58 protein-coding genes, 1 tRNA gene, 1 pseudogene and 1 riboswitch (2 of these 61 running past the window's edge) are annotated in these 55,845 nt (G+C 68.9%); of the genes and pseudogenes, 39 read left to right on the plus strand and 21 right to left on the minus strand.

Features of this window, described 5'->3' with window-relative positions:
- Both ABZV44_RS16545 and ABZV44_RS16550 read left to right on the plus strand, forming a co-directional pair.
- Positions 1 to 165, plus strand: the end of a protein-coding gene (locus ABZV44_RS16545) for a carboxypeptidase-like regulatory domain-containing protein (RefSeq protein ID WP_354837072.1). It extends 603 nt beyond the left edge of the window; the window shows 165 of its 768 coding nt (coding positions 604-768); its start codon lies beyond the left edge, outside the window; it ends in the stop codon at positions 163 to 165.
- Positions 162 to 983, plus strand: coding sequence for a YceI family protein (locus ABZV44_RS16550; RefSeq protein WP_354836777.1), 822 nt, complete (start codon positions 162 to 164; stop codon positions 981 to 983). The genes ABZV44_RS16545 and ABZV44_RS16550 overlap by 4 nt, the downstream gene beginning before the upstream one ends.
- Before the next feature lie 767 nt (positions 984 to 1,750).
- Here ABZV44_RS16550 and ABZV44_RS16555 read toward each other — a convergent pair.
- Both ABZV44_RS16555 and ABZV44_RS16560 read right to left on the minus strand, forming a co-directional pair.
- Complete coding sequence (locus tag ABZV44_RS16555) at positions 1,751 to 2,224, minus strand: hypothetical protein (RefSeq protein ID WP_354836779.1); 474 nt, start codon at positions 2,222 to 2,224, stop codon at positions 1,751 to 1,753.
- On the minus strand, positions 2,221 to 2,928 hold the full coding sequence (locus tag ABZV44_RS16560) for a hypothetical protein (RefSeq protein ID WP_354836781.1): 708 nt from the start codon (positions 2,926 to 2,928) through the stop codon (positions 2,221 to 2,223). The genes ABZV44_RS16555 and ABZV44_RS16560 overlap by 4 nt, the downstream gene beginning before the upstream one ends.
- A 196-nt stretch (positions 2,929 to 3,124) precedes the next feature.
- On the opposite strand from ABZV44_RS16560, the gene ABZV44_RS16565 reads away from it, so the two are divergent.
- Genes ABZV44_RS16565 through ABZV44_RS16575 form a run of 3 tightly spaced genes read left to right on the plus strand, consistent with a single transcriptional unit; the run spans position 3,125 to position 6,039 of the window.
- Positions 3,125 to 3,685: a hypothetical protein gene (locus ABZV44_RS16565; RefSeq protein ID WP_354836783.1), complete on the plus strand. Its 561-nt coding sequence runs from the start codon at positions 3,125 to 3,127 to the stop codon at positions 3,683 to 3,685.
- Between the two features lie 9 nt (positions 3,686 to 3,694).
- Positions 3,695 to 5,029, plus strand: coding sequence for a peroxidase (locus ABZV44_RS16570; protein ID WP_354836785.1), 1,335 nt, complete (start codon positions 3,695 to 3,697; stop codon positions 5,027 to 5,029).
- Complete coding sequence (locus ABZV44_RS16575) at positions 5,026 to 6,039, plus strand: hypothetical protein (protein WP_354836787.1); 1,014 nt, start codon at positions 5,026 to 5,028, stop codon at positions 6,037 to 6,039. Before ABZV44_RS16570 ends, ABZV44_RS16575 begins: the two co-directional genes overlap by 4 nt.
- A gap of 57 nt (positions 6,040 to 6,096) precedes the next feature.
- On the opposite strand, the gene ABZV44_RS16580 is transcribed toward ABZV44_RS16575, so the two are convergent.
- From ABZV44_RS16580 to ABZV44_RS16590, 3 genes are all read right to left on the minus strand, one after another.
- The gene (locus ABZV44_RS16580; protein WP_354836789.1) at positions 6,097 to 6,852 is read right to left on the minus strand and encodes a type 1 glutamine amidotransferase domain-containing protein; all 756 of its coding nucleotides are present in this window, start codon (positions 6,850 to 6,852) and stop codon (positions 6,097 to 6,099) included.
- 304 nt (positions 6,853 to 7,156) lie between these two features.
- Entirely contained in the window at positions 7,157 to 7,381 is a 225-nt protein-coding gene (locus tag ABZV44_RS16585) for a hypothetical protein (RefSeq protein ID WP_354836791.1), read from the minus strand.
- A 4-nt stretch (positions 7,382 to 7,385) separates the two neighbouring features.
- Entirely contained in the window at positions 7,386 to 7,589 is a 204-nt protein-coding gene (locus ABZV44_RS16590; protein WP_354837100.1) for a hypothetical protein, read from the minus strand.
- 172 nt (positions 7,590 to 7,761) lie between these two features.
- Here ABZV44_RS16590 and ABZV44_RS16595 point away from each other — a divergent pair, with 172 nt between their 5' ends.
- From ABZV44_RS16595 to ABZV44_RS16605, 3 genes are all read left to right on the plus strand, one after another.
- Positions 7,762 to 8,667, plus strand: a complete 906-nt coding sequence (locus ABZV44_RS16595) for a helix-turn-helix transcriptional regulator (RefSeq protein WP_354837074.1) — start codon at positions 7,762 to 7,764, stop codon at positions 8,665 to 8,667.
- A complete protein-coding gene (locus ABZV44_RS16600) occupies positions 8,664 to 8,858 on the plus strand; it encodes a DUF397 domain-containing protein (protein ID WP_354836793.1) in 195 nt (64 codons plus the stop codon). Before ABZV44_RS16595 ends, ABZV44_RS16600 begins: the two co-directional genes overlap by 4 nt.
- Before the next feature lie 84 nt (positions 8,859 to 8,942).
- Positions 8,943 to 9,006: riboswitch (guanidine-III (ykkC-III) riboswitch) on the plus strand.
- A gap of 9 nt (positions 9,007 to 9,015) precedes the next feature.
- Positions 9,016 to 9,330, plus strand: a complete 315-nt coding sequence (locus ABZV44_RS16605) for an SMR family transporter (RefSeq protein WP_354836795.1) — start codon at positions 9,016 to 9,018, stop codon at positions 9,328 to 9,330.
- 3 nt (positions 9,331 to 9,333) lie between these two features.
- Here ABZV44_RS16605 and ABZV44_RS16610 read toward each other — a convergent pair whose 3' ends face one another.
- Positions 9,334 to 9,990, minus strand: a complete 657-nt coding sequence (locus tag ABZV44_RS16610; RefSeq protein WP_354836797.1) for a hypothetical protein — start codon at positions 9,988 to 9,990, stop codon at positions 9,334 to 9,336.
- Positions 9,991 to 10,354: 364 nt separating this feature from the next.
- On the opposite strand from ABZV44_RS16610, the gene ABZV44_RS16615 reads away from it, so the two are divergent.
- From ABZV44_RS16615 to ABZV44_RS16655, 9 genes are all read left to right on the plus strand, one after another.
- Positions 10,355 to 11,470 carry a hypothetical protein gene (locus tag ABZV44_RS16615; protein WP_354836799.1) on the plus strand — a complete coding sequence of 372 codons (1,116 nt, stop codon included), beginning with the start codon at positions 10,355 to 10,357 and terminating at the stop codon, positions 11,468 to 11,470.
- Positions 11,471 to 11,804: 334 nt separating this feature from the next.
- Positions 11,805 to 12,581 carry a hypothetical protein gene (locus tag ABZV44_RS16620; RefSeq protein ID WP_354836801.1) on the plus strand — a complete coding sequence of 259 codons (777 nt, stop codon included), beginning with the start codon at positions 11,805 to 11,807 and terminating at the stop codon, positions 12,579 to 12,581.
- Between the two features lie 3 nt (positions 12,582 to 12,584).
- The gene (locus ABZV44_RS16625) at positions 12,585 to 13,553 is read left to right on the plus strand and encodes a hypothetical protein (protein ID WP_354836803.1); all 969 of its coding nucleotides are present in this window, start codon (positions 12,585 to 12,587) and stop codon (positions 13,551 to 13,553) included.
- 401 nt (positions 13,554 to 13,954) lie between these two features.
- On the plus strand, positions 13,955 to 14,539 hold the full coding sequence (locus ABZV44_RS16630) for a hypothetical protein (protein WP_354836805.1): 585 nt from the start codon (positions 13,955 to 13,957) through the stop codon (positions 14,537 to 14,539).
- A gap of 65 nt (positions 14,540 to 14,604) precedes the next feature.
- The gene (locus ABZV44_RS16635) at positions 14,605 to 16,239 is read left to right on the plus strand and encodes a cutinase family protein (protein ID WP_354836807.1); all 1,635 of its coding nucleotides are present in this window, start codon (positions 14,605 to 14,607) and stop codon (positions 16,237 to 16,239) included.
- Positions 16,236 to 17,426, plus strand: coding sequence for a hypothetical protein (locus tag ABZV44_RS16640; RefSeq protein WP_354836809.1), 1,191 nt, complete (start codon positions 16,236 to 16,238; stop codon positions 17,424 to 17,426). The genes ABZV44_RS16635 and ABZV44_RS16640 overlap by 4 nt, the downstream gene beginning before the upstream one ends.
- Before the next feature lie 151 nt (positions 17,427 to 17,577).
- Positions 17,578 to 17,650, plus strand: a tRNA-Gly gene (locus tag ABZV44_RS16645).
- A 116-nt stretch (positions 17,651 to 17,766) separates the two neighbouring features.
- The gene (locus ABZV44_RS16650) at positions 17,767 to 18,066 is read left to right on the plus strand and encodes a hypothetical protein (protein WP_354837076.1); all 300 of its coding nucleotides are present in this window, start codon (positions 17,767 to 17,769) and stop codon (positions 18,064 to 18,066) included.
- 99 nt (positions 18,067 to 18,165) lie between these two features.
- Positions 18,166 to 19,350 (plus strand): hypothetical protein, encoded by a 1,185-nt coding sequence (locus ABZV44_RS16655; protein WP_354836811.1) that lies wholly within the window; start codon positions 18,166 to 18,168, stop codon positions 19,348 to 19,350.
- 380 nt (positions 19,351 to 19,730) lie between these two features.
- Here the strand turns inward: ABZV44_RS16655 and rox are convergent, their stop codons facing one another.
- Entirely contained in the window at positions 19,731 to 21,158 is a 1,428-nt protein-coding gene (gene rox, locus ABZV44_RS16660) for a rifampin monooxygenase (RefSeq protein WP_354836813.1), read from the minus strand.
- Positions 21,159 to 21,415: 257 nt separating this feature from the next.
- Positions 21,416 to 22,453 (minus strand): hypothetical protein, encoded by a 1,038-nt coding sequence (locus tag ABZV44_RS16665; RefSeq protein ID WP_354836815.1) that lies wholly within the window; start codon positions 22,451 to 22,453, stop codon positions 21,416 to 21,418.
- Between the two features lie 220 nt (positions 22,454 to 22,673).
- Between ABZV44_RS16665 and ABZV44_RS16670 the strand changes: the two genes are divergently transcribed.
- Positions 22,674 to 23,906, plus strand: a complete 1,233-nt coding sequence (locus ABZV44_RS16670) for an MFS transporter (RefSeq protein ID WP_354836817.1) — start codon at positions 22,674 to 22,676, stop codon at positions 23,904 to 23,906.
- 8 nt (positions 23,907 to 23,914) lie between these two features.
- Positions 23,915 to 24,451 (plus strand): GNAT family N-acetyltransferase, encoded by a 537-nt coding sequence (locus ABZV44_RS16675; protein ID WP_354836819.1) that lies wholly within the window; start codon positions 23,915 to 23,917, stop codon positions 24,449 to 24,451.
- Here the strand turns inward: ABZV44_RS16675 and ABZV44_RS16680 are convergent.
- From ABZV44_RS16680 to zapE, 3 genes are all read right to left on the minus strand, one after another.
- Positions 24,427 to 26,253: an ABC-F family ATP-binding cassette domain-containing protein gene (locus ABZV44_RS16680; RefSeq protein WP_354836821.1), complete on the minus strand. Its 1,827-nt coding sequence runs from the start codon at positions 26,251 to 26,253 to the stop codon at positions 24,427 to 24,429. The genes ABZV44_RS16675 and ABZV44_RS16680 overlap by 25 nt on opposite strands.
- Before the next feature lie 273 nt (positions 26,254 to 26,526).
- Positions 26,527 to 27,330 carry a tyrosine-protein phosphatase gene (locus ABZV44_RS16685; RefSeq protein WP_354836823.1) on the minus strand — a complete coding sequence of 268 codons (804 nt, stop codon included), beginning with the start codon at positions 27,328 to 27,330 and terminating at the stop codon, positions 26,527 to 26,529.
- 140 nt (positions 27,331 to 27,470) lie between these two features.
- A complete protein-coding gene (zapE, locus tag ABZV44_RS16690) occupies positions 27,471 to 28,493 on the minus strand; it encodes a cell division protein ZapE (protein WP_354836825.1) in 1,023 nt (340 codons plus the stop codon).
- Between the two features lie 35 nt (positions 28,494 to 28,528).
- Between zapE and ABZV44_RS16695 the strand changes: the two genes are divergently transcribed.
- The 4 genes from ABZV44_RS16695 (at position 28,529) to msrB (ending at position 32,864) form a co-directional block, all read left to right on the plus strand.
- On the plus strand, positions 28,529 to 29,302 hold the full coding sequence (locus tag ABZV44_RS16695) for a pyrimidine reductase family protein (protein ID WP_354836827.1): 774 nt from the start codon (positions 28,529 to 28,531) through the stop codon (positions 29,300 to 29,302).
- A gap of 32 nt (positions 29,303 to 29,334) precedes the next feature.
- Positions 29,335 to 30,897, plus strand: coding sequence for an alpha/beta fold hydrolase (locus ABZV44_RS16700; protein WP_354836829.1), 1,563 nt, complete (start codon positions 29,335 to 29,337; stop codon positions 30,895 to 30,897).
- Positions 30,898 to 31,109: 212 nt separating this feature from the next.
- Positions 31,110 to 32,396, plus strand: coding sequence for a glycosyltransferase family 87 protein (locus ABZV44_RS16705; RefSeq protein ID WP_354836831.1), 1,287 nt, complete (start codon positions 31,110 to 31,112; stop codon positions 32,394 to 32,396).
- A gap of 9 nt (positions 32,397 to 32,405) precedes the next feature.
- Positions 32,406 to 32,864, plus strand: coding sequence for a peptide-methionine (R)-S-oxide reductase MsrB (msrB, locus tag ABZV44_RS16710; protein WP_354836833.1), 459 nt, complete (start codon positions 32,406 to 32,408; stop codon positions 32,862 to 32,864).
- Positions 32,865 to 32,999: 135 nt separating this feature from the next.
- On the opposite strand, the gene hemQ is transcribed toward msrB, so the two are convergent.
- Entirely contained in the window at positions 33,000 to 33,695 is a 696-nt protein-coding gene (gene hemQ / locus ABZV44_RS16715) for a hydrogen peroxide-dependent heme synthase (protein ID WP_354836835.1), read from the minus strand.
- 80 nt (positions 33,696 to 33,775) lie between these two features.
- Positions 33,776 to 34,000 carry a hypothetical protein gene (locus tag ABZV44_RS16720; RefSeq protein ID WP_354836837.1) on the minus strand — a complete coding sequence of 75 codons (225 nt, stop codon included), beginning with the start codon at positions 33,998 to 34,000 and terminating at the stop codon, positions 33,776 to 33,778.
- 91 nt (positions 34,001 to 34,091) lie between these two features.
- Here ABZV44_RS16720 and ABZV44_RS16725 point away from each other — a divergent pair, with 91 nt between their 5' ends.
- The gene (locus ABZV44_RS16725; protein ID WP_354836839.1) at positions 34,092 to 35,042 is read left to right on the plus strand and encodes a serine/threonine dehydratase; all 951 of its coding nucleotides are present in this window, start codon (positions 34,092 to 34,094) and stop codon (positions 35,040 to 35,042) included.
- Positions 35,043 to 35,060: 18 nt separating this feature from the next.
- On the opposite strand, the gene ABZV44_RS16730 is transcribed toward ABZV44_RS16725, so the two are convergent.
- The 3 genes from ABZV44_RS16730 to hemE form a co-directional block, all read right to left on the minus strand.
- Complete coding sequence (locus ABZV44_RS16730; protein WP_354836841.1) at positions 35,061 to 36,326, minus strand: NADH:flavin oxidoreductase/NADH oxidase family protein; 1,266 nt, start codon at positions 36,324 to 36,326, stop codon at positions 35,061 to 35,063.
- A gap of 166 nt (positions 36,327 to 36,492) precedes the next feature.
- Complete coding sequence (locus tag ABZV44_RS16735; RefSeq protein ID WP_354836843.1) at positions 36,493 to 37,839, minus strand: protoporphyrinogen oxidase; 1,347 nt, start codon at positions 37,837 to 37,839, stop codon at positions 36,493 to 36,495.
- Between the two features lie 437 nt (positions 37,840 to 38,276).
- A complete protein-coding gene (gene hemE / locus ABZV44_RS16740) occupies positions 38,277 to 39,344 on the minus strand; it encodes a uroporphyrinogen decarboxylase (protein WP_354836845.1) in 1,068 nt (355 codons plus the stop codon).
- A 74-nt stretch (positions 39,345 to 39,418) separates the two neighbouring features.
- Here hemE and ABZV44_RS16745 point away from each other — a divergent pair, with 74 nt between their 5' ends.
- The 3 genes from ABZV44_RS16745 to ABZV44_RS16755 all read left to right on the plus strand — a co-directional run bounded on the left by ABZV44_RS16745 (position 39,419) and on the right by ABZV44_RS16755 (position 42,129).
- On the plus strand, positions 39,419 to 40,045 hold the full coding sequence (locus tag ABZV44_RS16745; protein WP_354836847.1) for a DUF3000 domain-containing protein: 627 nt from the start codon (positions 39,419 to 39,421) through the stop codon (positions 40,043 to 40,045).
- Between the two features lie 202 nt (positions 40,046 to 40,247).
- Complete coding sequence (locus ABZV44_RS16750; RefSeq protein WP_354836849.1) at positions 40,248 to 41,492, plus strand: ribonuclease D; 1,245 nt, start codon at positions 40,248 to 40,250, stop codon at positions 41,490 to 41,492.
- 124 nt (positions 41,493 to 41,616) lie between these two features.
- Positions 41,617 to 42,129: a hypothetical protein gene (locus ABZV44_RS16755; RefSeq protein ID WP_354836851.1), complete on the plus strand. Its 513-nt coding sequence runs from the start codon at positions 41,617 to 41,619 to the stop codon at positions 42,127 to 42,129.
- A 29-nt stretch (positions 42,130 to 42,158) separates the two neighbouring features.
- Here ABZV44_RS16755 and ABZV44_RS16760 read toward each other — a convergent pair whose 3' ends face one another.
- The gene (locus ABZV44_RS16760) at positions 42,159 to 42,962 is read right to left on the minus strand and encodes an enoyl-CoA hydratase (protein WP_354836853.1); all 804 of its coding nucleotides are present in this window, start codon (positions 42,960 to 42,962) and stop codon (positions 42,159 to 42,161) included.
- A 127-nt stretch (positions 42,963 to 43,089) separates the two neighbouring features.
- Positions 43,090 to 45,036, minus strand: coding sequence for a 1-deoxy-D-xylulose-5-phosphate synthase (dxs, locus tag ABZV44_RS16765; RefSeq protein WP_354836855.1), 1,947 nt, complete (start codon positions 45,034 to 45,036; stop codon positions 43,090 to 43,092).
- 364 nt (positions 45,037 to 45,400) lie between these two features.
- On the opposite strand from dxs, the gene ABZV44_RS16770 reads away from it, so the two are divergent.
- Positions 45,401 to 45,727: a hypothetical protein gene (locus ABZV44_RS16770; protein WP_354837102.1), complete on the plus strand. Its 327-nt coding sequence runs from the start codon at positions 45,401 to 45,403 to the stop codon at positions 45,725 to 45,727.
- A 121-nt stretch (positions 45,728 to 45,848) separates the two neighbouring features.
- On the opposite strand, the pseudogene ABZV44_RS16775 reads toward ABZV44_RS16770, so the two are convergent.
- A pseudogene (locus ABZV44_RS16775) lies at positions 45,849 to 45,962 on the minus strand (hypothetical protein); the annotation flags it as partial.
- 159 nt (positions 45,963 to 46,121) lie between these two features.
- Here ABZV44_RS16775 and ABZV44_RS16780 point away from each other — a divergent pair.
- The 9 genes from ABZV44_RS16780 (at position 46,122) to ABZV44_RS16820 (ending at position 52,509) form a co-directional block, all read left to right on the plus strand.
- On the plus strand, positions 46,122 to 47,048 hold the full coding sequence (locus ABZV44_RS16780) for a LysR family transcriptional regulator (protein WP_354836857.1): 927 nt from the start codon (positions 46,122 to 46,124) through the stop codon (positions 47,046 to 47,048).
- 93 nt (positions 47,049 to 47,141) lie between these two features.
- A complete protein-coding gene (locus tag ABZV44_RS16785) occupies positions 47,142 to 47,555 on the plus strand; it encodes a DUF1707 domain-containing protein (RefSeq protein ID WP_354836859.1) in 414 nt (137 codons plus the stop codon).
- Between the two features lie 15 nt (positions 47,556 to 47,570).
- Entirely contained in the window at positions 47,571 to 47,744 is a 174-nt protein-coding gene (locus tag ABZV44_RS16790) for a hypothetical protein (RefSeq protein WP_354836860.1), read from the plus strand.
- Positions 47,745 to 47,812: 68 nt separating this feature from the next.
- Positions 47,813 to 48,853: a hypothetical protein gene (locus ABZV44_RS16795; RefSeq protein ID WP_354836862.1), complete on the plus strand. Its 1,041-nt coding sequence runs from the start codon at positions 47,813 to 47,815 to the stop codon at positions 48,851 to 48,853.
- Between the two features lie 32 nt (positions 48,854 to 48,885).
- Positions 48,886 to 49,461: a GrpB family protein gene (locus ABZV44_RS16800; protein ID WP_354837078.1), complete on the plus strand. Its 576-nt coding sequence runs from the start codon at positions 48,886 to 48,888 to the stop codon at positions 49,459 to 49,461.
- Between the two features lie 54 nt (positions 49,462 to 49,515).
- Positions 49,516 to 49,863, plus strand: a complete 348-nt coding sequence (locus ABZV44_RS16805) for a hypothetical protein (RefSeq protein WP_354836864.1) — start codon at positions 49,516 to 49,518, stop codon at positions 49,861 to 49,863.
- A gap of 134 nt (positions 49,864 to 49,997) precedes the next feature.
- Positions 49,998 to 50,573, plus strand: a complete 576-nt coding sequence (locus tag ABZV44_RS16810; protein WP_354836866.1) for a TetR family transcriptional regulator — start codon at positions 49,998 to 50,000, stop codon at positions 50,571 to 50,573.
- Positions 50,570 to 51,769 carry an NADH:flavin oxidoreductase gene (locus ABZV44_RS16815; protein ID WP_354836868.1) on the plus strand — a complete coding sequence of 400 codons (1,200 nt, stop codon included), beginning with the start codon at positions 50,570 to 50,572 and terminating at the stop codon, positions 51,767 to 51,769. The genes ABZV44_RS16810 and ABZV44_RS16815 overlap by 4 nt, the downstream gene beginning before the upstream one ends.
- Positions 51,766 to 52,509: a glucose 1-dehydrogenase gene (locus tag ABZV44_RS16820; RefSeq protein ID WP_354836870.1), complete on the plus strand. Its 744-nt coding sequence runs from the start codon at positions 51,766 to 51,768 to the stop codon at positions 52,507 to 52,509. Before ABZV44_RS16815 ends, ABZV44_RS16820 begins: the two co-directional genes overlap by 4 nt.
- Positions 52,510 to 52,512: 3 nt before the next feature.
- Here ABZV44_RS16820 and ABZV44_RS16825 read toward each other — a convergent pair whose 3' ends face one another.
- Positions 52,513 to 53,724 carry a pyridoxal phosphate-dependent aminotransferase gene (locus ABZV44_RS16825; protein ID WP_354836872.1) on the minus strand — a complete coding sequence of 404 codons (1,212 nt, stop codon included), beginning with the start codon at positions 53,722 to 53,724 and terminating at the stop codon, positions 52,513 to 52,515.
- Between the two features lie 94 nt (positions 53,725 to 53,818).
- Here ABZV44_RS16825 and ABZV44_RS16830 point away from each other — a divergent pair, with 94 nt between their 5' ends.
- Together ABZV44_RS16830 and ABZV44_RS16835 are read left to right on the plus strand one after the other, a co-directional pair.
- Positions 53,819 to 54,418 carry a helix-turn-helix domain-containing protein gene (locus ABZV44_RS16830; protein ID WP_354836874.1) on the plus strand — a complete coding sequence of 200 codons (600 nt, stop codon included), beginning with the start codon at positions 53,819 to 53,821 and terminating at the stop codon, positions 54,416 to 54,418.
- Positions 54,419 to 54,513: 95 nt separating this feature from the next.
- Positions 54,514 to 55,200, plus strand: coding sequence for an SIMPL domain-containing protein (locus tag ABZV44_RS16835; RefSeq protein WP_354836876.1), 687 nt, complete (start codon positions 54,514 to 54,516; stop codon positions 55,198 to 55,200).
- Positions 55,201 to 55,203: 3 nt separating this feature from the next.
- On the opposite strand, the gene ABZV44_RS16840 is transcribed toward ABZV44_RS16835, so the two are convergent.
- A protein-coding gene (locus tag ABZV44_RS16840; protein WP_354836878.1) for a hypothetical protein crosses the window boundary here: on the minus strand, positions 55,204 to 55,845 show its 3' portion. The gene runs 168 nt beyond the window's last position; only the last 642 of its 810 coding nucleotides appear in the window; its start codon lies off the right edge, out of view — the gene reads right to left on this strand; its stop codon occupies positions 55,204 to 55,206.

Here is a 55,845-nt window from a genome sequence, read left to right on the forward strand (position 1 = left end):
TATCCGCCGGTGACCAGCCGGGTGACCGTGCTCGGCGGCGAGGTCGAGCACTCCGTCGAGCTCGGCTACGACCTGGAAAGCACCGAGCCCGAACGGGTTCCGGAGGAACAGGGCGAAACCGAGCTCTACGCAACGAGTTCCGATCCGGCCGCGGAGTTGTCGTGACCGGCCTGACCGCCGAGATCCGCGATCCGGAGGGCTGGCCGGTCGCCGAGGCGGTACTCACCGTCACCGGCCTCGACGGCCACCAGCTCGCCCGGGCCGCCGCCGATGCGACCGGGGCGGCGGCCACCGCGCCGCTGCCCCCGGGCACGCACACCGCGGTCGTCACCGCACCCGGCCATCAGCCGGTCGCGCTGATCGCCCGCATCTCGGCCACCGGCGCGGGCACTCTCGGCGAAATCCGCTTGGAACGCTCCGCCGACACGGTCACCACCCCACCCCCGGGCCCCTGGACCATCGACCCGGCGCACTCCACCGTCCTGGTCACCGCCCGCCACCTCGGCATCGCCGGCATCAAGGCCCGCTTCGCCGAGGTCGGCGGCCGCCTCGACATTGCCGAGATCTTCGAGCGCAGCACCGGATACGCGGAGATCAAGGCCGCCACCGTCGACACCGGCATCGCCATGCGCGACGACCACCTGCGGTCGGCGGACTTCCTCGACGTCGAGCGCTATCCGCTGATCACCTTCCGTGGCACCGGATTACACCGCACCGGCCCTACCGGCTGGTCGATGCCCGGCGCCCTGACCCTGCACGGCCGCACCCGCCTCACCGAACTCACGGTCACCTACGGCGGCTACGGCCCCGACCCGTGGGGCGGCGTCCGCGCGGCCTTCCACGCCGAAACCCTGTTGCACCGTGAGGATTTCGCGCTCGACTACAACGTCATGGTGCAGGCGGGCATTGCCGCGGTGGGCACCACCGTGCGTATCGAACTGGACATAGAGCTCATCCAGGGAGACCGGCTACCCGCGATGTAGCGCGGACGCGTTCGATATCTCTGCCTGGTGAGTATGGGGGGCATCCCCGGCCCTGGGTCGTCGGAATCCGGGGATGCCACAGGATCCTTGCAGCTCCTTCCAACTATGCGGAGGCGTCAGCCCGTGGTCTCAGATGCACCAGACCACACTGCCCAGGGGGAAGCAGATAGCAATTGATCCATCAGCGGGAGTAACCGCAGTCGATGTCGAACTTGGCGTCGCGGCCGAAGCTGCCGGAGCTGCGATAGCGCCCAACGGCAGGGCAATAGCGATGGCGGCCACGAACTTGATCATTTTGCTGGACATATCTGTTCCTCGATGTCGAGTGACTTGTCCAGTGCAGCCGGGCAACCTCAGTGATTGCCGCCGAGCCGCTGCGCTGGTGATTGAGCGGCGAAGTCTGCTGAGGCAGACAGTGGTACGACTGCTGTCGCTCGTTTCGCCGCTCTCGGAAGCGGCTCATGACACACTTCGTCGTTCTCGACCCCGACCGTTTGTCATGGTCCTGATGACGAGCGATAGCCACACGATGAAGTTGCCGAACCAGATCCTGTGTGGGAATGGTCCGGTGCCAGGCACTGTCACTACCACGTCGACCTGGCGGCTCCGGTAGCTGTTGTCGACCGAAGCGACGTCCTCTCCACAGTTTTTGAGAAAGGACGATCTTCAGGCTAACCGCGATCGGCCAGCGTCCGCTAGGGGCCAGAAGTCTCCATTCGCGGGTCCAGCATGTCGACCAGCGGAGACTGCTCAATTGCCGAGACCGATCAGATCAGTGTCCGCAGGATCATGAAGACGGCGGCTACGCCGAAGCAACCAAGTCCGACGACCCATACCTTGAACATCTGCCGCATCGGTGTCAGCTTGCCCACAAGCCCCGCGTCCAGGTCGGCGATGTCTTGTCGCCGCGCGAATGCGGCGCCGTGTGCGCCCCAGGTTCCCACGTCGAGTTCGTTCTGTTCGAAACGCTCCAGCCAGAGCTCATCCTTGCGGCCGGCGAGGCGATGACTCGCCATCAACATGATCGACATGATCGAGACGATCAGCGCGAGGAGCGAGGAGACGACCCGCGCGACGGGGTCGTTGCCCGCTCCCATCGCGATACTGAACAGGAAGGCCTGAGCGGTCAGACTGAGCGCAGGCACCTGCCAGAGCAGATTTTCGTATTGCAGGTGCCGGTCCGCCACCGCGAAGTAGACCAGCTCCAGGTCGGGCGAACGCGGCGAAGATGGCTCGTTCACGAAAGCCTCCGAGACAGATCGCCCTCGTCGCGCCGCTCACCGATCAGTCCGGCGCGGGCCAGGAGCAAGCAGCTGACCACGAGCACCCAGACCGGAAACACCAGGGTCAGCCACCGGCTCATCTCGCTGCCGATCAGCAGCACCAGGGCGGCCAGGTAGCTGAGCGCGACGAGCCAGCGGGGCATCAGCCTGGTCTTCAACCAAATCGTCGCGAGCGAGATCATGAACACCGCGGCCATCCGCAGCGCGTAGGTTTGGCTCGCCGAGATCACCATCATCCTGGCGAAATTGATCACCTCGGTGCGGGCGGCCGGATCGGTGACGCTGTTGTTACTCGTCACAAGACCGGCGATACCAGCGGTCGCGACGAACATCATCGCGACGAAGAGCAGTCCGCTGCACAGGAATACCGTCAGGAAGAATCGGTCTTCGTGGCGTCCGAACCCGTCGCGGACGACGCCGATGAACCACAGGAAGCTGATTCCGGCGAATGGCATCAGCACGGTCGCCGTGGTGAGCGCGCCGCGCCGGCTCTGCAGCCATTGCGCCGAATCCTCGACGTGGTCGGGCATTTGAATGCGGATCAGGATCAACGTCGTACCGAGTAATATCGCGAAGAGCACTCCGGCCAGTGCGGCGGCTCGCGGCGTTGACAGTTGGCCCAGAGGCGGCGCAGGCTTGCTCTGTTGCGACGGAGTCGGCATACGGTCATCCTGCCAGAATGGGTTGCCTGCCCCGGGAATTCGGCGGTATCGCCACCGCGTATCGCGGTCGGGCAGCCTAACAAATCGACAACAATTTCACCCCGACCTCAGCCGATTCGCGGCATCCGTATTCGGTGCCGAATGCAGGTTACGACACGGTCTCAATAGGTGGCTTATTGCGAAAGGTGTGGACAACATGCCATCCGCCGATCAGGACTGGAGTAAACCAGCAGCGCTGGCCATTCCCAAGGAGGGCTACTTCGAACTGCAACGCGGCCGATACGGTCCCACTTTTCCACGAACCCCGGCCTGCTACGGGTTCTCGATCATCGCGAAGGTGAAACCTGGCCGGGAAGAGGCCATCCGCGCCCACGGCCAGCGGATCCAGGACGCGGTGGCCGCAAGCCCGGACGTATTGGCACCGCTCCGGCTGCACTACCTGCGGTGGCTGCTGTTCGACGTCGGATTCGGGTTGTACTTCCAATATCAGGGCATCTTCGATACCGATTTCGACAAGTACACCGAAGACGCCGTGACGCTGTTCTCGCAGACGGGTATCGACACCGTCTTCACGAACCTCGAGGGATTCCCGGAGGACTGGAAGGAGAATCCGGAGTCATTCGTGGAATTCGTTCGCAAACACCAATTTCCGAGCTTCCTCGAGTACGGCGAGTACCCCTACGCCACCGCTGACGAGATCAAGAAGGCGCTGCGGGCGAAGGCGGCGTTCTCCGACATGCTCGATCAGATGCAGTAGCCCGGGGCCATGCTCGAACTCGAGGATATTCAGCACATCCTGCTGACCCGCACCCCGGCGGTGACCGGCCGCTATGAGTTCCTGTCCTTCGACGACCCCGCCGGGGGCCGGGCCTGGTTGACGCCGCTGCTGGACCGGGTGCAGTCGGCCGCGGACGTGCGCGCCACGATGGACAGTTCGCAGCGGTGGGTCACACTGGCCTTCACCTGGAATGGGTTGCGGGCACTCGGGGTTCCAGACCGAGCGCTTGCCACCTTTCCCGACGAATTCCGCGAGGGCATGGCCGCCCGGGCCGACATCCTGGGCGACACCGGCGCCAATCATCCCGACAACTGGGTGGGCGGACTGGCCGGCGCCGACCTGCATGCCATCGCAATCCTGTTCGCCCGCACCGAGGAAGAACGCCAGCGCTGCACGGCCGAACACGAGAAACTGGTGGCCGGCTGTCCGGGGGTGCGCGTGTTGTCGTTCCTGGATTTGAACGCGACACCGCCGTTCAACTACGCCCACGACCACTTCGGGTTTCGAGATCGCCTGTCCCAGCCGGTGATGGAAGGATCCGGGGAAGAACCGACCCCGGGCTCGGGCGCGCCGCTGCAACCCGGTGAATTCATCCTGGGCTACCCCGACGAGGACGGGCCACCCCACGGGCTGCCGCAGCCGGAGGTCTTGTCCCGCAACGGCAGCTACATGGCCTACCGGCGGCTGCAAGAACACGTGGGTGCCTTCCGGGACTTCCTGCGTGAGAACGCCGACACGCCGGACGGGCAGGAGCTCCTCGCCGCCAAAATCATGGGCCGGTGGCGCAGCGGCGCGCCGCTCGTGCTGTCACCGGACCACGACGATCCCCAGCTCGGTGCAGATCCCTTGCGCAACAACGATTTCAACTACAAGCAGATGGACCCGCACGGTTATGCGGTGCCGCTGGGCTCGCATGCGCGCCGACTCAACCCGCGCGACACCGCGGTGAACATGAACCGGCGCAGGATGATTCGCCGCGGTGCCACCTACGGGCCGGCGCTGCCCGAGGACGCGCCCGACGACGGCGCGGACCGGGGCATCGCGGCGTTCATCATCTGCGCCAGCCTGGTTCGCCAGTTCGAGTTCGCCCAGAACGTCTGGATCAACGACAAGGCATTCCACGAACTCGGCAATGAGCACGACCCCATTTGCGGCGCCCAGGACGGCACCCTGGAATTCACCATCCCCAAGCGCCCGATCCGAAAGGTGTTCACGGGCCTGCCCGCCTTCACCACTCTCAAAGGCGGAGCGTACTTCTTCCTGCCCGGTATCAGCGCCCTGCGCTACCTGGCCACGCTCGAAAACCGAGAGGTGACCTCATGAGCAGCCTGCCGACGGCACGCACCTACAACCAGAGCCACATTCCGCGCATGGCCGACGGGCGGCGGCGGGTCAGCATTTACTGGACGTGGAGCTACCCCTGGGAAGCCCAACGCGACCCCGCCGAAATCTACAACCGCTTCTCCACGATGACCGAGGTCCGCAACGTCACCTGGCCGGCCTACGAGACCCCCGAATACGACAAGGACCATTTCCTGCAAGGTATCGCCGGCACCCTCGAGCTGTTCCACCGCTCGACACTGGATTTCCAGCAGCTGGCGGGGCAGGCCACCGGCCATCCCGTCGCGGTCTTCCAGCGCATCGATCAGGCCGGCTACTTCCTGCCCATCGACGAACGCATCCTGGCCGACACCGACACCCTGATGGTGTTCGGGCTCGACCATGTCCTCGCCGAACAGCAGGCCGCGCCCGAGGAGATCGACGCCATCCGTGAGTGGCTGCAACGGGAGGGCACCTGTCTGCTGCTGGCGCCACACCACGACGTCGGCTTCACCGACGACAACGCGCAGCGACAGATCGAATACCAGCATCACGGCGATCCGCTGGTGCCCCGCCAGCAGCGATTCGGCCAGTACACGCGCTCGCTGATGAATGCGCTCGACGTGCCGGTGCACAACATCTGGGGCCTACGCCCGGCAGTCGTCGAAGGCACCGATCAGATCGCCCCCGTCACCGCGTTCCGCGACCTGGACACGCCCCAACTTCTCGACCAGGTCACCACATTCAACTTCCACCCCCACTTGCCGCACTACCAACTCACAGCGCCCGAAAGCGCCTCGCTCCGCGTGCTGGCCAGCCAGCGCGTCGACCCCCACCGACCGCATCCTTTCACCAGCGCCGGAAACACCGAATTCAACACCTTGATCTGGATGCCGCCCGCTGGCCCGCGCGCCGGCGACATCCTGCTCATCGATTCCACCAACTTCACCACGCTCTTCGGCGGCACCGACAGCCTCAGACACCTCTGGCACAACCTCGCCACCATGAAATGACCTGGCGCCCACGGTGCGCACATAGGCCATCGCCGCACCCTACGGCGCCCGGGTTGGTTAAGGCGCAGCCGCGGCAAGCAGGTCGAGGTAGCGGCGAGCGAAAAGGTAGGCGTCGCCCGGCCATCGGGCGGACAGGTAGTTGCCATCCAAGACGACGAACGCGGGGTTGTCGTCGGTGGCAGTGCCGCGTCGAACGAGTTCGATTGGCCCCCTTCGAAATTGGCTGTCGGGATGGACGAGGGCGTCGCGAACCTCGTCCTCGACGTATGCGGAGTAGGTGCGGTAATAGCGGCCCAAGCGCCAAGCGGTGAGAAAGTAGGCGGTACGTTCCATATATTTCGGTAGGCAGGTGGTGCTGCGGTCGGCCAGCACACTACGGCCCGTAGACGGGTCGTTGGCGCGGGCCAGCACCAGTACTCCGTGGCAGATCGCGCCGACCGGACGCTCCAGCGCCCAGAACCTGGCGACCTGTTGTCGTAGCAGGTCGGAACCGAGGTACTGCCGCATGCGGGGTGCGTGGCCACCGGGCAGAATGAGCCCGTCGTATTCCTCGACCTCGAGGTCGGACCAGGACACCGTCGCCCGAAATTCGGGAGATTCGGTGAGTTGCTGGTAGTACTGCTTCGGCTCGTCCTCGGCCCCCAACTGCCCGAACAGCACTCCGGTGAGCAGCCGTGGATCGGCGTGGGGAACGGTGCCGGCGTGCTCGGTCGCGAATACCACCTGGTGTCCAGCGTCGGTAAGAATCCGCCAGGGCACCGCCACCTCGGTGACATCGAAATCGCTGTCGGGGAGCGGCATCAGTACGCGCATGACGGCATTATTACAGGCTTCGTCTCCGTGGCCGGATCGAGCAACCTACCTGCCGAGATAGCTCTCAACGCCGGGCTGCCGCCGAATGCACTACGGCACAAGGTATCTTTCGACCAGCCCAATATTCGACATCGCCGATACGGCGCAGCCATTATGTGCTTCGCAGGTCTTCGGCCTGGGCACCGCCGCTGTTCGTTCACAGCACTGCGATCGGTGACCAACAGACCCTGCCCCCGGGCCGACGCTGCCACCCGGCCCGGGGAAATCGACTCATCCCTTCCTGCCTCGCCCGAGACGAGCCGGGTCAGGCGAAGCGGCGGGCCTTGGCGACGAGGGCAGCTCGGCCGCGCGGGGTGATGCGGTAGCGGCCACGCGGGCGACTAGGATTGATGAGTCCCCGGGATTCCAGGCGGGAGAGGGCATTTCGGGTGCGCCAGCTGGTCAGTGCGGCGGACTGCTGGATTTGCGGGGCGGTCAGAACACGATCCGGGTGGAGGGTGGTAAGTACCGCTACTTCGGCGGGAGTCATCGGGTCACCTCAGGGTTTGGGGGCGATGGCGGCCGGTGGGATGGCCTGGCGGACAGGGGATGTCGAGGTGGCCGCCGGTGGACAGGGGCAGGCGGAGGGTGGTGTGGCGGGACTCGCGACCGAGCCGGTACGAGTCCCACGCGGTGCGGGCGGTGATGGCGGTGCAGACCACTATGATGGACAGCAGCGCCCATGCGTCCCAGGGCATTTCGGACTCCCTTTTGCGAGGAATTCTTCGAGATTCGGTGTGGCGCGCCGTATTCAGTAGACACTGCTCGGGACGAATTGACACCATCGAATCGTGCAATTCATTCCAATTCGTCGGACATCCACCGAGGGCTATTCCAGTACGGAGCTTCCCAGATAGAGAGGCTAACGAAATGGCGGGATCGACATTGCCCCGCAGGGCATTTGGACGTGTGCTCCGAAGCTTTCGCCTTCAGGCCGGAAAGGGGCAACTCGCGGCCGGTCGGCATATCGAGATGTCACCCCAGAGCGTCGGACGACTGGAGGACGGCCAGCGGGTCAAGATGTGCACAGCACAGATCAGGGACCTACTCGAGTTCTACGGCGTCCCCAATCCGAGCCCGAAACGGGACGAGGTGCTGCGGTTGTGGGAGGAGGTCAAGCAACAGGATCTCATCATGAAGGCGCAGGGCGGCACCGCCGGCTGGTGGCGGGCCTACAGCGATCAGCTGGATGCGCACTTCGATCACTACCTGAGACTGGAGGAAGAGGCGGATCACCTGACAACACATCAACTTTCGCTGGTACCTGGCCTGTTGCAGACCGCTGAGTACCGCCGAACCCTCATCGGCTTCGCCGAGCTGGAACTGTCCGCCGTCGATATCGAGCGCCGCCTCGAGTTCTCCGCCCGGCGGCAGGCGCGGCTCGAACAGGACGACTTCCGGCTCGACGCGCTGCTGTCGGAGGCGGTGCTGCGACATCGGCCTGGCGGACCGTCCGTCATGGCCGCACAGCTGCGGCGGCTCAGTGAGGCCGGCGAGCGCGAGAACGTATCGATTCGAGTGGTCCCTGCCGCCACCGAAAACAACTGCGGTCTGGTGGTGCGGTCTTTCACGCTGCTCGAATTCCCGCCACTCACAAACAGATTGGTCGAGCCGCCGGTCGTCTACATCGAAGGCTATGAAGGGGCGATCTATCTCGAACAGCGGGAGGTCATCGCACGGCATCGGCGGGCCATCGATACCCTCCGGCAGGTAGCGTTGAGTGAGGACGCCAGCCGCGATCTGGTGTGGCGCATCGCGAAGGAGTGCACCGCGTGAGCTTCGATCTTTCCAACGCCCAATGGTTCAAATCCAGCAAGTCCCCGAACGCTTCGGAGTGTGTCGAGATCGCCTTCGCCGACGATGCCGGGCTCGTCGGGGTGCGTGATTCGAAGGATCCGGGTGGGCCGGTGCTCGTCTTCTCCGGTGAGCAGTGGGATCGATTCCTCGGTAGTGGGATCTGGCGATGAGATGCAGCTGGTGATCTCGGCGGATGGAGGCGGAGATCACCAGCGGGGAATTTGCCCTGGTCGCTGAATATTTGCCATCGTGTAGGTAGCCCCCGGTTGGGGGCCCGGACGAGGGAGCCGTACCCGGTGTGCGACAAGACGGCCTTCGGAGGTTGTCATGTCGTGGTTGGTGTTGGTCGTGTCCGGGGTTTTCGAGGCCGTGTGGGCCACCGCGCTCGGGAAGTCGGACGGGTTCACCCGGCTCGGGCCGACGGTGGTGTTCGGGGCGGCGCTCGTGGTGAGTATGGCGGGGCTGGCCTATGCCATGCGGGGGCTGCCCGTGGGGACGGCGTACGCGGTGTGGGTGGGGATCGGGGCGGTGTTGACCGTCGTCTATTCCATGGCTATCGGCGGGACCGCGGTCAGTGCGGTCAAGCTGCTGTTGCTGGGTGGGATCGTGGCGTGCGTGATGGGGTTGAAACTGGTCGGGTAGCCGTTATTTCGGAGGTTCCAGCTTGACCGCGTCCGCGGGGACGCTGGGAACCGATTGCACGGTCTGGGTTTTGGTGGCAGGGTCCGCGAGGAGCAGCCGCCAATCCTCGGACGCCCAGAGCACGGTCTCGGTGGTCGCGGTGATGCTGGCGTCGGAGTAAGTGGCATAGACGGTGAGATCGGCGCGGTCGGGGGTGTAGGCGGTGAGCTTGTAGGCCGTGATGTGGGGGGCCACCACCGGATTGGCGGGGGCGGTGATCGAGACCTGCGCGCGGGCCAGTACCCAGGAGTCCTTGGCCGGACCGGGAATCAGCGAAATGGCCGCCACCTGCGGCCATGCGCCGTCCGGGGCCAGTGATAGCCGGGTGCTGTGATTGATGGCGGCCAGCGCCGCGCCCTGCGGGGTGTGCGAGAAACCCGCGGCGGTGGAGCCGAGTTTGCTGGGACCGTCGTGACTGCCGATGGGCAGTTGGACTCCCTGGTAGTTCTCCCAGTGCACGTCGGCGGGAGCGCGGGCCGGATCGACCGGTGTGGTGGTCGTTTTCGCGGCGCTCTGATCACTGACTCCGCAGGCAGCGACGCCGAGCACGACCGCGGAAACGAGCAGGGCCGGGGCCGCGGCGGCGAAAGTTTGCGCATGGTGTGCTGGCTTGGCGCGCATGAGGATTCCTCCGGATGGACCTGGGCATGGTCGAGAAGTGTTGCGGTGAAGCCGGTTCGGATGACGCGCGGGCGGGCGACGTGTCGTGATCCTACGAGTGCCGGGCGCTGATCTACGAGTGTTGCTCGGCTCGGTTTAACAATTCGTCACTCCTGTCACGGAACCGGTTGTGGGGGCTCACGATCCGGGTAAGATCAGGGCCGCAACATGATCATCGCAGGTGGTGGGGTTCATGATGGATCACCGGGACCTGGTTCCGGTGGGCCACCTGTGTAGTCGGCCAGGGGTGCGGAATGCCATGGCATCCGGGGGGATTCGGGCCGTGCGCCCGGTGCTGTCCATTCGGGGAAGGGGAATTGGGGACATGAAGACCACACGAACTTCGATCCTGTTGTCGATGCTGCCCATCGCGCTGGTGGCCGGCCAGGGCGTGGCCGCCGCGGCCCCGGGCCAGCCGGGCCTCGCCGTACCCGGCGACGGGCAGCCGGGCCTGAGCACCCAGCCGCAACAGCCGCCCGCGAATTCCTCACCCAGCCCGGCGGATTACATCCCGGATCCACCCATCGCGCCCCCGAACCGTCCCCGGCCGAAGCAGCAGACAACGCCGCAGCAGGACACCATCATTCAGCCGCAGACCCAGCCACAGGTCCAGCCGACTGAACCGCAGGACACCCAGCCTGGTCAGCCCGCCGCGAATGCGCCCGAAGTGATGCCTGCGGACCCGCATCAGCTCCGGCTGGGAAGTAACACGATTCAACTGCCGGACTGGGTCGACACGAAGACTCGCAATAAAGCCCAGGCGTACGCCGACATGGCCGAGTGGCAGATTGCCGCCGCATTCGACCATCTTGGTTACTCGGAGGATGAATCCGATCGACTGGCCGCGTCCAGTGTCGTCGGTGCCGGACTCGGTTTGGCCGCCGGTGGGGCGGCAACCGTCGCCCTGGTTCCGGCAGGTTGTGCTGTCGGCGCAGTAGTCGGCGCGGTCGCCGGCGGTGTCATCGGCGGCGTCCCAACAGCGGGCGTTGGCGCGCCTGCTGGCGCGTTGGTCGGCGGTGTGACTGGCTGCCTCACCGGCGCTGCCGTAGTTGGAATTCCCGCAGTTGGAGTTGTCGGGACGTTGGGCGCGATCGTCGCTGGTGCGCTCGGCGGAGGGAACGCGAAGCAGCCCGAGCCGGCTGCGCCGCCACCGCTGATCGATACCGCTGCGCAGGTGCCCGTTTCGGATCCCGCTACGGGTTTGCCCGGGGTGCAGCCGGTTTCGACAGTCGCCGGATTGCCTGCGCCGATCGCGCAGGTCGCCACGACCGTCGAGCAGCAGGTGGCCGCGGTGGCGCCGCAGGCCGCGCCAGTGGTCGAGCAGGTAGTGGACGGCGTGAACGCACAGGTCGACTCGTTCCGCGCCGCCGTGGCGCAGATGCCCCCGCTCACCCCCGAAGCCTTCATGGCCGCCCTGCAACCCGCCCCGCCGGGTGCGTGACCGGAACGGCACGGGCAACGCCGTGACTCCAGACACCAACGCCTCCGACTCCACCCCAGGCCACTTACCTCCAGCCACCTCCCCACCCCCGCATCCCGACCCGACCCGAGCCGACCACGCCCACGACTTCCTCGCCCTCGACCCCGATCCCGCCGTCAAGGCATCTGCCACGGCCCGGACCGAAGACCGCGCGGCCCAGGCCGAAAGCGCCGCGCCACAAGCCAATAACGGCGCAGCCCAGACCCAAAGCGGCACACCCAGTGGGGCGGGGCGGCATCGGGCTGCGGAGGTTTGGGAGGGGTTCTCGGCGGAGCGGGATGGGGGTGGCGGGAATGTGAGTGGGGGGCGGCCGGTGATGCCGGTGCTGGCTCCGGGCGGTGGGGAGCCGGTGGGGGCGGTGGAGGCGGAGGCGCCGGGGTGGGCCTCGTGGCTGACGGAGGGGGCGGTGCCGGCGGCGAGTGAGGCGGGGCGGCAGTCGGTTCGGGCGGACGAGTTGCGGGCCGAGGATCCGATGGCGGCACTGGTGTCCGAGGCGCGGCGGCGGGCGGAGCAGACGCAGCGGCGGTTGCGGATCCGCAATCGGGCACTCGCGATTGCCGGAGTTTCGCTGGCGCTGGTGCTGGTGGCGGGGGCCGGGTGGCTGGCGCTCACGCCGGGCGATTCACCGGCGCCACAGGCGGTTCCGGCGACCAGTGCGGCGGGCACGAGCACGTCCGGCGGGAATCAGCCGGGGCTGGTCGCCTGGTGCCAGGAAATCAGTACGCCGCAGCGGGTGAGCGGCGACACCGCCGGCGACCTCCTCAGTGGGCCCGGCGTCATCATGCACCTCGAATACGCCTGGTACGTGCTGCGCGACGTGGGCGCGGTCCGCGCCCTGCTCACCCCGGACGCCCGCGTCGCCCCGGAACAGGCCACCCGCGACGCGATTTCGGCCACCCCGGCCGGCACCGAGCACTGCGTCACCATTACCGGCGCGGACGCCGACCGCTGGAACGTCACCGTCGACGAGAAACACCCGGACGGCACTCAGACCTCCTGGCAGCAGGTCATCACCACCGCCGCCCGTGACGGCCAGGTCCGCATCACCTCCATCGTCGCCGGAAGCCGGTGAGCCATGGTCGACATCGACGACCGGCTCCGCTCCACTCCTCCCGGTCCCCCCACACCCCGGCCCGGTCTCGCACAGCCGAATACGAGTGCGGAGGTGGAGGCGCGGCTGGTGGAGGCGGTGCGAGCGAGTGCGGCTGGGGGCGAGGGGGATTCGGGGCTCAGTGAGCTGATGCAGCCCGGGCCGGCCGGTTCGCCCACCGATGGCGTGCCATTGCGGGGCGGGCAGGGGCGGCTGGTGCGGGCCGCCGTGCCGCCGGTGCTGGTGCTGGGCGGGTCGGGGGCGTCAGGAGCCAGTACGACGGCGCTGGGGCTGGCCGCGGCGGCGGCCGTGGACAGTGACGGCGAGGTGTGGCCGGTGGTGGTGGACGCGACGCTCGGGGGCGGGGACGTGGCGTTGCGCGGGTGTGACGCGGCGGCTCCGGTGGGGAGCTTGCAGAAGTGGCTCGGCACACCGTATCCGGGGCTGGCGTCGAGTGTGGGGGCATGCTCGGGGCAGACGTCGACCGGAGTGCGGGTGCTGGGGCGGACGCCGGACCCGTTGCCGCGCAGGGAATCCCTGGTGTCGGTCGCGCGGCATCTCGAAAACGCCGGATTGCTGGGGGTTTTCGATGCGGGCGCACCGGTCACCAGCCGATTGGCGGCCCCGCTGCTGGCGGACCCCCGGGTCGGGCTGGTGATCACCGTGGCCGCACGTCCCGACGCCATCAACCGCCTCCAGCCCGCCCTCACCTGGCTGGACGAGAACTTCAGCGAATTCGTCGTCGGCGACGCGGTCATCGTCCTCACCGAACAGGTACCCGGTTCGGCCGCAGCGGTTCTCGACCATGTGCGCACCCACCTCGGCTCCTGGGTCCGCGCCGTGGTCCCGATCCCCTTCGACCTCCACCTCGCCACCGGCGGCCCCATCACCTGGCATCACCTCACCGCACCCACCCGTGACGCCTACCTCACCCTCCTCGGAGCGCTGCGATGACCACGCTCCACGACCCGCACCGCGCATCGCCACCAGACCCGGCACCGCACACCGCTCACACCCCGGCACCGCACGCCGCCCACACCCCGGCACCGCCCGCCACCGACAACTCGGGTCCAGCACCGCACACCGCCCACAGTCCCTTCGATGGCGACGAGACAACCCCTGGTCGGCCGTCTATGCCGAGCGCCGCATGGCAACCACTGGGTGGCGGCGAATGGCGCAGCGGCGCAGTACGTTCCGACGCACCAGAACCAGGGCCTGTCGCCTCGCCCGCACCGGGACACTCCGACACGACCGCACCGGGACATTCCTACGCAACCGCACCGGGATACTCCGACGCGCCTCCACCCGGGCAGCCCGCGCCTACGGCTCCTCCCGTACCCATGTGGCATCGAGCGGTGCCGAATCGGCCGCCGCGGCCGCCACTGGTGTGGCTGGTGGGCGTGCACGGCGGCGCGGGGGTGAGCAGTCTCGCGGCCAGTCTCAGCTGGGCGGGGGACGCGGGGCAACGGTGGCCCGCGCGGATCGGGCTGGCGGGGGATCTGGATTCGCCGCTGGTGGTGCTCGTCGGGCGCAGTCATCTGCGCGGAGTGAATGCGCTGCATCGAGCGCTGCTGGCGCATCAGGCCCGGGCCACGCCCGCCGGCAGTCAGGTGGTCGGCGTGGTGACCGTGTCGGATTCGGCTCGGCCGCTGCCGATTCCGGTCGCGCAGCGGCGCGAGGAGATGGAGGGCCTGGCCGTCGCGCTGGGCGCCCGCACCTGGCGGCTGGGCTGGCTCGAGCAGTGGCGCGCCCTCGAACCCTACGAAATGGCGGAATGGGATCCCGCCGCCGGTGGCTCACCGGTGGACGACGGGGATCCCACTCGCACTCCCCCGCAACCGGTTCGGCTTCTGGCCGAGCAGATCCTCACCGCGGCGCGCATTGCCGGGGCGCGGATCACCGAACGCGCGCAGCACGGCGCGGAATCAGCCAGTCCATAACCTGAACGAGGTGCGACGTGCATCGAAAACTGCTGCCCAGCGTGAGGTTTCGGAGCTCGGCACTCTTGACCGCGGCCGTCTGCATCGTGGCGACGGCCGCCGTCGGGCCTGCTGTGCCGAATACGGCGGAAGCCCGGGGCGGGCCGCCGGACACCACGGTCCCCATCGACAAATGCCCGGCGCTGTTCGCGCTCGGCGTCCAGGGCACCGGCGAATCCTCCCCCGACGCCGCCGTCACCACCGACACCGGCATGCTGTCGGAAGTCTTCCGGCCCATGATGGCCGCCGCCAGCGACGCCGGTCTGGTGGACCGGGCCTACGTGCCCTACGAGGCGTCCTTCGGCGGCGCGGTGTCGGTGTCCACCACCACCTACAGCCAGTCGGTCACCGGCGGCCTGGACCGGCTGCGGTCCATGGCCAAACAGGTCACCGACCGCTGCCCCAGCACGAAACTGGCCATCGCCGGGTACTCGCAGGGCGCGCATGTGGCCTCGCAGTTCGCGCAGGAGATCGGCGCGGGCCAGGGCACCGTCCCGGCCGACCGGATCGCGGCCGTCGCGCTGTTCGGCGATCCCAACCGCAATGCCAACGCGCCGCTGTTCCCGGGCAAGCCGGATCAGAAGCTGCCCACCGCCGCACCCGGCACGAACGGCAAATCCGTAGCGGCACTGAGTGATCCGCCCGCCACCAAGACCGCGTCCGGGGCGGGCATCGCCCCCGACAGCGCCACCCTCGAGAACTTCGGCACCCTCGTAGGGCGGGTCGCCGAATTCTGCACCGAGGGCGATCTGGCCTGCGATACCCCGGTGGGCGCGCCGCTGGTGCGGACCGTCGCCAATATCGCTGGGCAGGTGGAGATTTCGGCCGGTGACCCGATCGGGTCGCTGAAATCCATCGCAGAGGCGCTGGCCTACACCTCGATCAAGACCGCCACCTCGGTGGTGAACAAAGACGTGTCCGGCAACTCGCTGTCGGATCTGTCGTACCAGCCGCAGAAGTCGATCTCGCAGCGCATCGCCGACGCCTCCAACCCGAACACCCAGGTCGACGTCCCGGGCGCGTTCCAGGCGCTGCTCAAGGTCGGCACCATCGCCATCAATTCCATTGTGGCCGTGGTGAAGGACATCCTGACCCCGGCCAATATCACCGAGATCGCCACCGCCGGACTGGCCAACCCCCTCGCCGGTCTGGCGGTGTTCGGGGCCAAGCTGGTCGGCGCGGTCACCAACCTGGTGCCGCCCACCACCATCAGCCGGCTCACCACCCAGGCATTCACGGCCGTCACCCAGAACGTCACCGACAACAAGGATCTGCTCGACATCACCACCTGGGTGCGGTACTGGGACACCGCGCAGAAGCACGACTACACCCACGCCCAGGGCGCGGGATTCGGCGAGAGTCCGACCGACTGGGTCGGCCAATGGTTCGCGGCCGTCGCCCACGACCTGTCCGGGGCCGCCACCCCGGGCGCCATCCCGAGTGGCGGCAGCGACAAACCCACGCTGGGAATGGATTTCGCGGGCACCTCGACGACGCCCACCAGCGTCGCACCCAATGGGCAGTTCCCGCTCGGCGGCGGCACCGGCACCGGCACGCCCAGCAGCGGCGTCCCGGTACTGAGCTTCTCCCCCGCCCCGACCACACCCACCACCAGCGGGGCGCCACTGATCCCCGACCTCAGCCCGCGGGCGACGCCATGAGCACCACCGAATCGGAGTCGCGGACAACGGAATCGGAGCCGCCCACCCCGCCGCACGCGGGCGCGCAGGCGTACACGGGCAGCTGGTCGGACTGGATCACCGGCGCGGCCGGGCCGGTGCGCTCCGGATACGGCGAGTACCCCGAGCAGTCCGGCAGGGTCAGCGCGGCCCGCCACGAGAGCTACGCGGCCGATCGTGACGAGTACGAAGCCGACGAATTCGACGACGAGTACGACGATTTCGACGACGAGGACGAGTACTACGAGCCGCGGTCGGCGGAATCGAATCCCCAGCAGGCGTCCGGCTGGGCCGCCGCCGCTTCGGAGTACAGCGGGCCCGGCGCCCGGCCGGCCTCCGGCCCGTTCCACGCTCGGTCGATCGACGACCCGCCGGACACCCGGCAGGCGAGCGCGTCGCACGCCCGGCTGGGCCGCGTCCGGGTGGGCGATCCGCCACGGACGCTCACGGCCTACGCCCCGGCCCGGCACGCCGCGGGCACCGACGGTCCCCCGCCGGGCTACCCGACCGCCCGCCGACCCCTGAAGCGGGCCGCGCGGCCGACCAGGCAGCGACCGAGATTCGTGCTCCCCACGCTGAAAGGCGGCCAGTGGGCCGTCCCCCTGCTCGGCCTGCTCGCCGTCCTCGCGGTGACGGCCGCGATCGCGGTCCAGATCGCCAAGGTCACCGGTGGCGACGCACCGGCGAAACCCCATGTCGCCACGCCTCAGGCCGCACCCGCCGCATCCACGCCCACCGCAGCCTCACCCACCGACCAACCGGCGTCGGGCCTACCCGCCAACCTCTGCCCCAATGAGGTGAAGGGCGGCCATGTCCGCGGTAACGGGCCCGGCAGTACCAAGTCCGGCCCGGACGCCATTCTCGCGCTGCAGAACCGCTACTACGTCGACCGCTCGGGCAAGGCGGTCCGTGAGATGTTCGCGCCGGACGCACCCACGCCGACCGTCGACCAGATCCAGGCCGGTATCGACAGCATCCCGGTGGGCACCACCTACTGCGTGCAGATCATGCCCGGACCCTTCGACGGCCAGCACATCATGGTCGTCACCGAACAGCACCCCGACGCCACCAAACGCACCTGGTCGCCGCAGCTGGTCATCACCACCAAGATCGGAGACGCGACCCTCATCTCCGCCATCGTGCCCATGAACGAGGACACCCCCAAATAGCCGCCGCGCCACGACCGCAACACCGCCAACCCCGCCCCGGCGGCACGCCGGGGCAACTCAGGGTTTGCCAGCCGTTTTGGAAATGCGGGGCGGGTGGGCTAGTGTTCTCTCTCGCAGCCGGACGGGCCGAAGCGGGCCGGATGGAAGCGATGCGGATGTAGCGCAGCTGGTAGCGCATCACCTTGCCAAGGTGAGGGTCGCGGGTTCGAATCCCGTCATCCGCTCAACACAGACAACGAGACGCAGCGCTCGAGCCGCGAAAGTTGTTCTTGCGCAGTAGATCCCGAGCATATTCGCAGCCATATCGGCCCGATTTCCCGGTAACCTTGTCAGAGTGACCATGTTGCTCAGCGCCTTCCACGACACTGTGCTTTCCCAACACGCCGTGCTCGCCCAGCTCGGCAACCCGACACCGGAGACACCGCCGGTGGCGGACAAGCTCATGAAGCTCGTCCGGTACTTCACCTGGTTCGTGTTGCTGTCGGGTGTCCTGGGCATCACCTACGCCGGTGGCCGCTTCGCCTGGGAGAAGTGGTCGGGCGGCGGGCTCGCCTCCCCGAAGATGGTGGCCGGAGCGATGATCGGCGGAATCATCGCCACCAGCGCGGGCACCATCATGAATGCCGTCATCGGATCCTGACCGTTCCACGGCAACTCCGGCCGTTCAGCGCGTGGTGCGCCGTGTGTCGGTGGGCACCGTTAGGCTCGTCGAACCGACTGGCGAAGACGGGTAGGGGCCTTGACGACGAGCAACGCACGCACCGCGCGCACCACACCGCGCGACGACCCGGCCGAGGGAGTCGACTTCGGGCTGGAGCACGTCAACGAGGTGCTGGCCGCCATGGCCGGCGATGTGGTGGCCGATCGGCCACGCGATGCCGAGCTGATCACCTGCCGGCTCGGACTGGACGGGGAGGGTCCGGAGACCCTCATGCTGCTGGGCGCGCGATTCGGGGTCTCGCGCGATCGAGCGCGGCAGCTGTACACGCGGGCCGTGGGCACCATGCTGCGGCAGACACTGGCCATCGGGCAGCACGATCTGGGGGTGTTCGCGGAACGGTATCCCGTGGGGTGGGGTGATGAGCGACTGGTGCGGACACTGCTCGCGGAAACCTATGCCACCGACGGCGACATCGCGGCCCAGGACTGGGCGTATCTGAAGCTGCGGCTCGCCGGGCACGATCTGCAGGACTCGAAACGACTGGCGGGCTTCGTCTTTCAGCGCATCGCAGGGTGGCAGCAGAAGGGGCGCTGGCATCTGCTGCCCGCGGCGCAATCCGATGACACACCCGACGACATGTGGAATACGTGGCTGCGGCGCGTCGAATGGAGCGACGGCAGCCCCGAGGAACTCCCGGTCCTCCCGGCCGGACGCCTGGACTACGACGATGACGGCCGCGGGCGCATGTACTCCGAAAAGCTCGGCCGCGAAGTCACTTTCGACACCGCCCTGCAGGCGCGCCTGCTCCGCCTGCTGGACGCCAGCCCACGCGTGGAATCCTTCCGCGAGCTCCCCGCCGCCGTCACCTACGAACTCGATGGCGCCGACCGCGTCCACTACCCCACCGCCGCAGCGCGATTCACCGATGGCCGCACCGTCCTCATCGACGTCCTCCCCCTCGCCCACACCGCCCTGCACCCCCAGCGCGCCCGCGCGGCAGCTTCCCGTGCCCACGCCTTCTCCCGCGGCTGGGGCTGGCTCACCTGGACCGGCAGCCGCGACGGCATCCCGGAACTGCTGTCGCGCACCGTGAATTCCCACCACGAGTCCACCCTGACGAGCCGACTGTCCACGGGCCCGATGAGCTGGCCCGCCCTCGATGCCTACCGCACCGAGACCGGCATCGACCTCCTCGACCTCGCCGCCCTGGTCCTACGCCACGACTGGCACTGGCACCGCGCCCCCTTCCGCCTCACCCGCTGACCCGCTTCAAGTCAGGAAACTCTCACCGAGGAATTTCGCCCGATACCCCGCGCTGTGAGCTCCCTGATCTTGAAAACCTGTGGGGGACCGGCGTGGCCCAGGTATCGGCACAGGCAGATTCGGCGGCATCTCGATCATTCGCCTGATGGCCGGCGAGGTGGTCACCATCTGGCCGGAGCATCTCGGCCAGCGGTCTTCTACCGGGGCGCAGAACGGCCGAGGTCGTGGCCGAATCAACTCGTGGCGGTGCCGAATCGGCATGCGACGCTGCCCGATCAACGCACGATGGTGCTGAACCAGCATGCGACGCTGCCGAATCAGCTCGGCGCGGCGCTGAGCCAGCACTCGGCGGTGCCGAATCAACTCGTGATGGCGCCGAATCAGCTTGCGGCGGTGCCGAACCAGCGGGGCAGGACTTCGAGCAGGTCCTGCTGGTCGGAGCCGGACCAGGCGATGTGGCCGTCCGGGCGGAGCAGGATCGCGGGGGTGGTGAGTTCCTCGCTGACATCGACCACGTGGTCGACGCGGTCGGACCAGCCCTGGACCGACAGCCGGCCGGTCTGGTCGAGGAGGAGGCCCCGGCCCTGGTGCATGAGCTGGTAGAGGCGGCCGCGCTTCAGGGCCACATCACGCTGGCGGCGACCGCGGAGGTCGTCGCCCGGGCCGAAGTCGTAGCGGACGCCGAGGGCGGTGACGCGTTCGATCAGGAACCGGTGGACCTCTTCGAATTCCATCAGTTGGGTGAGCAGGCGGCGCAGGGCCTGGGGGCCGGGTTCGAGGGAGGTGAGTTCGCTCATGGCGCGGGCGGTGTCGAGGACGTCGGCGGCCACCGGGCGGCGTTCGGATTCGTAGGTGTCGAGGAGATCGGCCGGGGCCCAGCCGTTCACGGCCGCGGCCAGCTTCCAGCCCAGGTTGAACGCGTCCTGGACGCCGAGGTTGAGACCCTGACCACCATTGGGCGGATGGATGTGCGCCGCGTCGCCCGCCAGGAAGACGCGGCCCGACCGGTAGGCGTCGGCGAGACGGGTGGCGTCGCCGAAGCGGGAGAGCCAACGGGGTGAGTGGGCACCGAAATCGGTGCCGGCGATGGCCCGGACCTGGCGCTTGAGCTCGTCGAGAGTGGGCGGGACATCACTGTCCTCGGCCACGCCGTCGGCGGGGGCGCCCAGCCGGTACACGCCATTGCCCAGCGGCATCGCACCGAAGCGCCGATGCGTCTTGTGCAGTTCGGTGACCAGCGCCATCACCTCCTCCTGCGGTGTGGTCAGCTCCACCTCGCCCATCAGCGTCTCGAGCCGGGCCGGCTCGCCCGGAAACCCGATGCCGAGCAATTTCCGCACCGTGGACCGGCCGCCGTCACAGCCGACCAGGTAACGCGAGCGCAGCCGGGAACCGTCGGCCAGCTCGACCGTCACCCCGTCCGCGTCCTGGCTCAGCCCGGCCACCGCACACCCGCGCCGGATCTCCGCGCCCAGCTCGACCGCGCGCTCGGCCAGCAGGCGATCGGTGATCGGCTGCAGCAGACCCAGCACGAACGGAAACGTGGTGTCCAAGCGCACCGGCCGCGCGGGCACGATGCCCGCGAAGAAGGCACTCGGATCGTGCTGCTTGCCCAGCGCCAGGAATCGATCCGCCACACCGCGCTGATCCAGCACCTCGACAGTGCGTGCGTGCATCCCCATCGCCCGCACCACCTTGGTCGGCTCCGGGTCCCGATCCAGCACGAGCACCTCCACCCCGTGCAACCGCAACTCCGCGGCCAGCATCAGTCCCGTCGGCCCGGCGCCCGCAATGATCACATCGGCCATGAATCGCCATCCTCCTGATTTCCGCAGGTAATCGCCTGTCGGCCGACGATTCTGCGGCACCCCCCGGGCCTTGCCGCAAGCCCCCCACTGCGATATACGTTGAAAGGGGAAGCCCAACTCTCGGCGCTCTCAGGGGCTTCGCCCCCCAAACCCCAGAAACGCTCGGCGGCTCCGCCCCCCAACTCCCAGGACATAGCGGTGTTCCGCGTGAACCCGCGGATGCGCCGGGCTCGGCCGCTGAGGTGAGGTTCGGTGGGCTACTTCAGGACCAGGCCCGCGGCGATGAAGGTGATGATCACCATCACCGCGAACCAGGTGATCAGCTGCCAGTGCAGGATCGCGGACTTCTGACTCGCCACCGTGAGCCGCAGCGTGGCGTCGACCCGATTGTGGTCGGCGATCTTGCGGCGGGTCTGGGCCAGATCGTCGGCCTGCTGCTGGGCGGCGATCTCCGCGCGCTCCAGGCGGTGGGTCATGCGCAGCAGCTGCTTGGTCTTGTCGCGGGTGGCCTTGCGGGCCAACGCCAGAGCCGTGCGCTGATTCATGAGTTCCTGACGCTGCCGTGCGATGACGGCCGCCTGTGTCCGAGTGTGGCGTTCCCAGTCGGTCACCGTCGCCCATCCTCCCGTGTGCTCGTCGCGGCAGCCGAACGCTATCGCCCCGTCCACCCAGCCTGTTACGAATTCACGGAGTTCACAGGCGGATTGGCGAGCCGACACCACACCGCCGGGGCCGGAGGACAGCAGGCCGCCGACCACCCGGTACTCGCAGCCCTCGGCGGCGAAGTCGTCGAGGCCGAGCCCGGGCAGCTGCGCGGTCCAGAAACCCGGCGGGCAGATCCACAGCACTTCACCACCACCGCCGGCCCGGAGCTCGGCGGTGACCACACGGGCGCGCGCCAACTCGGGTGGCGCACTGGACACCTCGATGACGCCGCTGCGATCACCCTTGCGCCACAGCACATCCGAGAGCTGCGCACCGACAGCGACATCCAGCTGGACATCCTCGGCGCCGGCCGCCAGCAGCCGGCCGCGCAGCCAGAATTTGAGCCGCTGCACATCCCAGCGGCAGTCCGCACAGTCGGTTTCCCGGCACCGCTCCCCCGCCGCATGGCCACGCCCGTCGGCACTGCGGACAGCCGTGTCCGCGTCACCCCGCACAGACTTCTCCACCGTCCCGGGCACAGACTTGTCCACGGCCGAATCCCCCACGGCGGTCGCAGGATTCGCACGCGGATCCGGGTCGGCAAGGGCCACCGACCGCTCCCGCGGAACTTCCACTCGCCTCGTGCTCACAAGATCACCCCAGCCACCACACACACGGAAGGACCGCTTCCGTCCTATCGGAAACCACCAGCCCGAGCCGTCACTTCCAGAGTGCCGCAGGGCATGCGTCCGAAGACACGAAAGCGACCAGATTCGTTACCCAACCGCGAGCCGCGTGTGATCAAGCGCGGCGTGGATCGTAACCCGTGCCCGGGATGCCGGACCGGCCCGCCGCCGCTAGTCTTTCGAAATGCCCCCGAGTCAGTCCCCGAAGCCGCAGCTCAGCGCTCTCCATCCGACACTGCGGGCGGCGCGCTCGGCGAACTCGGTGGCATTCGCGCTGCAGGGGTTCTTCCTGGCCGTGATTCTCACCGAGCTCCCGCAACTGAAGGACAAATTCACGCTGTCCGACGGATTGATCGTGGCGATCGTCGCGCTCATCTCGCTGCTCGCGGGCGTGGGCAGCATCACCGCCGAGCGGATCGCGCTGCACTGGTCGAGCCGCACCGCGCTGCGGATCGGGCTGGGGCTGATCGCGGTCTCCGGGGTGGCGATCGCACTGTCGCCGAACATCATTGCGGCCTTCGTGGCCCTGGGGATGTACGGCGTGGCCGTCGGCATCGTGGACGCCGGGACCAATATGCAGGCGGTATTCATTCAACATGGCTATGGCCGATTCATTCTGGTCTCGTTCTACGCGGCCTGGAGTGCGGGATCGATCACCGGGGCGCTGTTCGTCTCGGCGTTCGAGGCGCTGAAGATACCGTTGCAGGCGTCGATCCTGGTGGCCGCGGCGGTGGTGGCCATCGGCTGCCTGGCGGCGGGACCGCGACTGCTGGGCACCGACGAGGCCGAAGCCGGTCCGGCCGAACACGAACCGGCCGGCTCGGTGCCGATGCGCATCTTCTGGATCTTCGGCGCGGTGATCGCCCTCGCCTTCGCCATCGACCTCGCGGTCGGCAACTGGTCAGCGCTGTACCTGAAGGATGAACTGCTGTCCTCCTCCGCGACCGCCGCGCTGGCGCTGGCCGCCTACCAGGGCGCGTCGCTCCTCGGCCGCCTCACCGGCGACCTGTGGGTACGCCGGTTCGGACCACGCACGGTGGTGCGGGTGGCCGCGGCGGTCGGATCGGTCGGTCTGGTGATCGTGGTCACCGCCCCGGGACCGGTGGCCGCGATCCTCGGATTCCTGGTCGCCGGAATCGGATTGCCGGTGATCGCGCCGCTGTGCTTCAGCGAGGCCGGGCAGCTCACCAGCGGACGCGAGCTGGATGTGCTCATCGCGCGGCTCAATCTGTTCAACTACGCGGGCACCCTGGTCGGTGGCGCGGTGGTGGGTGCGGTCGCCGACGCCGCCGATCTGCGTGCCGGATTCGCGATTCCGCTCGCCTTCGCGGTGGTGCTCATCGGCTGCGCCCGGGTCTTCCACCGCCGCACCGACGCCACCCCCGCGGCCGCCGAGCCCGCCGCGGAGCCTGCTTGACTGGACCGGTGAGCGATTCCGTAGCCATCACACCGGCGACCGCGGACGACGCCGGCGAACTCGCCGTCGTCGCCGCCGCGACCTTTCCGCTGGCCTGCCCGCCCGGATCGACCCCCGAGGACATGGCCGCCTTCATCGCGGAGGTGCTGTCCGCGGACCGGTTCCGTGAGTATCTCGCCGATCCCGGCCGTGTGGTTCTGAAGGCGGTGCTCGGCGGCGAGATCGTCGGCTACGCACTGCTCAATGCCATGGAACCGGCCGATCCCGCCGTGGCGGAGGTCATCACGCTGCGCCCGGTGACCGAGCTCAGCAAGATGTACGTGCTGCCCGGCCGGCACGGCAGCGGGGTCTCGGCGGCGCTGATGCGGCGCGCGCTCGAGCACTCCCGGGCCGGCAGCAGCAAAGCCGTGTGGCTGGGCGTGAACCAGCAGAACGCGCGCGCCCAGCGCTTCTATGGCAAACACGGCTTCACCGTCGCCGGCACCAAGACCTTCACCGTCGGCAACCAGCTGCACCACGACTACGTCATGCTGCACGAATTCTGAAGCTCCAGGCGGCGACCCGCGAAACGCTGCCGCATCCGTCGATCGTGGGTCACCAGCACCGCCGCGCCGGGATAGCCGTCCAGGGCCTGCTCCAGATCCTCCACCAGGGCCGGGGACAGGTGGTTGGTCGGCTCGTCGAGCAGCAGCAGATCCACCGGATCGGTGACCAGCCGCGCCAATTCGACGCGACGGCGCTGACCATAGGACAGCTCACCCATGCGCAGGCGCAGGTCGTCCGGCCGGAACAAGCCCAGCGCCAGCAGCGCCTCGGCATGCTCGTCCGGATAGCCCGTCCGTCCGGAAGCGAACGCACCCAGCACCGTCAGCTCCGCCGGCCACGGTGACTCCTCCTGCCGCAGATGCCCGACCCGGCCGCGCACCGCGACCTCGCCCGCCTCGGCAGCCAGCTCGCCGGCCAGCAGCCGCAGCAGCGTGGTCTTGCCCGCACCATTGGGACCGGTCACCAGCAACCGTTCACCGGCCTCGATCCGCAGGCCGTCCATGCGCAAACGGCCTTCCACCACAACCGAACTCACCTCGGCGACAGGCGGCACGACCGCGACCACCCCGCCGCTGTCGCCGGACGCCGTTGGCGTCGTGCCGCCCGACGCGGTAGCGGTCGACGCAATGCCAACGGGTACGGCGCCGCCCGGCACAGCGCCGCCTGGGCTGATGACACCGAGCGGGGTCTCGGTCGATCCAACCCCGGTCGTTCCGGTGCCGGTCGGTCCGGCAACGGCCAGGAGGGGGTCGGTCGTGGATATCTCGGCGGTGAAGCGGAGCGGATCCGGTGGGGGCGCAATCGGATCCGCGGTCAGGCGGGAGACCCGCTCCTTGGCGTTGCGGATGCGGGACTGGGCGCCGTGGCCGCGGCTGCGGGTTCGGAAGGGACCGGCGGCGAAGACCGCGAGCGGCAGCTTGCGCGGAATCGCCTCCAGGCGGACGACATTCGACTCGGCCAGTCGCTCGTTGCGGGCCAGCTCGGTGCGCCAGCGCTGGTGCTCGAGCTGCTGCCGGTGCCGCTGGGCGGCCTTGGCGGTGAGGTAGCCGGGGTAGCCGTTGCCGTGGCGGGCGACCGCGCCCGCGTCCACCTCGAGCACGGTGCTGGTGATGCGTTCGAGGAAGACGCGATCATGGGTCACGGCCACCACGGTGCCGGGGTGGTCACGCAGCTGCCCCTCGAGCCATTCGACAGCGTTGTCGTCGAGGTCGTTGGTGGGCTCGTCGAGCAGCAGCAACTCCGGCGCGGAGGCGAGGGTGGCCGCCAGTGCCAGGCGGCGGCGCTGACCGCCGGACAGCGTGCCCAGCAGGCGATTCCGGTCCAGGCCGGGCAGCCCGAGGCCGTGCAGGGCCGCCTCCACCCGGGCATCGGCCGGGTACCCGCCGCGCGCCTCGAACCGGGCCGCCAGGGCGGTGTACGCCTCGAGGCGGCGGCCGAGCGGCCCGGGCTCGGCCAATTCGGCCTCGGCGGTGCGCATCCGGGTCTCCAGGTCGCGAATATCGCTGAGAGCCAGGTCGATTGCCGCGCCGACGGTGGCGGTGGGCGGCAGCTCCAGACTCTGGGCCAGGTAGCCGATGCCGTCCGGGGCCTGCACGACGACCTCGCCGTTGTCGGGGACTTCGCGACCCGCGATGAGCCGCAGCAGGGTCGACTTGCCGGCACCGTTGTCGCCGACCACGCCGGCCTTCTCACCCGGCCTTATGGACAGGTTCACCGCATCCAGCACGATGCGGTCGGCATAGCGTTTGGTGACGCCGGACAGGGTCAGCTGGGAGACGGCAGGTGTTCGGAGGGTAAGCACAGGGATCTCCTGTTCTCGGCTCGGCACGAGCCGGATGGGTGGAACCCACGCGAAAATCGAACGCCGACAGGCGGATAGGCGTGGGAGGGGATTCGACGCGGAGCAAAGCTCAACGCGGCGAAGCGATCACAAGAACAGGAAACCGATACCCATGAGGCCTGGAACGTTATCGGTGCGGCACTGGGCCGTCAACCACTTTGTCGTGGATCACAAAGGAGAACGCCGGGCGGTAAGAACCACCCGGCGTTCGCTGTCACCTCGTGAACGACCTTGTCAGGCCAGCAGTTTCGCCTTCAGCGCGGCCACGTCCGCGTCGGAGAGCTTCAGGCCGTCGCGCACGTAGTTGTCGAAGCTGCCGTAGCTCTTGTTCACCTGGTCGAAGGCCGAATCCAGCGCCGAGGCGGTGACGCCGTTCATCATGTCGCCGTCCTTGGCGCCCCGGTAGTAGTTGGACAGCAGGTAGTCGTAGTAGACCGTGTCCTTGTCCACACCCAGGATGGTCAGCAGCACCGCCGAGGTCCAGCCGGTGCGGTCCTTGCCCGCGGTGCAGTGGAACAGGACGCCGCCCGGGTTGTGGGCGATGTCGCGCAACACGTTCGCGAAGCCCTCGTTCGCGCCCGGTGCGGTGATGAAGGCGCGATACAGGTCGGTGCCCGCGGACAGGGTGGAGACCATCACCTGCGGCGGAGCCTGGCCGATGATGTCGTCGTGATGCTCGGCGGCGCCGGCGGGGACCTTGTCCACGCCCATGAACAGCTGCTCGTAGCTGGTGCGCAGATCGTGAATGGACGCCACGTTCGACGACGCCAGCTCGGCCAGGTCGGCGGCGGTGGCCTTGCTCAGGTCGCCGGTGCGGAAGACCAGACCGGTGCGCACGGTGTGGCCGTCGACGGTCCGGTAGCCACCCGCGTCCCGGGCGTTGAGCACGCCGGTCAGACCGAGGGCACGGTTGTCGGTATCGACGAGCACGCTGCCGGTGGCGGCGGGCGGGTCGGCGGCGAAGGCGGTCGCCGACCCGAGGCTCGCGGACAGTGTGATGGTGACCACCGCGGCAGCTTGGACAGCACGGTTACGCAAGGCAGATCTCCTTCCGGGGCCGAAAACCGAATCCGGCCCGGCTTTCACTGACCCCCGGAATTTATTACCTAAGGAAACTATGAGAGAAACCGGGTCCTACCTGGCGGTTACACCTGAGCCAGGGCCGGCGATCACGCGCGTTACGCGTGAGCCGGGGCTTCGAACCGCGACAGCGCCAGCAGACGCGAGATCGCGCGCAGGTACTTCTTGCGGTAGCCACCGTCGAGCATCTCCTGGGTGAAGATCTGGTCCAGCTTCGCGCCCGAGATGGTGACCGGGATCCCCGCGTCGTACAGACGGTCGGCGAGCACCACGATGCGCAGCGCGACCGCCTGATCGGTCACCGGGTGTACATCCGAGATGTACACGGCCGAGACGTCGTGGATCAGGGCGCCGTAGCGGGACGGGTGCAGCGTGCTCAGGTGCTTCACCAGCGCGTCGAAGTCGTCGAGCGTGGAACCCGGTGTGGCGGCGGCCTTCTCGGCCAGCAGCTCGGGAGCGGTGGGCTCCGGGGCGGGCGGCAGATCGCGGTGCCGGTAGTCGGGGCCGTCGACGCGGACGGCCTCGAACAGCGCGCCCAGCTTCTTGATCTCGCGCAGGAAGTCCTGGGCGGCGAAACGGCCCTCACCCAGCTGGCCCGGCAGGGTATTGGAGGTGGCGACCACGGAGACGCCGCGGTCGGTCAGCTCGGTGAGCAGGCGCGAGACCAGCATGGTGTCGCCCGGATCGTCGAGCTCGAACTCGTCGATGCACAGCACGCTGTTGCCCGCGAGCCGCTCCACGGCATTGTTGAAGCCCAGCGCGCCAACCAGATTGGTGACCTCACCGAAGGTGCCGAAGGACTTGGGCTCCGGCACGCTGTGGAAGATCGAGGCCAGCAGGTGGGTCTTGCCCACACCGAAGCCGCCGTCCAGGTACAGGCCGATGCCGTGCACCGGCTTCTTCCTGCCGAACAGACCCTTCTTGTCCGCGGCCTTGCGGAGCTTGGTCACCTGATCCGCGAACAGCTCGGCCTTCAGCACGGCCGCGGCCTGGGACGGTTCCTTCGGATCCGGGATGTAGGAACCGAAGCTCACCTCGTCGAAGGTGGGCGGGGGAACCATCTGGGCCACGAGCTGGTCTGCCGGAACCTCCGGGTGGCGATCGACGAGGCGTTGTTGCACGGCGTCAGCGTAGATGCGTGGTGGGATGGGTCCTTATGCAGCGTATGCCGAATGCGATTCAGCTCACAGATCTCACCCGCGACGACCTGGTCGAGTTGTACGCGTATCCGGTCGAGCCATCCGCACCGTACGTCCGTGTCAACTTCGTCACCAGCATCGACGGCGCGGTCAGCGTGGACGGGCGCTCCGGCGCGCTGGGCACGCCCGCCGACAAGCGGGTCTTCGGGCTGCTGCGGGATCTGGCCGACGTGGTGCTGGTCGGGGCCGGGACCGTGCGCGCGGAGAACTACGGTGCGGCACACACCGATCCGGACCTGCGCGAGCGGCTGCACCGGGAGGGGCTCGGCGGCGATCCGGACGGGACGCCGCCGCGCATCGCGGTCGTCACCGGGTCCGCGGCCCTGGATCCGGCGAGCAAGCTGTTCACCGACACCGGGGCGCGGCCGATCATCCTCACCACCACCGCCGCGCCCGGCGACCGCAAGCAGCGGCTCCTCGACGCGGGGGCCGAGGTGATCGAATCCGACGCGACCGAATCCACCGTGACCGCCGTCCGCACCGCACTGGAGCGTCTCGGGCTGCGGCGGGTGCTGTGCGAGGGCGGGCCCTCGCTGTTCGGCCAATTCCTCACCGCCGGAGCCGTGGACGAGCTGTGCCTGACCGTATCCCCGCAGCTGGTGGGCGGGACCGCGGGCCGAATCGCGGTGTCCCCCAAGGCCCTGCCCACCCCGATGGACCCCTGCCACCTGCTGCTCGACACCGACGGCACGATCCTGACCCGATGGGAACGCGCGCACACCCGAGGCTGAAACCGCGTGCCGGACCTGGCAGGCTGTAGCGCATGCGCTGGACTCGGGCCGCTCTGCTGGCGTCGACACTGTCGATATTGGTGACCACCGCGTGTGGGGCCGGGCCGTCCAACCGGCCCGCCGTCGCCGTGGAACAGCCGCACCAGGCCGGAGTCGCCACCTCCACCGCGCCCGCCGACGCCACCCCGCCCGCACCCGAGGTGCCCAAGGCCGACCTGGCCTGGAAGGACTGCACCGCACCGACATTGAACCTGCTGTCGCTGGGCGCGCCGCCGCAGGGACTGGTGCTCGAATGCGCCGAATACACCTCGCAGGTGGATGTGGGCGGAAATGTGGCGGGCAACTTCCGCAATGCGGCCATGCGGGCCCGCTACGACCGGACACCCAAGGACGCCGCGCCGCTCATCCTGACCTCCGGTTCCGACCGGTCCTCGACGGCCACCCTGGCCGGGCTCGCGGCCGGGCCCGCCAGCGCGCTGCTGGCCGCGCGGCCGATCATCGCGGTGGACCGGCGCGGCATCGGCAGCTCCCAGCCGGTGACCTGCATGACCGACCCGCAACGCAAGGCCATCGCCGATCAGACCCAATTCACCCGGGGCGCAACCGATGCCGTGGACACCATGAGCACTGCCGGGCGCGACGCCACCGTCGCCTGCCTGGACTTCCTGGCCCCGGCCCAGGCCACCTTCGACGCACCACACGCCGCCGACGACCTCGAGCAGCTGCGCAAGCAGTTGCAGGTGGACCATCTCGCGCTGCTCGGCACCGGCACCGGCACCAACGTGGCGTTGAACTACGCGCGGAAATACGGACAGCACCTGGGCCGGCTGGTGCTGGACTCGCCGCAGGGAGTCGGCACGGACGCCAACGGGCGCGCCGAGCAGCGGGTCAAAGGACAGGAGGCCGCGCTCACCGCATTCGGGCAGCGGTGCGCGTCGCTGAACTGCTCGCTCGGGGGCGACCCGCGGGCCGCCGTCGTCGACCTGGTGAACCGGGCCGGCGCCGGACAACTCGGCGACCTGTCGGCCTCGGTGCTGGTGACCACCCTGAGCGGCTTCCTCGGCGACTCCCGGGCGACCGGCAACGCGCAGATCACCGAATTCGCCGACGCCCTCAGTGCCCTCGGCAAGGGCGACCACGCCCCGATCACGCCGTTCCTGCTGCGCGCCGCCGCGGGGATCGCCACCGACGGTCAATTCGTCAACCGCTGCAGCGACAATCACGAGCCCTCCACCCCCGACAAGGCCAAGGGGCTCGAAACCACCTGGGGCACACAGTATCCGGTGTTCGGCAAGGTCGCCGCCATCGACCTGATGGCCTGCTCGGCCTGGCCCGCCGCCACCCCCATGACCCTGCCCGACAAGCTGAACCTGCCGGTCCTGGTCCTCGGCGGCAGCGCCGACCCCGTCACCGGCCAGGACGGCCGGCCCACCGTCACCGGCGCGCTCGGCGCGGCGGGTGCGCGCACCGCCACCGTCGTCTGGCAGGGCTGGGGGCACCCGACCTTCGCGCACTCCGGCTGCGCCCAGCAGTCCCTCGCCGACTACCTGAAGGACGCCACGCTACCCGCCGACGGCACCGCCTGCCCGGCATAGCGATACGTACGGGCACTCCGTATGCCAACGCGACAACTGATCTCGCAACGGTCGGGGTAACTCCCCGGGTACGCCCAGAATCGGTTCGGCACCCAGCCGCCGGCACGGATGCGAGACTGCCGACGGCACCCGAGCTGCCCGCCGAAGTTCCGGGGAGGCGGAGCAGTGGGTCGGCGCATGTGTGACGCGGCGATTCGGTGTACCGTGCCCGAGTGTTCCTTCGACAGCTCGAGCCCCGCACTGCTCGCACCACCGCCGAGGTACTGAATTTCGCACTGTGGCCGCTCGCGATCCTCACCGTGTTGCACCGGGTGTTCATCAACGCTGTCAACTACCACATCACCAATGACTTCACACCGGTGTACAACGCGTCCCTCGCGTTCCTCAACCACCGGCCCGTGTACAACGCGAACTTCAGCTCGACCGATCCGGCCTATCTGTATCCGCCCAGCGGCACACTACTCATCTCGCCGCTGGCCATCATCGATCCGGAAAAGTCGCGGTGGGCCTTCATCCTGGTCAATGCGATGGCTCTGCTGCTGGCCTGGTATCTGCTGCTGAAGCTGTTCAACTACACGCTGAACTCCGTCGCCGCGCCCGCGCTGCTGCTGGCCATGTTCGTCTCCGAGACGGTGACGAACACACTGGCCTTCACCAATATCAACGGCTGCCTGTTCATGGCCATGCTGGTGTTCATCCACCTGCTCCTGAAGCGCAGGGACCTGTGGGCCGGTGTGGCATTGGGGCTGACCATCGCGGTGAAGGGTCCATTGCTGGCGCCGCTGCTGCTGATTCCGCTGGTCCGCGGACAGTGGAAGGTGTTCATCACCGCCCTGGGCATCCCGGTGGCGCTGAACCTGCTGGCCTGGCCGCTGATCGTGGACTACAAGCAGTTCTGGACCCGTACGCTGCCGTACCTGTCGGAGGCCCGGGACTACTTCAACAGCGCCATCGTCGGCAATGCCGGGTACTACGGTGTCGCCGAGTGGCTGACCTGGACGATGCGTATCACCGTCGGCGTGCTGGTGCTGATCTCGCTGTGGCTGCTGTACCGGTACTACCGCGAGGACGAGGTGTTCTACATCTGCAACACCTCCGGCATCCTGATCACCGCGGCCATGCTGCTGGGCCCGCTGGGCCAGATGTACTACTCGATGTTCCTGTTCCCCATGCTGATGACCGTGGTGTTGCGCAACTCGCTGCTGCGCAACTGGCCCGCATGGGTGGCGATCTTCGGATTCATGTCCTACGACAAGTGGCTCTCGGACCGCTGGCAGAGCATCGGCCGCGATCTGGAGTACCTGCGCACGACCTTCGGGTGGGGGCTGCTGCTGATCGTGGTGTTCTGCGTGCTGGGCGACCGCTATCTCGCCGCCCGCCGCGACGGCCGCCTCGAGGCCGGCAAGTCCCTGGATCCCGCGTGGATGCACCCCGAATGGGTCGCCGACGAACCCGAGGTCACCCTCGCGCCCCGGACGAAGGCGGCCGCCTCGTATTAGCGTGGAGCCATGAGTTCCGATGCTGACAGCTCCACAGGGACCGAGGGGCTGCCCGTCCCGCGCATCCAGCTGACCCCGCAGGAATGGCGGACCAAGCTGACCCCGGACGAATACCGGGTGCTGCGCGAAGCGGGCACCGAGCGGGCGTTCACGGGCGAATACACCGACACCGAGACCGAGGGCGTCTACTCGTGCCGGGCGTGCGGGGCCGAATTGTTCCGCAGCGCCGAGAAGTTCCACTCGCACTGCGGGTGGCCGTCGTTCTTCGATCCGGCGAAGTCGGAGGCCGTGCTGCTGGTGGAGGACAACTCGCTGGGCATGCGGCGCGTCGAGGTGCTGTGCGCGAACTGCCACAGTCATCTGGGGCACGTGTTCGAGGGCGAGGGATATCCCACGCCCACGGACAAGCGCTACTGCATCAACTCGATCTCGCTCCGATTGCACCCCTCGGACAGCGCAGCTGAGTGAGTCGCAGAAACACTATGGGGCATGCGCGATTTCGCGCATGCCCCGAATTATGCGGGCAACACACCGGCGACCTTCCCGCTAACGGCATCGGGCCCGGCCGCGGTATGCGGCCGGGCCCGATCTCGGTGCGGGTCGCTACGGGAGTGCGGCGATGAGCTGCTCGATCTCGACGCGCGGACCGGTGAAGAACGGAACCTCCTCGCGCACATGGCGACGAGCCTCGGTGGCGCGCAGGTCGCGCATCAGATCAACGATGCGGTGCAACTCGGGGGCCTCGAAGGCGAGAATCCACTCGTAGTCGCCCAGGGCGAAGGAGGCCACGGTGTTGGCGCGCACGTCCGGGTAGTCGCGGGCCTCCTTGCCGTGGTCGGCCAGCATCTTGCGGCGCTCCTCGTCGGGCAGCAGGTACCAGTCGTAGGAGCGCACGAACGGGTAGACGCAGATGTAGTTGCCCGGCGCCTCACCCGCGAGGAAGGCGGGGATGTGGGACTTGTTGAACTCGGCCGGGCGGTGCAGGGCCGCATTGCTCCAGACCGGGTTGGAGATCTGGCCCAGCTCGGTGACGCGGCGGAAGTCGGCGTAGGCGGCCTGCAGATCCTCGATCTTCTCCGCGTGCCACCAGATCATGAAGTCGGCGTCGGCGCGCAGGCCGGCGACATCGTAGATACCGCGCACCACCACGCCGCGCTCCTCGAGCGAGTCGAAGAAGGCCCGCGCCTCCTTGATCGCCGCCTGGCGATCCTCGCCGAGCACGCCGGGCTCCACCTGGAACACCGAGAACATGAGGTAGCGGATGGTGTCGTTGAGGGCCTTGTAGTCGAGTCGCGCCATGGCCTCCATCGTGCCACTGCGCCCGAACCCGCCCGAAATGGGGCACGGCGGACTGTGTGATTCGGCTCGCGCGGCGTGATTCAGCTCGCGCCGGCGGCCCAGGAGGCGATGAGACGGCGCAGGCCGTCGTGGAGAACGGCGTCGCTGGTGGACAGTTCGCTGATGACATCCAGATGGGTTGCCAGCACCGGGTATTCGTCCGGGTCGAGGGGAGCCAGGCCGGCCCGGGCGATGGCCTCGGGCGTGCCTCGTCGAGCGACTTCGAGTTCCTGGGCATACGACCGGCGTAAGTTACGGTGGAACAAGGGGGTCCATCGGCTCGGGGGTGTTCCGTGAGCGGTGCCGCGCGGCCGCTCGGCGGGAAGAGAATCAGCGACGGAAACGAAAGAAGCGCCAGTGCATCCGACATATGGGGACGTGACAGCGGCTGCCGACCGAATCGCCGGCCACACCCGCCCGGTGGTCCTCGCCCGCGCGGACGCCGACACCGTCCCGGTGGCCGGCGAGGTCTGGTTCGCGCTCGAGCACATGCAGCACACCGGCAGCTTCAAGGCGCGCGGGGCGGCGAATTTCGTACTGGCACAGCGGGAACAGGGGCGGCTGCCCAAGGTGGGGATCACCATCGCCTCGGGCGGGAACGCCGGAGTGGCGTGCGCGTGGGCCGCCCGGCTGGTCGACTCCGCCGCCACCGTGTTCCTGCCCGACTCCGCACCCGCGGTGAAAGTGGCGCGGCTGCGGGCACTGGGGGCGCAGGTGCTGTGCGGCGGCGACGCCTACGCCGACGCGGCCGCAGAGTGCGAGCGCTTCGCCGCGGCCAGCGGGGCGCTGCGCTCACACGCCTACGACGACCCTTACATCGCGGCGGGCGCGGGGACACTGCTCGACGAAATCGTCTCGCAGGTACCGGAACTCGACACCGTGGTGGTCGCGGTCGGCGGCGGTGGGCTGCTGACCGGAATCACGGTGTCGGCCAATCATCACGGCGTGCGGGTGGTGGCGGTCGAACCCGAACACTGCCGTGCCTTCAACGCGGCGGTCGAGGCCGGGGAACCGGTGGACGTCGGAATCGACTCCGTCGCAGCCGATTCCCTCGGCGCACGTCGCGTCACGTCCATGGCCCTGTCCGCCGCGAACGCGGGCGATGTCCGCTCGGTCCTGGTCAGTGACAAGCAGATCATCGCCGCCCGCCAAACCCTGTGGGACTGCCGCCGTGTCGCCGTCGAGCACGGCGGTTCCACTGCCCTGGCCGCCCTGCTGTCGGGCGCCTACGTCCCCGCCCCCGGTGAACGGGTGGCGGTCATCGTCTGCGGCGCGAACACCGATCCGATCGACCTGGTACCCCGCTGATATCGCGGTGACGGAGGGTCAGCGCCCGGTGTCGACGGAGGCGGGGTGGGCCGGACGGGACTGGAGCCAGGAACGGTAGCGGCGGAGGGCGCGCCCCTGCACGATCTGGTCGGACAGCAGGGCCTGAACGGGACCGGTTGCGGGACGGGGGTTCCGGCCGCGAGCCATGCGGCGCATGTGATGCCGAACCACGGCCATACCCGCGGCGGACGCGAGGGCCTTGTTCGACCAGGTGATGGGCTTCGGGGTGGCGTCGGCCCCCAGATCGTCACGCCAGCGGGCGGGGAGGTCCGGGGTGACGGACAGGGCGGTGCCCATGCCGATCACCGCGACGCCGCTCGCCAGGACGTCCTCGGCGGTCCGGAGGCGTGTGATGCCGCCGGTCAGCATGAGCGGAATCGGGCTGGTGGCAACCAGTTCCGTCGCCAGCTCCAGGAAATAGGCTTCGCGAGCCTGCGTCCGGCTGTCGGCGGGACGGCCGGTCATGGCGGGGCTTTCGTAACTGCCGCCCGACACTTCGATCAGGTCGACGCCGAGGGGCGTGAGCAGGGCGATCACCCGGCGGGCGTCGTCGGCGTCGAAGCCGCCGCGCTGGAAGTCGGCCGAGTTCAGTTTCACCGCGACCACGAACCGGGGCGACACGACCGCGCGAACCGCGCGCACCACCTCGAGCAGGAGCCGCGCCCGGTTCTCCAGCGAGCCACCCCACTCGTCGGTGCGATTGTTGACCAGCGGAGACAGGAACTGCGACAGCAGATAGCCGTGTGCGGCATGGATTTCCACCCCGTCGAACCCGGCCTGTTCGGCACGGCGCGCGGTGGTGGCGAACCGGGCGATGGTGTCCTCGATCTGAGCGTTCGTCATCGCGACCGGACGGCCGAACCGGCTGCTGAGCCGGCCCAGATCGACCGGGATATCCGACGGACCCCACACCACGCCGGGCTGGTTGGCCGCAACCTGGCGGCCCGGGTGACTGATCTGCATCCACATGGCCGCACCCGCCGCCTTGCCCGCCCGCGCCCATTCCGCGAACGGTTCCAGCGGCGCGGCGTCATCGAGCACGATGCCGCCGGGTCCGGTGAGCGCCTCGGCGTGCACCATGACATTGCCGGTGATCAGGGCGCCCGAGCCGCCCGCTCCCCACCGGCGGTAGAGGGACACGAGACGGTCGTCGGGTAGTTGCCCGTAGCCCGCCATCCCCTCCTCCATGGCCGCTTTCACGATCCGATTGGCCAGGACCGCACCCGATCGCAGTACCAGCGGCGAGAACAAGTCACTCGTCATCGGGCAATCCACCTCCAAATGTTGACTGCGCTTACATAATGTGCGCAGCGCTAACATAGGGGAAGGATGTAGGCAGTGTCAACACTGGTTGGATCGAACGCATGCCGATCTCGATCGCGGCGACCGGCAGGGGGGCCTCGACGGGCGAGGGCACCCGGTAAGCGAGTCAGGACAGCTGCGCGATGATGCGGGCGGCGGCCTCGGTACCAGTGGCAGCGCAGGCGGGAACGCCGACGCCGTCGAGGTAGGCGCCGGCCAGGGCCAGGCCGGGGAGGTCGGCCGTGGCGGAACGCAGGTCGGCGATGCGGGTGGTGTGGCCGGGGGCGTACTGCGGGAGACCGCCGGGCCAGCGCTGGACCACCGCACGCAGGGGGCGGATGTCCGTGGCGGTGACGGTGGTGAGGTCTTCGACAGCGGCGGTGATGAGGTCGTCGTCGGACCAGGACAGCGGGGCAGGGTCGCCGAAGCGACCGAAGGAGGCGCGGACCAGGGCCACGTCACGGGCGGCCAGATGCGGCCACTTGCGGCTGGAGAGGGTGAAGGCCTTGGCGCGCAACGGTTCACCGGTGGCGACGAGGATGCCGGAGTTGTCGGGCAGGGCGGTCTCGGGCGGCAGGGCGAGGGCCACCACCGCCGAGGAGGCCAGGTCGATTCCGGCGGCCAGCTCGGCGGCCTCCGGGGCCACCTCGCGCAGGAGTTCCGCGGTCACCGGGGCAGGGGTTGCGAGAATCACAGCGTCGACGTCGCCGACCGGGTCGAGCCGCCAGCCCTGTGCGGTGCGGGCGAGAGTGGTGACCGCCGTGCCGGTTTCGGCCTTCACATCGGCGGCGGCACGCAGCGCGTCCAGCAGGGCGCGGTAGCCGTCGCGAATGCCGCCGAACACCGGTGTGGTGCTGGGCGGGGGCAGAGCCTCGGACACGGCCCGGGTCAGGCTGGCCGCGCCGCGATCCAGGGCGGCGGCCAGCGTCGGCAGCGCGGCCCGCACGCCGATCGAATCCGCAAGTCCCGCATACACTCCCCCGAGCAGCGGGTCCACGCTGCGCCGGACCACCTGCTCTCCGAAGCGATCCCGCACCAGCTCCCCCACCGACACGTCCCCGCCACGCTCCCACCGCAGCGGCCGGGACGGCTCCGCCGCAACGGTGGCCAGAGTCTGCGCATCCACCAGCCCCGCAACCGATTCCGGCGCGGCGGGGATGCCCATCAGCGTCCGTTCGGGCAGCCGATGTCCCACCCCTTCCGACCACACCAGCGGCCGCTTGCCCGCCGGATGAACGAGCTGCTCCGCAATCCCCAACTCCCCCATCAGTTCCGGAATCTCGGGCCGCCGGCCCACGAATGCCTCGGCCCCCAGATCGACCGGATCCCCCTCGATCTCCACGGTCCGCAGGATCCCCCCGACCCGATCCCGCCGCTCCACGAGGATCAGTTCCGCCGACTCCCCGAGCGCCTTCCGCAGCCGATACGCGGCCACCAGCCCACTGATGCCGCCACCGACAACCGCGACCCGCATCGACAACTCCTCGCCACTCGTCGAACGCCGCGACCACACGAACCCGCGGCCCGCGACCCGCACCTCGACCTCGAGCCGCCCCGAGCCAACCTACTCCCGCCACCCGCCACCCCCGCCTCCGGTGCCCGCCCATCGCGGCCCCGTTCCACGCCGGCCCGGCCGCCTCGAACCACGCTCACCAGCGCTTTCGAACCGCCGGCCCGGAAATGGCACGCGTCGGAACGTGATTGACACCGCGCCGCGAACACCCCGCCGGCCGAAGTCCGCCCCTACGGGTCAGCGCACCCGCCTGGGTATCCGAGGGCTTCGGTGACCTCGCCCACTTGCCTCGGCCGGGCCCGCAGGTCCGCGCCTTCGATGGGGGCGAAGCCGAAGCGCTCCGGTCACGTCACGGGAGCTTCGATCCCACCGCGCGCACCGCTGGCGGGAAGTGCTGGTCAGAGCGGGATCGGGAGGCTGTGGATCAGGGCTACGGTCTCGGTGATGACGCCGGGGTCGGTGTTCGGGAGGACGCCGTGGCCGAGGTTGAAGATGTGACCTTTGGCGCCCAAGGTGATTGCCTCGTCGGCTTCACGGGCGATGCGGCGCACCTCGGCGTCGATCGCCGCCGGGCCCGCGAAGAGCACGGCCGGATCGAGGTTGCCCTGCAACGCTTTTCCGGGGCCGACCCGGCGCGCGGCCTCGTTCAGCGGAATCCGCCAGTCGACGCCGACCACGTCCGCGCCCGCTTCGCCCATGGCGCCCAGCAGTTCTCCGGTACCGACGCCGAAGTGGATGCGCGGCACACCCGCGGACGCGATCTCGGTGAAGACCCGTTCCGAGTGCGGCAGAACGTATTCCCGGTACTGGGCCAGGCTCAGCGCGCCCGCCCAGGAGTCGAACAGCTGCACGGCGTCCACGCCCGCATTGACCTGGGCGCGCAGGAATTCGATGGTGATGTCGGTGAGCACGCCCAGCAGTTGGTGCCAGGTCTCGGGGTCGGCGAGCATCATCGCCTTGGTGCGCTCGTGGTTCTTGCTGGGCCCGCCCTCGACCAGGTACGACGCCAAAGTGAACGGGGCACCGGCGAATCCGATGAGCGGGGTGTCACCGAGGGCGTCCAGCAGCAGCTTCACACCGGCGGTGACCGCGCCCACCTCCTCGGCGCGCAGGCGCGGCAGCGCGCGCACATCGGCAACGGTGCGCACCGGATTCGCGATCACCGGGCCGACGCCGGCCACGATGTCGAGATCGATGCCGGCGGCCTTGAGCGGAACCACGATGTCGGAGAAGAGGATTGCCGCGTCCACCTGGTGGCGGCGGACCGGCTGCATGGTGATCTCGCACACCAGCTCCGGATCGAAACATGATTCCAGCATGCCGATTCCGGCACGCACCTCGCGATACTCCGGAAGGGACCGACCAGCCTGTCTCATGAACCACACCGGACGCCGATGCGGCACGCCACCGGTGGCGGCGGCGAGGAACGGGGCATCGGTCAGCAGGCGTCGGGTGTGAGTACTCATCACCGCCCATCGTAAAGGGGCCCCGGCGGCGCGCCTCGCACTACTCGGCACCGGAGGGGTCTACGGTGCCTTTCGTGACACCGCTCGACTTCCGCGACGGCGCTGCCCCCACCCCGGAGCCCGAAGAACCAGCCCGGTTCCGCGCCGCGGTCGAGGCCATGGGAACCGCATCTGTGCATCCTCGAATCGAGCTGGCACCGATCCGCCCGCCGCAGCGCCTCGCCCCGTACTCGTACGCCCTAGGTGCGGAAGTCACGCGACCCGATACAAATGTGGTGCCCGTCGACTCCGAGGGCGACGCGTTCGGCCGGCTGATCCTGCTGCACGACCCGGCCGGGCAGGAAGCCTGGCACGGGGTGTTCCGTCTGGTCGCCTACATCCAGGCCGACATCGACTCCGCCCTCGCCGCCGACCCGCTGCTGCCGGAGGTGGCGTGGAGCTGGCTGGTCGACGCGCTGGACTCGCGCACCTCCTTCACCGCCCTCGGCGGCACGGTCACCGCCACCAGCTCGGTGCGCTACGGCGACATCGCCGGGCCGCCGCGCGCGCACCAGCTCGAACTGCGCGCCTCCTGGACCGTGTCCGACACTGTCATGCGGCCGCACGTGGAAGCCTTCTGCGAAGTGCTCGCCTACGCGGCCGGACTGCCGCCCGCGGGGGTAACCCGGCTGGACGTGCGCCGGGACGAGAGCACCGAATAATTGGACGCGAGATCGGGGCGGCCGATCCGCGAATTCCCGCGCCGGTGGCCCGAAAATACCCTCTCGCCTGCGAGAACATCTGTACTGCAACGAAATCGACGGCCGCCACGTACGATTCCCCATGGCCCGACGCAGTGTCACGGCCGGTCGTTTCACCGACGTGACGCGGCCCGCCAATGCCCAACCCGTAGAGTTCAAGACCATGTCCGTACCAGATGAACCCGAAGCCACTGCCGCGGTACCGTTGCTCGCGCCAGTGGACGGTGTACCGCCGGTACTGGACTCCGCCGCCGCGGTGGCCGCAGCCGCCCGCCGGCTCGCCGCCGGAACTGGACCGCTCGCGGTCGATGCCGAGCGCGCCTCCGGCTTCCGCTACTCCAATCGCGCGTACCTGATCCAGCTGCGGCGCGAGGGTGCGGGCACCTTCCTCATCGACCCGATCCCGGTGGACGGGGAGCTCACGCCGCTGGCCGAGGCGATCAACGATCTGGAGTGGGTGCTGCACTCCGCGGATCAGGATCTGCCCGGGCTGGCCGAACTCGGGCTGCATCCGGCCCGGCTCTTCGACACCGAACTCGGCGGCCGCCTCGCGGGTTATGAGCGCGTGGGCCTGGCCGCCATGGTGGAGAAGCTGCTCGGCCGCGAGCTGCGCAAGGGCCACGGCGCGGCCGACTGGTCCACCCGGCCGCTGCCCGACGACTGGCTGAACTACGCGGCCCTCGATGTCGAGCTACTCATCGAGCTGCGCGACGCGGTCGCCGCCGACCTGGCCGAGCAGGGCAAATCCGAGTGGGCCACAGAGGAATTCGAGCACGTCCGCACCGCGGAGCCGGCCGGCCCCAAGGCCGACCGCTGGCGGCGCACCTCCGGCATCCACACCCTGCGCCGCACCCGCCAGCTCGCCATCGTCCGCGAACTATGGACGACCCGCGACCGCCTGGCGCGCCTGCGCGACGTGGCCCCCGCCCGCATCCTCCCGGACTCGGCCATCGTGGCCGCCGCCACCAACGAGCCCAAGTCCATCGCCCAGCTGCGGACCCTGCCGATCTTCGGCGGCCCCCGCCAGCGCCGCTACTCGCGCGAATGGCTCGGCGCGGTGGAACGCGCCCGCACCCTCCCCGACAGCGAGCTCCCGCCGCTCACCCAGCACTTCGACGGCCCGCCCCCGGTCAACCGCTGGGAGCGCCGCGACCCGGCCGCCGCCGCCCGCCTGCAGTGCGCCCGCGCGGCCATGACCGACCTCTCGACCGAGGTGTCGGTCCCGGTCGAGAACCTGCTCACCCCGGACCTGCTGCGCCGCATGTGCTGGGACGGGCTGCCCAAATCGGTCGCCAACGGTGAAGCCCCGACCCTCATCGAGGGCTACCTCGCCGCGGGCGGCGCCCGCCCGTGGCAGCGCGCTTTGACCGTCCCGCGCCTGAGCGAAGCCCTTTACCCGAAGAGCTGACCCCAGGAATATCGCCCAAGGAAGCCGGGGCACACGGGTTTTCTGAAGCGAGTGCATTTCACTAACTGTCGAAGTTAGATTCTGTCGACCCCGAACCCAGGGGTTCGGAAACAGGAGTCCACGAATGCACGCCGCTCACCGCCCCGTACGCCACATCGCCTGGGGCGCAACAACTCTGGCACTTGCCGCGACCATCGCCGCGCTGTCCGCGCCCACCGGCACCGCCTCCATCGACGGTCCCGAGGTCGACGATTGCTCGACCGGCACCTGCACGGAGCCATCGTCCTACGTCGTCGGCCAGACCTACTCGTTCTACGCGGGCCCATTTCTGACGAACGTGAGCTCCACGAGCTTCTACGACAACGGGAAATGCATCGGCAGCATCTCGTACCCACACACCGGCCGCAATGCCATCGCGTGGGTTCCGACCACCGCCGGAACACACGAACTCTCCGTTGCGACCACCTCCACGATCCCGTTCGTGGTGATGCAGCCGTATACGTTCACGGTGTCGGTGGTCGCCGCGCCACCGGGATCAGGCACCCCGCAGCCCCCGCAGCAGGGCACCTGCACCGGATCCGGCAGCGCGAACCTGCTCGGCTCCGGTAGCGCGAACCTGCTCGGCTCCGGCAGTTAGAACGCGCCGGGCGCGCGGCGGCCGTTCGCTCAGTCCTGGAATTCGGGTGGGCGGCGGTCGCGGCGGGCTCGGATGGCCTCGTCGAAGTTGTCGGTGGTGAGGCGGACGTAGAGCTGGGCCATGCCCTCGTTCTGCATGTGGGATTCGAAACTGCCCGCCTCCAGGCCACTCCACAGCAGGCGCTTGGTGAGTTCGCCGCCGACCCGGCTCCAGCGAATGATCTGCTCGGCGGTGTCGTAGGCGGCCTCGAGGAGTTTGTCGCCGGGGACCACGCGGGAGACGATGCCGATGCGCTCGGCCTCCGCGGCATCCACATCGCGGCCGGTGAGCATGATCTCGAAGGCGCGGGTGGAGCCGATGGCCCGCGGCAGCGTGTAGCTGATGCCGAGTTCGGCCGAGGTCAGACCGTTGTTGATGCCCGCCGCGCGGAAATACGCGTCCTCCGAGGCGATTCGGATATCGGTCCCCATGGCCAGGCAGAATCCGCCGCCGATGGCCGCGCCGTTGATGGCGCTGATCACCGGCTGGTGCATCCGCTTGATGGTGAGCATCACATTGTTCAGCAGCTCCATCGAGCGCCGCGCAATGCTGGTGCGCGTCAACCCCTCAACCCCCGGCACCTTGCCCGCGTGCTGCAGATCCGCGCCCGAGCAGAACCCGTGCCCGGCGCCCGTGAGCACCACCACGCGCACCTCGTTGTCGGCCGCCACGGCCTCGAGGGTCTCCCGCAGCGGCACCATCACGTCGAACGCCATGGCGTTCATCCGGTCCGGCCGGTTCAACGTGACCAACGCGATCCCCGGCCGCGGCTTCTCGACAAGCACAAACGACATCCGAACTCCCGTCCCAAAACTGTAACCTGTTTCAGAATCTACGCGAGAACCCCAGCTCCGTATAGAAAGAAGGGCCCGCGATCGGATGATCGCGGGCCCGTCACGAGCGGAGTGTCAGTCGGCGGTGCTACTCGGCCGCCGGGAGCAGGGCCTGCTCGATCTCGCTGCCGGAGACGTCGGCGGCGCCGAGCCACACGTGCACCCGCTGGGCCACCTCGCCCGGAGTGAGGCCCAGGTCCTGGTGGATCTTGGCGCGGGAGGAGTGGTCCAGGAAATGCTGGGGGACGCCGAGGTCGCGGGCCGGAACGTCGACGCCCGAACTGCGGAGCCGGGCGGAAACGGTGGAGCCGATACCGCCGTGCAGGCCACTGTCCTCGAGGGTGACCACCAGGCGGTGGTTCTCGGCCAGCTTCACCACGGTGTCGGAGACCGGGAGGACCCAGCGCGGATCGACCACGGTCACCGAGACGCCCTCGGCCTCCAGCAGATCCGCGACCTTGAGCGCGAGGCCGGCGAAGGCGCCGACCGCGACCAGCAGGACATCGGCGCGCACCGAGTACGCGGCAGCGTCTTTCGCGTCGGGCAGGCGCAGCACATCCACGCCCTCGAAGCGTTCCACCGCCGGAATCTCTTCGATCGCAGGCCCCTTGGGGAAGCGGATGGCGGTGGGCCCGTCGCTGATGTGCAGGGCCTCCCCCAACTCCTCACGCAGGCGGGCGGCGTCGCGCGGGGCGGCGACCTGGATGCCGGGGATGATGCCCAGCACCGACAGGTCCCACATGCCGTTGTGCGAGGCGCCGTCGTCGCCGGTGATGCCGGCGCGATCGAGCACCAGGGTCACCGGGAGCTTGAGCAGCGCCACATCCATGAGCAGCTGGTCGAAGGCCCGGTTGAGGAAGGTGGAGTAGATGGCCACCACGGGGTGCAGACCGCCCAGGGCCATACCGGCCGCGGAGGTCATGGCGTGCTGCTCGGCGATGCCGACGTCGAACATGCGCTCCGGGAAGCGATTTCCGAACGGGGTCAGACCGGTCGGCCCCGGCATGGCGGCGGTGATCGCCACGATGTCGTCGCGCTGCTCGGCCTGGGCGATGAGCTCCTTGGAGAACACCGAGGTCCAGCTCGGCGCGGACGGGCCGCCCAGCGGCTCACCGGTCTCCGGGTCGATCTGGTTGATGGCGTGCATCTGATCGGCCTCGTGGTCCTCGGCCGGCTTGTAGCCCCGGCCCTTCTGCGTCACCGCGTGCACGATGACCGGACCGCCGAAGTCCTTGGCCCGCCGCAGCGCAGCCTCCAGCTGCACCGGATCGTGCCCGTCGACCGGGCCCACATACTTCAGCCCGAGATCGCTGAACAGCTCCTGCGGCGCGACCGCGTCCTTGATGCCGGTCTTGATGGCGTGCAGCATCGAGTACGCCGAATCCCCCACGCGCGGAATGCTCTGAACGATCCGCTTGGTGGCGTCGAGCGCGTGCTCGTAGGCGGGCTGGGTGCGCAGCCCCGCGAGCCGCTCGGCGAGCCCGCCGATGGTCGGCGCGTAGGAGCGGCCATTGTCGTTGACCACCACGATGACCGAGCGGTCCGGCCCGGCGGCGATATTGTTCAGCGCCTCCCAGCACATGCCGCCGGTGAGCGCGCCGTCACCGACGACCGCGACCACATGCCGGTTCTGCCGGGTCAGCGCGAACGCCTTGGCGATGCCGTCGGCATAGGACAGCGAGGCCGACGCGTGCGAGGACTCCACCCAGTCGTGGGCGCTCTCGGCCCGGCTCGGGTACCCCGACAACCCGCCCTCTTTGCGCAGCGTGTCGAACCCGTCCTTGCGGCCGGTAAGGATCTTGTGCACGTAGGCCTGATGCCCGGTATCGAAGATGATCGGGTCGGCCGGCGAGTCGAAAACCCGGTGCAACGCGATGGTCAGCTCCACGACGCCGAGGTTCGGCCCCAGGTGCCCGCCGGTGACGGCGACCTTCCGCACCAGGAACTCACGAATCTCCTCGGCCAGCTCGTGCAGCTCCGGTACCGACAGCCGACGCAGGTCCTCGGGCGTGTCGACCCGGGAAAGCACTCCCACGGCTATTGCTCCCTCCGGATGTCTCCTGTGTTTGCAACAGTCTACGGAGCCCATTCCGGCCCCCGATGCCAGGAACGAAACGCCACCTGCAACATCCGTAGCAGATGTGAGGCTCAACACAGATTACGCCGGTTGCAGTGGCCCACTGGTCCCGTCCGGCGGCGTCGTCGCCCGCATCATCGAGGAAGTGTACGAGCTGTGCCGGGCCGACACGTCGGGAACACCGGCCGACCACATTCCGGAACCGGCGGCAGTACAACCCGATTCATTCGGCGTCTGCCCGGCTACCGCGGACGGGCCGGTCTAGGGCAGCGGAGACCTGGACGCCGCCTTCACGATTCGGTCGATCTCAACCCCATCACCTATGCGCTGCCCCTGGCTGATCGCGGGCGAACTCGAGGCCCTGGTCCTGGATCTGCGCGAGGTCGGTGATGTGAGCCGGATCGCCATCCGCATGCTCGACGACCTCCAGTGCGAGCTGGCCGCCGCGGGTTGCCGTGTGGCCCTGGTCGATCAGAACGCGACACTGGGCCGCGTGGTCTCGAGCCGGCACTGCTGGAACGCCTGGCGGGCGCCGCCTGTACGCAGGCCGATGCCGCCGTGCGCGCGGCCGGCGCACGGCGGCATCCGACCCGCCTCGGACCGAGGCTCGTCCGACACCCCTCGTCCGGTCGCACGATGCCGCCCGTAGTCGTTCCCGCGATCAGCGGTAGCCGTACTCCTGCCAGCGATCCAGGACGCGCTGCTGGATCTCCGCGGGCCAGCCGTTCTCGAAGCTGCCCTTGATCGGGCGGCCGCAGATCGTAGGAGCGGCGAATGATCGCGCCGATCTCCAGATTCCAGTCGACCTCGGTGTCGATGTGCTGGACCTCACCGATGGCATCGAGCGCCTCGATGAACTCGCGCAGGCTCTTCAAATGCGGCACAGGGGTTTTCCTCAGCGTCGGGTGTTCGCCGGTGTCGGGTGCGCATGACGATGCCGCCCATCTCGGTGACCGCGGCAAGCGACGCGATCACTCACCGGCTCAGCATCCGTCACGTGTCGGATAGCCATCAACGCCGAAATCCGCGAAGATCGATAAGAAATGCTGATCGAAGACTCGCCTCGAGAACCCCGCGTCGACCCGGCCGAACTGGAAGCGTTCGTGGTCCTCGCCGAAGAACTGCACTTCGGCCGGACCGCCGACCGCCTCGGACTGTCCCAGCCCCGGGTCAGCCAGCTGATCCGCAGCCTGGAGCGCCGCGTCGGCCGCCGGCTGGTGGAGCGCACCAGCCGCCGGGTCACCCTCAATCCGCTGGGCGAGCATCTGCTGGGCCGCGCGCGCCCGGCCTTCCAGGAGCTGCAGCGGGCCTTCGCCGAAACCCGCACCGCGGCACGGGGTCTGCGCATCGGATTCCTCGGGCCCTACGCGTCCACCCTGGACACCGCACTGACCGGATTCCGGGCCCGCCATCCGGAATGCCAGATCACGCTGACCCAGCTGGCGTGGACCGACATCTTCGGCCCGCTGCGGCGCGGCGAGGTGGACATCCAGATCTGCCGGGCCCCGGTCGAGCAGCTCGGCCTGACCGTCGGGCCGGAGGTGGGCGTGTTCCCGCGGCTGCTGGCCATCGCCCGCAGCCATCCGTGGGCCACCCGCGACAGCATCGACGTCGAGGATCTGGCCGAATTGCGGGTGATCGGACCGCATCCGGATGTCGCGCCCGAATTCGCGCGCGCCTTCTGGCCGCCGGCCACCACCCCGCGCGGGCGGCCCATCCCGCGGGTCGCGCCCGCGCGCACCGAACCCGAGATGCTCACCGCGGTCGCCCACAACAACGCCGTCTTCGCCACCACCACCGCCATGCCCACCTACTTCACCCATCCGGAGGTGGCATTCGTCCCGCTCACCGGCCTGCCCGACGCACGGGTCCGGCTGGTGTGGCGCACCGACACCGACCATCCCAAGGTCGACGAATTCGCCGGGCTGGCCGCCGGACAGCCCGCGGCGGGCCTACGTCGGCAGGCGTAGCCGGGATTACGCAAAGGCGTGCAGGCGCGCCGCCGCGAACGCGCCTACGCTGGCGGACAACGAGATTGCTTCCCTCCCCCGAGGTGGATTGTCATGACCGATTTCGATCCCGCGGTCTACGGACCGTCCACCGTCCGCGTCGGCACCGCGGAACGCGAGCAGGCCGCCGCCGCACTGGGCGAGCATTTCGCCGCCGGCCGGCTCGACGTCGCGGAATACGACGAGCGGGTGGGCCGGGCATACGCGGCCAAGACCGCGGGCGAGCTGGCGGTGCTGTTCGACGACCTGCCCCGGCCGCAACCGCCCGCGCCGCAGATCCCGGCCCCGCCGCCCGCCCCGGGCCGCCCGCTGCCGCTGGCCCCGATCGGTGCGGCCGTGCTGCTGATGTTCATGATCGCGTTCGCGGTGACCACCCATTTCTTCCCGTTCTTCCTGTTCCCGGTGCTGTTCTTCGTCTTCGCACGCCGACGGTACGGGTATCGCGGTCCGCGCTACCACCGCATGTGAGGCTAGGGTGAATTCGTGGGCGTCATAGGCGAACTGTTCCCCGGCAAGAAGCTGCAGGACGAGGGCAGCGAGGACGGCACCGGCGAGGGCCACCGGCCCACGGTCAGCCTCGATCTGGACGCCGGGGTGATCCGGGTGTCCCCGGCCCGGCCGGATCCCGGCCCGGACGCGCCCACGTCGCAAGGTTAGGACACACCCGATAGGGTCGGGCTTCGACCAAGCCGAGGCGGCTCGGTGCGGCCGGAGGGTGAAAACACGTGACCGACAACAATGATCACTGGGCGAACCCCCACGGCGGGCCACAGGGCTGGGGCTATCCCGATGCGGGACAACAGGACTGGGGTTCCCCGGGCGAGGCACCGCAGCCGGCCGAATATCTCGGCTTCGCCGCGCGACTACCGCCGGGGTACCAGCCCGCGCCCCCGCAGTACATCACCGGCCAGCAGCCCCAGTACATCACCGGCCAGCAGCCCCAGTACGTCACCGGACAGCACCACCCGTACGTCACCGGGCAGCATTCCGTCCCGAATTATGCGGGGCAGCAACCTATTCCGGGCTACGCACCGCCATCCGCACCCGGCGGCGGGCCCCGTCGCACCCTGCCGATCCTCGCCGCGCTGGCCGCGGTCATCATGCTGGCCGGCGGCGGTATCGCGGCGTACGCGCTGACCCGGGACTCCGCCGGCAGCGGCACCACCGCCGCGTCCGGCACGACCGCCGCGCCCTCGGGCGGGCCGTCCACCACCGGGCCGTCCCGGTCCGGCGCACCCAAGCCCGGCGGCACCACCGTGGTCGCCCCGGCCCTGGGTATCAGCTACGACGTGCCCGCCGGGTGGACGATCGCCGAGCCCACCGATATCACCGTGCAGACCGGGACCGACGGCTCGGTCATCGGGCACGCCAAGTCCACCGAGGGCAACGACTACTGCGCGGGCTCGGCGTATCGGACCCTCGCCTTCGTCGCCCACGTCGACGGCAGCGATCCCGCGGCCGCGGCCGTCAAGGTGGCGAGAATCTCGGCGGAGAGCGGCTATTCGGACGCGTCCGGCGGCAACCAGGGCGCGCCGGACGCGGTCACCACCGCCAGCGGCATCACCGGTCAGCGGGTCGAGACCTCCGGCAGCTGGCAGCCGGGCGCGCCGGGCTGCACCACGACCAGCTACTCGATCTACACCTTCGCGTTCTCCGGCCCGAACAAGGCGCTGCTGGTGCTGGCCATCCTGGCCGACCGCGGTACCCAGGGCGAGCTGGCCGCCGACCGGGCCGCGCAGGTGATCGCCAGTCTCCGCACCTCCTGACCCGCGCCGATTAGGCTCGGGTCGTGGCCATCATGGACGACGACGAGATCTCCGCCGCGTTCGTCGGCGAGCTGACGCCCTACGCGGTGCCGGTGGTCCTCGAGGACCCCAACCCCGACTGGCCGTCCTGGTACGCCGACGACGCCCGGACGATCCGAACGGCCTTGGGGCCGAAGGTTTTACGGCTCGAGCACACCGGATCCACCTCGGTGCCCGGCCTCGCCGCCAAGCCGGTCATCGACATCCTGCTCGTGGTCGCGGACACCGCCGACGAACCGGCTTACGTGTCCGCCCTGGAAGCCGCCGGATACGCCCTGCGCGTACGCGAACCCGACTGGTACGAGCACCGCTGCCTCGTCCGCCGTGTGGAAGACGGTGCGCCGCACGACGTCAACCTCCACGTGTTCTCCCCCGGCCTCGGCGACGCCGAGATCGAGCGAGTCCTCGCCTTCCGTGATCGGCTCCACACCCACACGGCCGACCGTGTCCACTACGAACGGACCAAACGCGAACTGGCGCAACGACAGTGGAAGTACGTCCAGCACTACTCCAACGCCAAGAGCGCGGTCATCGAGGAGATCATCGCCCGCGCCCTCCCCGCCCGCTAGCGCGTACCGCCGCCGGGGCCCGGCGGTCCTTGCCTCGGCTAATACACTGACCGGATGCCCCTCGTCGAGGTGACCTACAAACCGGAGCTTCCCGAGACCGTGCTGCGTGAGCTGGGCAAATGGCTGCCGCACCTGGTGTCCCTCGCCGTCGAATGCCCGGAGGAGCCCTACGACGGCGACCTGCAGCCGGGGGATGTCGAGATCCGCTTCCATCCGCTGGGCAAGTTCGATCGGTCGGGGATGGATGTGGTCATCGAGGTCCGGTCGAAGTACTTCGCGAGCCGGGCCGAGAACCGGCAGGAGCGCTGTGACCAGCTGCTCGCCGATATCGAGAAGTTCGTCGACGCGCATATCGGCGTCTACTTGACCCTGCCGGTCGCGGCCTGGTCGCAGAGCGAGTGACCACTCACTGCCGCGCGGCGCGGTGGTGCTGCCGCCACTTCCAATAGACCGGGCCCACAACGTAGACCCGGCCCAGAACGGCAATTTTCAATCAATGATTGAATTACTGATTGAACCGTGTTTCACTGCTTGCCATGGTCGAGAAAGTGTCCGCGGGAACGCGGGAACGGCTGCTCGCGGCGGCCGAGCAGCTACTGCTGACCGAGCCCTATGACGAGGTATCGGTGCGTGCTGTGTGCGCGGCGGCGGGAGCCAATCCCGCGGCGGTGCACTACCACTTCGGATCCAAGGAGGCCCTGGTCGCCGCCCTCATCGAGGCCCGGCTCGGGCCGCTGTGGGAGGAGGGGCTGGGGCGGGCCGCGGGCGGGCGGGATTCGGTGCCCGCGGTGGTGGACACCATCCTCGCGCCGTTCCAGCAGCTGGCCGCGGATCCGCTGGGCCGCCTGCATCTCCGGCTGCTGGCCCGCTTCGTGCTGGGCCGGCATCAGACCTCGTGGCAGGGGCCGTGGTTCCGGATGGATTCCTGGACCCCGCTGCTGCCCGAACTGCGGGCCGGCGAAGCGGGACGGCGCTGGATGCTGGCCTTCGACCTGATCATCATGCGGTTCGGCACTCCCGAGATCGAGGATCACGGGATGCCCGAACCGGCATTGACGGCCCTGCGGAACTTCGTGGTGGCCGGACTCACGGCACCGGGAGAACAACCATGAACGAGATCTTCGCACCGGCGAAACTCGGCCCGATCACCCTGCGCAACCGGGTGATCAAGGCCGCCACCTTCGAGGGACGCACCCCCGATGTACTGGTCACCCCCCAACTCATCGACTTCCACCGCGAGGTCGCCGCGGGCGGGGTGGGCATGACCACCGTCGCCTACTGCGCGATCGCGCCGGGCGGCCGCACCGACCGGCACCAGATCTGGATGCGGCCCGAAGCCGTTCCCGGACTGCGTGAGCTCACCGACGCGGTGCACGCCGAGGGCGCGGCCGCCAGCGCCCAGATCGGGCACGCCGGACCGGTCGCCAACGCCGCCTCCAACCGCGCCCCCGCGCTCGCGCCGAGCCGTATGTTCAGCCCGCTGAGCATGCAGGCCATGCACGTGCCCGGCGACTCCGAGATCCGCGAACTCATTGCGGCACACGCGAATGCGGCGCTGCTGGCCGAGCAGGCCGGATTCGATGCGGTCGAAATCCATTTCGGCCACAACTATCTGGTCAGCTCGTTCCTGAGCCCGCTGCTCAACCGCCGCCACGACAAGTGGGGCGGCACGCTCGCCAACCGGGCCCGGCTGGCACGCGAAATCGCCTGCGCTGTACGGGATGCCGTGGGCGACCGGCTGGCGGTGACCGCCAAACTGAACATGGAGGACGGCCGCCGCGGCGGGCTCACGGTCCCCGAGAGCATCCAGGTAGCCGCCTGGCTGGAGGCCGACGGCGCGCTCGACGCCCTCGAATTGACCGCGGGCAGTTCACTTCTCAACCCCATGCTGCTGTTCCACGGCGACGCGCCGCGCAAGGAGTTCGCCGAGGTACTGCCCGGCCCGGCGCGCATGGGTTTCAAACTGGCCGGGCGTGCCTTCCTCAAGGAGTACCCCTACCAGGAGGCGTATCTGCTGGAGCGGGCCCGCCAGTTCCGCCGCGAACTGTCCATGCCGCTGATCCTGCTGGGCGGCATCACCAATCTCGACACCATGAACCTGGCCATGACCGAGGGATTCGAGTTCGTCGCCATGGGCCGGGCACTGCTGCGCGAGCCGAATCTGTTGCAGCGCATCCAGGCCGACGCGGCCACCCGGTCGGCCTGCGTGCACTGCAACAAGTGCATGCCCACCATCTACACCACCACCCGCTGCGTGTTCCGGCCGGAGCGGACCATCATCGATCTCGACGGAAGGCAGCGGGCATGAGCGGACGACTCGACGGGCGGGTGGCGCTGATCAGCGGCGCGGCATCGGGAATGGGGGCCTCGCACGCGCGGGCGTTCGTCGCCGAGGGCGCCTCGGTGCTCATCGGCGACATCTCCGACGAGGCGGGCGCGAAACTGGCCGCCGAACTCGGCGCCGCCGCAGAGTACGTCCACCTCGATGTCACCAAGGCCGAGGACTGGCGCACGGCCGTGGACACCGCGGTCGAACGCTTCGGCAAGCTCGACGTGCTGGTCAACAATGCCGGCATCCTCGACTTCGGGCCGCTCGGCACCTACACCGAGGAGCAGTGGCAGCGTGCCCTGTCCATCAACCTCACCGGCCCCTTCCTCGGTCTGACCGCCGCCCGCGACGCCCTGGTGGCGGCCAGGCCCGCGGCGGTGGTGAACATCTCCTCCGCTGCCGGAATCCAGGGCGTGCCGGGCGCGCACGCCTACACCGCCTCGAAATTCGGGGTGCGCGGGCTCACCAAGTCCGCGGCGCTCGAACTCGCCCCGCACGGGGTGCGGGTGAATTCCGTTCACCCGGGCGGGATCATGACGCCGATGATCGGCGTGCCCGAGGGCACGACCACCGATCGCGACGCGAACCCCCTGGCCCGCCTCGGTGTGCCCGAAGAGGTCACGGCGCTCGTGGTGTTCCTCGCGAGCCAGGAATCCAGCTATTGCAATGGCGCCGAGTTCGTCGTCGACGGCGGTATGACGGCGGGCCGCCCGGTCTGAGACCTACTGCTTGTAGGTCGCCAGGAAACGTCCGATGCGCTCGATGATGGCCTCGAGCTCATCGGCATGCGGCAGCGTCACGATCCGGAAGTGGTCGGGGCGCGGCCAATTGAAGCCGGTGCCCTGCACGATGTGGATCTTCTCGCGCAGCAGCAGATCCAGCACGAACTGCTCGTCGTCGTGGATCCGGTACATGTCGAGGTCGATGCGCGGGAAGGCGTACAGCGCGCCCCGGGGCTTCACGCACGAGATGCCCGGGATGGCGTTGAGCGCCTCCCACGCGCGGTCGCGCTGCTCGCACAGGCGGCCGCCGGGCAGGGTGAGGTCGTAGATGCTCTGGTGTCCGCCGAGCGCGGCCTGAATCGCCTGCTGCGCAGGAACATTCGCGCACAGCCGGAGACCCGCCAGCATGGTCAGGCCCTCGAGGTAGTTCTCGGCGTGCTCGATCGGGCCCGATACCACCAGCCAGCCACCGCGGAAGCCTGCGGCGCGGTAGGACTTGGAGAGCCCGGAGAAGGTGAGGCACAACAGATCCGGGGCCAGCGCGGCGGTCGCGGTGTGGGTCAGGCCGTCGTAGAGGATCTTGTCGTAGATCTCGTCGGAGAACACCACCAGGTTGTGGCGGCGCGCGATCTCCAGCATCTGGCGCACCACCTCGGGCGAATACACCGCGCCCGTGGGGTTGTTCGGGTTGATGATGACCAGCGCCCGGGTGCGGTCGGTGATCTTGGACTCGATATCGGCCAGATCCGGCATCCAGTCCGAGCCCTCGTCACAGATGTAGTGCACGGGCCGGCCGCCGTTGAGCGCGGTGGCGGCGGTCCAGAGCGGGAAATCCGGTGCGGGAACCAGGACTTCGTCGCCGTTCTCCAGCAGCGCGGTCATGGCCATCATGATGAGCTCTGAGACGCCGTTGCCCAGGAAGACCTGTTCGACGTCGACCTCGGAGAGTCCGAGGGTCTGGTAGTACTGCACCACCGCGCGCCGCGCCGAGAGCAGACCCTTGGAGGTGGAGTAGCCGCTGGACTGCGGCAGATTGCGGACCATGTCCTGAAGCAGTTCGGCGGGCGCCTCGAAGCCGAAGGTCAGCGGGTTGCCGGTGTTGAGCTTCACGACGTGATGCCCTTCCGCCTCCAGCCGTGCGGCGTGCTCGGCGACCGGCCCGCGGATCTCGTAGGACACGCCCGCCAGCTTGCTCGACTGCTTCACCTGCATCAAACGACCCCTTCTCGGTGTGGTTGCCGCACACTCTACTTGGAAATTCCAAGTTTGCACTTGGTATTTCCAAGCTGTTGGTTAGAGTGGGATCGTGACACGCCGAAGCTACGACCACTACTGCACCGTCAGCCGCGCCCTCGACATCGTCGGCGACCGGTGGAACCTGCTGGTGGTCCGCGAATTGTGTTCGGGCCCGCGCCGATACAGCGATCTGTTCGCCGACCTGCCCGGCATCAGCACCGATGTGCTGGCCGCCCGGCTCAAGGACCTCGAGCGTGACGGGATTCTCACCAAGCGCCGCGTCGGCCCCCGCGCCGGAACCGCGGTCTACGAACTCACCGACTCCGGCGCGGCACTGCGGCCGGTGCTGGACTCGCTGTCGGCCTGGGGCGCGGCACAACTCGGCGAACAGCGCGCGACCGACGCCGTACGAGCGCACTGGTTCGCACTCCCCCTCGGACATGCCGTGGCCGAGCTGGTGCCCGCCGGCACTGTCACGGTCCGCATCGGCGACACCGCCTTCCACTACGTGATCACCGAATCCGGCCTCACCCATCACGACGGCCCGGCCGCCGCACCGGACCTGGAGATCCGGCTGGAGCTGGCCGCGGCGAGCGAGATCGCCACCGGCGCCCGCTCGCTCGCCGCGACCCTCGACCAGGCGACCGGAACCGGGCAACCGGTCGCCTGAACCGCGGCACCCCTCGTCGACGCGGTGGCGGCAGGTGGTCGGCGGCCATCGGTAGCATCGGCTGGGTTGTGCCCGCATCGATCGAGGAGGAATACGTGACCAGCGAGAGCGCCACCGGCACGATCACGATCGTCGGCTCGGGGAGTGCCAGTGCCACGCCGGACATCATGCGGGTGGCGATCGCTGTCGAGACGCGCGCCGACACCGTGGCCGCCGCCTACGCGCGGGCCGGGGAACACGCCGACGCGGTGATCTCGTCGCTGCGCGCGGACGGCGTGGCGGGTCGCGACATCACGACCAGCGGGCTCACGGTGCGCGCGGAAACCGTATGGACCGAAGGGAATCGGGAGAAGCTGGTCGGCTATATCGCCGGCACCGCGCTGACGGTCACGCTGCGCGAGATCGCCGGACCCGGCGGGGAGGCGAAACCCGCCACCGACGGCGGGCCCGCCGCGATCATCGCGCACGCGGTCGACGCGGGCGGCGACGATGTGCGCCTGGGCGGGCTGACGCTGACCGTCACCGACGAGGAGAGCCTGATGGTCCGCGCCCGCGACGCCGCCTGGGACCACGCACTGGGCAAGGCCGAACAGTACGTGTTCCGGGCGGGCCGCCGGCTGGGACCGGTGCTCGAGATCACCGAGGACGTCTCCGGTCCCGCGCCCACGCCGCGAATCGCGTTCGCCGCCAGCAAGATGGCCGCTCCGGGTGGCGCGGTGCCGGTCGAGCTCGGCGAGAGCGAACTGTCCACCAGCGTCCGGATCACCTGGCAGCTGGCCTGAGTCTCAGAGCTCGACCTGCGCCAGCAGGGAACCGGCGCGCACGGCGGTGAGCTGAATGCGAAACCGGCTGGCGTCCGCCCGGTTTCGATGAGGGAACGGGTCCTCGACGACCATTCCGCGCAGATCGTGCAGCAGCCGCGTACCCTGCGCGATGGTGAGACGCCCGGTGTCCACCAGGTGCCGCACATTGCGGCCGCCGTCCGGATCACCGGTCCCGGCGGCATACGCCGCCACCTGCTGCAACGCCGAACGCAGCCGCTTCTCGCACGCCGGGAACCGGCCCCGCTCATAGTGTTTCACCGCGTGCCGCAGGTGATCCAGCGCCGTCTGCTGACCGCGCACCTCGAGCTCGGTCTCCAGCAACGCCACCTGCGCGGCCAGCCGCACCGGCAGCCGCGCCGTGGGTTTCAGGCGACATCGCACGCTCGCCTCCGGCCCCGTACCGATCACCCGGTCGATCTTCATCCGGTAGCCGTCCTCGAGCAGCGCCGTGCGCAGCGCCGGCATCCACCCCGGAAGGCTCTTGCGCGCCAGGGACTCTCCCTGCAGGAACCGCGCCACCGTCACCTCGACCAGATCCAGCAGCGCCCGATCCGCCTCAGCGTTCCCGCCCAGCGCCGCCAGCCGCGCCCCGTACACCGGCGT

It is taken from the genome of Nocardia sp. NPDC004860 (assembly GCF_040609015.1).
Classification (GTDB): Bacteria; Actinomycetota; Actinomycetes; order Mycobacteriales; family Mycobacteriaceae; genus Nocardia.

Excerpts from the sequence above, each read along its gene's own strand:
- ABZV44_RS16730 (WP_354836841.1), bottom strand. The coding sequence starts at position 36,326 with ATGACGAGTGACTTGTTCTCGCCGCTGGTACTGCGATCGGGTGCGGTC.
- ABZV44_RS16570 (WP_354836785.1), top strand. The coding sequence starts at position 3,695 with ATGCTCGAACTCGAGGATATTCAGCACATCCTGCTGACCCGCACCCCG.
- ABZV44_RS16815 (WP_354836868.1), top strand. The coding sequence starts at position 50,570 with ATGAACGAGATCTTCGCACCGGCGAAACTCGGCCCGATCACCCTGCGC.
- msrB (WP_354836833.1), top strand. The coding sequence starts at position 32,406 with ATGAGTTCCGATGCTGACAGCTCCACAGGGACCGAGGGGCTGCCCGTC.
- ABZV44_RS16785 (WP_354836859.1), top strand. The coding sequence starts at position 47,142 with ATGACCGATTTCGATCCCGCGGTCTACGGACCGTCCACCGTCCGCGTC.
- ABZV44_RS16565 (WP_354836783.1), top strand. The coding sequence starts at position 3,125 with ATGCCATCCGCCGATCAGGACTGGAGTAAACCAGCAGCGCTGGCCATT.
- ABZV44_RS16625 (WP_354836803.1), top strand. The coding sequence starts at position 12,585 with ATGGTCGACATCGACGACCGGCTCCGCTCCACTCCTCCCGGTCCCCCC.
- ABZV44_RS16800 (WP_354837078.1), top strand. The coding sequence starts at position 48,886 with ATGGACGACGACGAGATCTCCGCCGCGTTCGTCGGCGAGCTGACGCCC.
- hemE (WP_354836845.1), bottom strand. The coding sequence starts at position 39,344 with ATGAGTACTCACACCCGACGCCTGCTGACCGATGCCCCGTTCCTCGCC.
- rox (WP_354836813.1), bottom strand. The coding sequence starts at position 21,158 with ATGGCCGATGTGATCATTGCGGGCGCCGGGCCGACGGGACTGATGCTG.
- ABZV44_RS16610 (WP_354836797.1), bottom strand. The coding sequence starts at position 9,990 with ATGCGCGCCAAGCCAGCACACCATGCGCAAACTTTCGCCGCCGCGGCC.
- hemQ (WP_354836835.1), bottom strand. The coding sequence starts at position 33,695 with ATGGCGCGACTCGACTACAAGGCCCTCAACGACACCATCCGCTACCTC.
- ABZV44_RS16605 (WP_354836795.1), top strand. The coding sequence starts at position 9,016 with ATGTCGTGGTTGGTGTTGGTCGTGTCCGGGGTTTTCGAGGCCGTGTGG.
- ABZV44_RS16585 (WP_354836791.1), bottom strand. The coding sequence starts at position 7,381 with ATGACTCCCGCCGAAGTAGCGGTACTTACCACCCTCCACCCGGATCGT.
- ABZV44_RS16825 (WP_354836872.1), bottom strand. The coding sequence starts at position 53,724 with ATGCAGGTGAAGCAGTCGAGCAAGCTGGCGGGCGTGTCCTACGAGATC.
- ABZV44_RS16670 (WP_354836817.1), top strand. The coding sequence starts at position 22,674 with ATGCCCCCGAGTCAGTCCCCGAAGCCGCAGCTCAGCGCTCTCCATCCG.
- ABZV44_RS16805 (WP_354836864.1), top strand. The coding sequence starts at position 49,516 with ATGCCCCTCGTCGAGGTGACCTACAAACCGGAGCTTCCCGAGACCGTG.
- ABZV44_RS16770 (WP_354837102.1), top strand. The coding sequence starts at position 45,401 with ATGCGCTGCCCCTGGCTGATCGCGGGCGAACTCGAGGCCCTGGTCCTG.
- ABZV44_RS16650 (WP_354837076.1), top strand. The coding sequence starts at position 17,767 with ATGTTGCTCAGCGCCTTCCACGACACTGTGCTTTCCCAACACGCCGTG.
- ABZV44_RS16695 (WP_354836827.1), top strand. The coding sequence starts at position 28,529 with ATGCAGCGTATGCCGAATGCGATTCAGCTCACAGATCTCACCCGCGAC.
- ABZV44_RS16755 (WP_354836851.1), top strand. The coding sequence starts at position 41,617 with ATGCACGCCGCTCACCGCCCCGTACGCCACATCGCCTGGGGCGCAACA.
- ABZV44_RS16575 (WP_354836787.1), top strand. The coding sequence starts at position 5,026 with ATGAGCAGCCTGCCGACGGCACGCACCTACAACCAGAGCCACATTCCG.
- ABZV44_RS16780 (WP_354836857.1), top strand. The coding sequence starts at position 46,122 with ATGCTGATCGAAGACTCGCCTCGAGAACCCCGCGTCGACCCGGCCGAA.
- ABZV44_RS16595 (WP_354837074.1), top strand. The coding sequence starts at position 7,762 with ATGGCGGGATCGACATTGCCCCGCAGGGCATTTGGACGTGTGCTCCGA.
- ABZV44_RS16810 (WP_354836866.1), top strand. The coding sequence starts at position 49,998 with ATGGTCGAGAAAGTGTCCGCGGGAACGCGGGAACGGCTGCTCGCGGCG.
- ABZV44_RS16760 (WP_354836853.1), bottom strand. The coding sequence starts at position 42,962 with ATGTCGTTTGTGCTTGTCGAGAAGCCGCGGCCGGGGATCGCGTTGGTC.
- ABZV44_RS16560 (WP_354836781.1), bottom strand. The coding sequence starts at position 2,928 with ATGCCGACTCCGTCGCAACAGAGCAAGCCTGCGCCGCCTCTGGGCCAA.
- ABZV44_RS16590 (WP_354837100.1), bottom strand. The coding sequence starts at position 7,589 with ATGCCCTGGGACGCATGGGCGCTGCTGTCCATCATAGTGGTCTGCACC.
- ABZV44_RS16615 (WP_354836799.1), top strand. The coding sequence starts at position 10,355 with ATGAAGACCACACGAACTTCGATCCTGTTGTCGATGCTGCCCATCGCG.
- ABZV44_RS16640 (WP_354836809.1), top strand. The coding sequence starts at position 16,236 with ATGAGCACCACCGAATCGGAGTCGCGGACAACGGAATCGGAGCCGCCC.
- ABZV44_RS16580 (WP_354836789.1), bottom strand. The coding sequence starts at position 6,852 with ATGCGCGTACTGATGCCGCTCCCCGACAGCGATTTCGATGTCACCGAG.
- ABZV44_RS16735 (WP_354836843.1), bottom strand. The coding sequence starts at position 37,839 with ATGCGGGTCGCGGTTGTCGGTGGCGGCATCAGTGGGCTGGTGGCCGCG.
- ABZV44_RS16700 (WP_354836829.1), top strand. The coding sequence starts at position 29,335 with ATGCGCTGGACTCGGGCCGCTCTGCTGGCGTCGACACTGTCGATATTG.
- ABZV44_RS16750 (WP_354836849.1), top strand. The coding sequence starts at position 40,248 with ATGTCCGTACCAGATGAACCCGAAGCCACTGCCGCGGTACCGTTGCTC.
- ABZV44_RS16820 (WP_354836870.1), top strand. The coding sequence starts at position 51,766 with ATGAGCGGACGACTCGACGGGCGGGTGGCGCTGATCAGCGGCGCGGCA.